General features: G+C 72.1%; 54 protein-coding genes (1 of these 54 cut by a window edge). 14 read left to right on the forward strand and 40 right to left on the reverse strand.

The annotated features are described in order from the left end of the window. Window positions 1–5: 5 nt before the first annotated feature. The 10 genes from ACFY7C_RS06190 to ACFY7C_RS06235 all read right to left on the reverse strand — a co-directional run bounded on the left by ACFY7C_RS06190 (window position 6) and on the right by ACFY7C_RS06235 (window position 10,955). On the reverse strand, window positions 6–923 hold the full coding sequence (locus tag ACFY7C_RS06190) for a glutamate ABC transporter substrate-binding protein (protein ID WP_389644469.1): 918 nt from the start codon (window positions 921–923) through the stop codon (window positions 6–8). A 13-nt stretch (window positions 924–936) separates the two neighbouring features. Then, entirely contained in the window at window positions 937–1,689 is a 753-nt protein-coding gene (locus ACFY7C_RS06195) for an amino acid ABC transporter ATP-binding protein (RefSeq protein WP_389644472.1), read from the reverse strand. Window positions 1,690–1,833: 144 nt separating this feature from the next. Further along, window positions 1,834–2,271 carry a DUF6278 family protein gene (locus tag ACFY7C_RS06200; RefSeq protein WP_389644474.1) on the reverse strand — a complete coding sequence of 146 codons (438 nt, stop codon included), beginning with the start codon at window positions 2,269–2,271 and terminating at the stop codon, window positions 1,834–1,836. A 90-nt stretch (window positions 2,272–2,361) separates the two neighbouring features. Next, window positions 2,362–3,141, reverse strand: a complete 780-nt coding sequence (locus ACFY7C_RS06205; protein ID WP_389644477.1) for an exodeoxyribonuclease III — start codon at window positions 3,139–3,141, stop codon at window positions 2,362–2,364. A gap of 71 nt (window positions 3,142–3,212) precedes the next feature. Further along, window positions 3,213–3,845, reverse strand: coding sequence for an MBL fold metallo-hydrolase (locus ACFY7C_RS06210; RefSeq protein WP_389644480.1), 633 nt, complete (start codon window positions 3,843–3,845; stop codon window positions 3,213–3,215). Between the two features lie 9 nt (window positions 3,846–3,854). Beyond that, on the reverse strand, window positions 3,855–5,120 hold the full coding sequence (locus ACFY7C_RS06215) for an alpha/beta fold hydrolase (RefSeq protein ID WP_389644482.1): 1,266 nt from the start codon (window positions 5,118–5,120) through the stop codon (window positions 3,855–3,857). A 193-nt stretch (window positions 5,121–5,313) separates the two neighbouring features. Next, window positions 5,314–5,925: a nucleoside 2-deoxyribosyltransferase gene (locus ACFY7C_RS06220; protein ID WP_389644485.1), complete on the reverse strand. Its 612-nt coding sequence runs from the start codon at window positions 5,923–5,925 to the stop codon at window positions 5,314–5,316. A gap of 196 nt (window positions 5,926–6,121) precedes the next feature. Further along, a complete protein-coding gene (locus ACFY7C_RS06225) occupies window positions 6,122–8,149 on the reverse strand; it encodes a PQQ-binding-like beta-propeller repeat protein (protein ID WP_389644488.1) in 2,028 nt (675 codons plus the stop codon). A 566-nt stretch (window positions 8,150–8,715) separates the two neighbouring features. After that, window positions 8,716–9,894: an FAD-dependent monooxygenase gene (locus tag ACFY7C_RS06230; RefSeq protein ID WP_389644491.1), complete on the reverse strand. Its 1,179-nt coding sequence runs from the start codon at window positions 9,892–9,894 to the stop codon at window positions 8,716–8,718. A gap of 5 nt (window positions 9,895–9,899) precedes the next feature. Continuing rightward, on the reverse strand, window positions 9,900–10,955 hold the full coding sequence (locus ACFY7C_RS06235; RefSeq protein ID WP_389644494.1) for a methyltransferase: 1,056 nt from the start codon (window positions 10,953–10,955) through the stop codon (window positions 9,900–9,902). 366 nt (window positions 10,956–11,321) lie between these two features. Between ACFY7C_RS06235 and ACFY7C_RS06240 the strand changes: the two genes are divergently transcribed. Together ACFY7C_RS06240 and ACFY7C_RS06245 are read left to right on the forward strand one after the other, a co-directional pair. Continuing rightward, complete coding sequence (locus ACFY7C_RS06240; RefSeq protein WP_389644496.1) at window positions 11,322–18,488, forward strand: amino acid adenylation domain-containing protein; 7,167 nt, start codon at window positions 11,322–11,324, stop codon at window positions 18,486–18,488. A 343-nt stretch (window positions 18,489–18,831) separates the two neighbouring features. Beyond that, the gene (locus ACFY7C_RS06245; protein ID WP_389644499.1) at window positions 18,832–19,647 is read left to right on the forward strand and encodes a helix-turn-helix domain-containing protein; all 816 of its coding nucleotides are present in this window, start codon (window positions 18,832–18,834) and stop codon (window positions 19,645–19,647) included. 83 nt (window positions 19,648–19,730) lie between these two features. On the opposite strand, the gene ACFY7C_RS06250 is transcribed toward ACFY7C_RS06245, so the two are convergent. Both ACFY7C_RS06250 and ACFY7C_RS06255 read right to left on the reverse strand, forming a co-directional pair. Beyond that, window positions 19,731–20,399, reverse strand: coding sequence for an ATP-dependent Clp protease proteolytic subunit (locus tag ACFY7C_RS06250; RefSeq protein ID WP_389644502.1), 669 nt, complete (start codon window positions 20,397–20,399; stop codon window positions 19,731–19,733). Between the two features lie 51 nt (window positions 20,400–20,450). Beyond that, window positions 20,451–21,059 (reverse strand): ATP-dependent Clp protease proteolytic subunit, encoded by a 609-nt coding sequence (locus tag ACFY7C_RS06255; protein WP_389645997.1) that lies wholly within the window; start codon window positions 21,057–21,059, stop codon window positions 20,451–20,453. Between the two features lie 518 nt (window positions 21,060–21,577). Between ACFY7C_RS06255 and ACFY7C_RS06260 the strand changes: the two genes are divergently transcribed. The 3 genes from ACFY7C_RS06260 to ACFY7C_RS06270 all read left to right on the forward strand — a co-directional run bounded on the left by ACFY7C_RS06260 (window position 21,578) and on the right by ACFY7C_RS06270 (window position 24,780). Next, the gene (locus tag ACFY7C_RS06260) at window positions 21,578–22,318 is read left to right on the forward strand and encodes an SDR family NAD(P)-dependent oxidoreductase (RefSeq protein ID WP_389644505.1); all 741 of its coding nucleotides are present in this window, start codon (window positions 21,578–21,580) and stop codon (window positions 22,316–22,318) included. Between the two features lie 76 nt (window positions 22,319–22,394). Then, on the forward strand, window positions 22,395–23,498 hold the full coding sequence (locus ACFY7C_RS06265) for an SIS domain-containing protein (RefSeq protein WP_389644508.1): 1,104 nt from the start codon (window positions 22,395–22,397) through the stop codon (window positions 23,496–23,498). Window positions 23,499–23,571: 73 nt separating this feature from the next. Further along, window positions 23,572–24,780 carry an aminotransferase class I/II-fold pyridoxal phosphate-dependent enzyme gene (locus ACFY7C_RS06270; RefSeq protein ID WP_389644510.1) on the forward strand — a complete coding sequence of 403 codons (1,209 nt, stop codon included), beginning with the start codon at window positions 23,572–23,574 and terminating at the stop codon, window positions 24,778–24,780. Between the two features lie 36 nt (window positions 24,781–24,816). Here the strand turns inward: ACFY7C_RS06270 and ACFY7C_RS06275 are convergent, their stop codons facing one another. Continuing rightward, on the reverse strand, window positions 24,817–27,066 hold the full coding sequence (locus tag ACFY7C_RS06275; protein ID WP_389644513.1) for a catalase: 2,250 nt from the start codon (window positions 27,064–27,066) through the stop codon (window positions 24,817–24,819). A gap of 332 nt (window positions 27,067–27,398) precedes the next feature. Here ACFY7C_RS06275 and ACFY7C_RS06280 point away from each other — a divergent pair, with 332 nt between their 5' ends. After that, complete coding sequence (locus ACFY7C_RS06280) at window positions 27,399–27,626, forward strand: DUF5133 domain-containing protein (protein ID WP_389644516.1); 228 nt, start codon at window positions 27,399–27,401, stop codon at window positions 27,624–27,626. 71 nt (window positions 27,627–27,697) lie between these two features. Here the strand turns inward: ACFY7C_RS06280 and ACFY7C_RS06285 are convergent, their stop codons facing one another. From ACFY7C_RS06285 to ACFY7C_RS06330, 10 genes are all read right to left on the reverse strand, one after another. Next, window positions 27,698–28,045, reverse strand: a complete 348-nt coding sequence (locus ACFY7C_RS06285; protein ID WP_389644519.1) for a hypothetical protein — start codon at window positions 28,043–28,045, stop codon at window positions 27,698–27,700. A gap of 40 nt (window positions 28,046–28,085) precedes the next feature. Continuing rightward, window positions 28,086–28,364 (reverse strand): gas vesicle protein K, encoded by a 279-nt coding sequence (locus ACFY7C_RS06290; RefSeq protein WP_389644522.1) that lies wholly within the window; start codon window positions 28,362–28,364, stop codon window positions 28,086–28,088. Continuing rightward, window positions 28,361–28,546, reverse strand: coding sequence for a gas vesicle protein (locus ACFY7C_RS06295; RefSeq protein WP_389646000.1), 186 nt, complete (start codon window positions 28,544–28,546; stop codon window positions 28,361–28,363). The genes ACFY7C_RS06290 and ACFY7C_RS06295 overlap by 4 nt, the downstream gene beginning before the upstream one ends. Beyond that, window positions 28,546–29,367: a GvpL/GvpF family gas vesicle protein gene (locus ACFY7C_RS06300; protein WP_389644525.1), complete on the reverse strand. Its 822-nt coding sequence runs from the start codon at window positions 29,365–29,367 to the stop codon at window positions 28,546–28,548. Before ACFY7C_RS06300 ends, ACFY7C_RS06295 begins: the two co-directional genes overlap by 1 nt. Beyond that, a complete protein-coding gene (locus tag ACFY7C_RS06305) occupies window positions 29,364–29,675 on the reverse strand; it encodes a gas vesicle protein (RefSeq protein ID WP_389644528.1) in 312 nt (103 codons plus the stop codon). Before ACFY7C_RS06305 ends, ACFY7C_RS06300 begins: the two co-directional genes overlap by 4 nt. After that, complete coding sequence (locus ACFY7C_RS06310; RefSeq protein ID WP_389644531.1) at window positions 29,672–29,968, reverse strand: hypothetical protein; 297 nt, start codon at window positions 29,966–29,968, stop codon at window positions 29,672–29,674. Before ACFY7C_RS06310 ends, ACFY7C_RS06305 begins: the two co-directional genes overlap by 4 nt. Before the next feature lie 19 nt (window positions 29,969–29,987). Next, window positions 29,988–30,233 carry a gas vesicle protein GvpG gene (locus tag ACFY7C_RS06315; RefSeq protein WP_389644534.1) on the reverse strand — a complete coding sequence of 82 codons (246 nt, stop codon included), beginning with the start codon at window positions 30,231–30,233 and terminating at the stop codon, window positions 29,988–29,990. A 4-nt stretch (window positions 30,234–30,237) separates the two neighbouring features. Beyond that, entirely contained in the window at window positions 30,238–30,957 is a 720-nt protein-coding gene (locus ACFY7C_RS06320) for a GvpL/GvpF family gas vesicle protein (protein ID WP_389644536.1), read from the reverse strand. Further along, window positions 30,954–31,406 carry a gas vesicle structural protein GvpA gene (locus ACFY7C_RS06325; RefSeq protein WP_389644539.1) on the reverse strand — a complete coding sequence of 151 codons (453 nt, stop codon included), beginning with the start codon at window positions 31,404–31,406 and terminating at the stop codon, window positions 30,954–30,956. The genes ACFY7C_RS06320 and ACFY7C_RS06325 overlap by 4 nt, the downstream gene beginning before the upstream one ends. A 104-nt stretch (window positions 31,407–31,510) precedes the next feature. Further along, window positions 31,511–31,831 carry a gas vesicle protein gene (locus ACFY7C_RS06330; RefSeq protein WP_389644542.1) on the reverse strand — a complete coding sequence of 107 codons (321 nt, stop codon included), beginning with the start codon at window positions 31,829–31,831 and terminating at the stop codon, window positions 31,511–31,513. A 253-nt stretch (window positions 31,832–32,084) separates the two neighbouring features. On the opposite strand from ACFY7C_RS06330, the gene ACFY7C_RS06335 reads away from it, so the two are divergent. The 3 genes from ACFY7C_RS06335 to ACFY7C_RS06345 all read left to right on the forward strand — a co-directional run bounded on the left by ACFY7C_RS06335 (window position 32,085) and on the right by ACFY7C_RS06345 (window position 34,810). After that, window positions 32,085–33,647, forward strand: a complete 1,563-nt coding sequence (locus ACFY7C_RS06335; RefSeq protein WP_389644544.1) for an FAD-dependent oxidoreductase — start codon at window positions 32,085–32,087, stop codon at window positions 33,645–33,647. A 225-nt stretch (window positions 33,648–33,872) separates the two neighbouring features. Beyond that, the gene (locus ACFY7C_RS06340) at window positions 33,873–34,472 is read left to right on the forward strand and encodes an RNA polymerase sigma factor (protein ID WP_389644546.1); all 600 of its coding nucleotides are present in this window, start codon (window positions 33,873–33,875) and stop codon (window positions 34,470–34,472) included. A gap of 5 nt (window positions 34,473–34,477) precedes the next feature. Then, window positions 34,478–34,810 carry a hypothetical protein gene (locus tag ACFY7C_RS06345; RefSeq protein WP_389646003.1) on the forward strand — a complete coding sequence of 111 codons (333 nt, stop codon included), beginning with the start codon at window positions 34,478–34,480 and terminating at the stop codon, window positions 34,808–34,810. Window positions 34,811–34,823: 13 nt separating this feature from the next. On the opposite strand, the gene ACFY7C_RS06350 is transcribed toward ACFY7C_RS06345, so the two are convergent. Genes ACFY7C_RS06350 through ACFY7C_RS06370 form a run of 5 tightly spaced genes read right to left on the reverse strand, consistent with a single transcriptional unit; the run spans window position 34,824 to window position 39,506 of the window. Then, window positions 34,824–35,402: a hypothetical protein gene (locus ACFY7C_RS06350; protein ID WP_389644550.1), complete on the reverse strand. Its 579-nt coding sequence runs from the start codon at window positions 35,400–35,402 to the stop codon at window positions 34,824–34,826. Beyond that, entirely contained in the window at window positions 35,399–36,580 is a 1,182-nt protein-coding gene (locus ACFY7C_RS06355; RefSeq protein ID WP_389644553.1) for an ROK family glucokinase, read from the reverse strand. The genes ACFY7C_RS06350 and ACFY7C_RS06355 overlap by 4 nt, the downstream gene beginning before the upstream one ends. 36 nt (window positions 36,581–36,616) lie before the next feature. After that, the gene (locus ACFY7C_RS06360; protein WP_389644556.1) at window positions 36,617–37,438 is read right to left on the reverse strand and encodes an ATP-binding cassette domain-containing protein; all 822 of its coding nucleotides are present in this window, start codon (window positions 37,436–37,438) and stop codon (window positions 36,617–36,619) included. Next, on the reverse strand, window positions 37,435–38,490 hold the full coding sequence (locus ACFY7C_RS06365) for an ABC transporter permease (protein ID WP_389644559.1): 1,056 nt from the start codon (window positions 38,488–38,490) through the stop codon (window positions 37,435–37,437). The genes ACFY7C_RS06360 and ACFY7C_RS06365 overlap by 4 nt, the downstream gene beginning before the upstream one ends. Then, the gene (locus tag ACFY7C_RS06370; protein ID WP_389644562.1) at window positions 38,487–39,506 is read right to left on the reverse strand and encodes a sugar ABC transporter substrate-binding protein; all 1,020 of its coding nucleotides are present in this window, start codon (window positions 39,504–39,506) and stop codon (window positions 38,487–38,489) included. The genes ACFY7C_RS06365 and ACFY7C_RS06370 overlap by 4 nt, the downstream gene beginning before the upstream one ends. Window positions 39,507–39,733: 227 nt before the next feature. On the opposite strand from ACFY7C_RS06370, the gene ACFY7C_RS06375 reads away from it, so the two are divergent. Further along, a complete protein-coding gene (locus tag ACFY7C_RS06375; RefSeq protein WP_389644565.1) occupies window positions 39,734–40,747 on the forward strand; it encodes a Gfo/Idh/MocA family oxidoreductase in 1,014 nt (337 codons plus the stop codon). Here ACFY7C_RS06375 and ACFY7C_RS06380 read toward each other — a convergent pair. From ACFY7C_RS06380 to ACFY7C_RS06395, 4 genes are read right to left on the reverse strand one after another with little or no spacing between them, the layout of a single operon-like run. Further along, the gene (locus ACFY7C_RS06380) at window positions 40,733–41,176 is read right to left on the reverse strand and encodes a PaaI family thioesterase (protein ID WP_389646006.1); all 444 of its coding nucleotides are present in this window, start codon (window positions 41,174–41,176) and stop codon (window positions 40,733–40,735) included. The two genes, ACFY7C_RS06375 and ACFY7C_RS06380, sit on opposite strands and share 15 nt — an antisense overlap. Window positions 41,177–41,202: 26 nt before the next feature. Further along, a complete protein-coding gene (locus ACFY7C_RS06385; protein ID WP_389644568.1) occupies window positions 41,203–42,384 on the reverse strand; it encodes a cytochrome P450 in 1,182 nt (393 codons plus the stop codon). Between the two features lie 9 nt (window positions 42,385–42,393). Continuing rightward, the gene (locus tag ACFY7C_RS06390; RefSeq protein ID WP_389644571.1) at window positions 42,394–43,122 is read right to left on the reverse strand and encodes a response regulator; all 729 of its coding nucleotides are present in this window, start codon (window positions 43,120–43,122) and stop codon (window positions 42,394–42,396) included. Continuing rightward, a complete protein-coding gene (locus ACFY7C_RS06395; RefSeq protein ID WP_389644574.1) occupies window positions 43,119–44,351 on the reverse strand; it encodes a sensor histidine kinase in 1,233 nt (410 codons plus the stop codon). Before ACFY7C_RS06395 ends, ACFY7C_RS06390 begins: the two co-directional genes overlap by 4 nt. Before the next feature lie 167 nt (window positions 44,352–44,518). Here ACFY7C_RS06395 and ACFY7C_RS06400 point away from each other — a divergent pair, with 167 nt between their 5' ends. Then, window positions 44,519–44,752: a hypothetical protein gene (locus ACFY7C_RS06400; protein ID WP_389644577.1), complete on the forward strand. Its 234-nt coding sequence runs from the start codon at window positions 44,519–44,521 to the stop codon at window positions 44,750–44,752. On the opposite strand, the gene ACFY7C_RS06405 is transcribed toward ACFY7C_RS06400, so the two are convergent. From ACFY7C_RS06405 to ACFY7C_RS06420, 4 genes are all read right to left on the reverse strand, one after another. Further along, entirely contained in the window at window positions 44,749–45,333 is a 585-nt protein-coding gene (locus ACFY7C_RS06405; protein WP_389644580.1) for a hypothetical protein, read from the reverse strand. The genes ACFY7C_RS06400 and ACFY7C_RS06405 overlap by 4 nt on opposite strands. 87 nt (window positions 45,334–45,420) lie before the next feature. Beyond that, entirely contained in the window at window positions 45,421–45,789 is a 369-nt protein-coding gene (locus tag ACFY7C_RS06410) for a hypothetical protein (RefSeq protein WP_389644583.1), read from the reverse strand. 11 nt (window positions 45,790–45,800) lie between these two features. Then, window positions 45,801–46,736, reverse strand: coding sequence for a DMT family transporter (locus ACFY7C_RS06415; RefSeq protein ID WP_389644586.1), 936 nt, complete (start codon window positions 46,734–46,736; stop codon window positions 45,801–45,803). 97 nt (window positions 46,737–46,833) lie between these two features. Continuing rightward, window positions 46,834–47,448, reverse strand: coding sequence for a dihydrofolate reductase family protein (locus tag ACFY7C_RS06420; protein WP_389644589.1), 615 nt, complete (start codon window positions 47,446–47,448; stop codon window positions 46,834–46,836). Window positions 47,449–47,631: 183 nt separating this feature from the next. Here ACFY7C_RS06420 and ACFY7C_RS06425 point away from each other — a divergent pair, with 183 nt between their 5' ends. Next, window positions 47,632–48,381, forward strand: coding sequence for an SDR family NAD(P)-dependent oxidoreductase (locus tag ACFY7C_RS06425; protein ID WP_389644592.1), 750 nt, complete (start codon window positions 47,632–47,634; stop codon window positions 48,379–48,381). 332 nt (window positions 48,382–48,713) lie between these two features. Here the strand turns inward: ACFY7C_RS06425 and alc are convergent, their stop codons facing one another. Beyond that, window positions 48,714–49,829 carry an allantoicase gene (gene alc, locus ACFY7C_RS06430; protein ID WP_389644595.1) on the reverse strand — a complete coding sequence of 372 codons (1,116 nt, stop codon included), beginning with the start codon at window positions 49,827–49,829 and terminating at the stop codon, window positions 48,714–48,716. A 1-nt stretch (window position 49,830) separates the two neighbouring features. Then, complete coding sequence (gene allB / locus ACFY7C_RS06435; protein WP_389644598.1) at window positions 49,831–51,165, reverse strand: allantoinase AllB; 1,335 nt, start codon at window positions 51,163–51,165, stop codon at window positions 49,831–49,833. 336 nt (window positions 51,166–51,501) lie between these two features. Here allB and ACFY7C_RS06440 point away from each other — a divergent pair, with 336 nt between their 5' ends. Beyond that, window positions 51,502–52,311, forward strand: coding sequence for an IclR family transcriptional regulator (locus ACFY7C_RS06440; RefSeq protein ID WP_389644601.1), 810 nt, complete (start codon window positions 51,502–51,504; stop codon window positions 52,309–52,311). 75 nt (window positions 52,312–52,386) lie between these two features. Here the strand turns inward: ACFY7C_RS06440 and ACFY7C_RS06445 are convergent, their stop codons facing one another. Both ACFY7C_RS06445 and ACFY7C_RS06450 read right to left on the reverse strand, forming a co-directional pair. Then, complete coding sequence (locus ACFY7C_RS06445; RefSeq protein WP_389644604.1) at window positions 52,387–53,067, reverse strand: ABC transporter ATP-binding protein; 681 nt, start codon at window positions 53,065–53,067, stop codon at window positions 52,387–52,389. Continuing rightward, the gene (locus ACFY7C_RS06450; protein WP_389644607.1) at window positions 53,064–54,146 is read right to left on the reverse strand and encodes an ABC transporter permease; all 1,083 of its coding nucleotides are present in this window, start codon (window positions 54,144–54,146) and stop codon (window positions 53,064–53,066) included. Before ACFY7C_RS06450 ends, ACFY7C_RS06445 begins: the two co-directional genes overlap by 4 nt. Window positions 54,147–54,258: 112 nt before the next feature. Between ACFY7C_RS06450 and ACFY7C_RS06455 the strand changes: the two genes are divergently transcribed. Next, window positions 54,259–54,484, forward strand: partial view of a sensor histidine kinase gene (locus ACFY7C_RS06455; protein WP_389644610.1) — the 5' portion only. It continues 980 nt past the right edge of the window; only the first 226 of its 1,206 coding nucleotides appear in the window; the start codon lies at window positions 54,259–54,261; the stop codon falls past the right edge of the window.

Below are 54,484 nucleotides of genomic sequence, written 5' to 3' on the forward strand. Positions count from 1 at the left end.
CTTCCTCAGCTCGCCGGGTAGCGGTCGATGGCGGGCGGCGTCGGGGCGGGCACCCCGGAGAGGCCGAGGGTCACGTCGTAGGCCTTCTTCCAGTCGCCGTTCTTCTCGTGGGCGGCGAGGGCGTCGTCGAGGGCGAAGCGCAGCGCGGTGTCGTCGTGCGGGACGCCGATGCCGTACGGCTCCTCGGAGAAGGGCTTTCCGGCGATCTTGAGCTCGTCGGGGACCTTGGCCGCGTAGCCCATGAGGATGGTGTCGTCGGTGGTGACCGTGTCGACCTGGTAGGTGAGCAGGTTGTCGACGCAGACGGAGTAGGTGTCGTACGCGACGAGGTCGGCCTTCGGGTACTCCTTCTGGATGCGCTGGTACGGCGTGGAGCCGGCGGCCGAGCAGACGCGCTTGCCGTCGAGGTCCTGGGGTCCGGCGATGTCGTTCTCGTCGGTGCGGACGAGGAGGGACTGGCCGGCCGTGTAGTAGGGGCCGGCGAAGCCGACGAGCTTCTTGCGGTTGTCGTTGATGGTGTAGGTGCCGACGTAGTAGTCGATCTGACCGTTCTGCAGGGCGGTCTCGCGGTTGGCCGAGGCGATGGTGCGGAAGCGGATGCCGGCGGGGTCGAAGCCGAGGGAGGCCGCCATCATGCGCGCGATCTCGATGTCGAAGCCGGAGTAGGTGCCGGTGGCGGGGTCCTTCTCCCCCATGTAGGGCTGGTCCTCCTTGGCGCCGACGACCAGGTGTCCGCGCTTCTTCGCCCGGTTCCAGGTGGGCGAGTCGGGCAGCGTGAAGCCCGACCGCACCTGGTAGACGGGGAGTTGGCCGGGCTTGGGGCCCTTGACGGGCGGGCTGCCCTCCTTGCCGCACCCAACGCCGGCGAGGACGGCGGCGAGGAGGAGGGCGAGCGCGGCGAGGGTCCGTTGCGTACGCTGCATGCTTCCGCTCCCGTCAGTGCGTGAGGATCTTGGACAGGAAGTCCTTGGCCCGCTCGCTGCGCGGCGCGGTGAAGAAGTCCTCGGGGGTGCGGTCCTCGACGATCCGGCCGTCGGCCATGAAGACCACGCGGTGGGCGGCGGAGCGGGCGAAGCCCATCTCGTGGGTGACGACGACCATCGTCATGCCCTCATCGGCGAGCTGCCGCATGACCTCCAGGACCTCGTTGATCATCTCGGGGTCGAGCGCCGAGGTCGGCTCGTCGAAGAGCAGCGCCTTGGGGTCCATGGCGAGGGCGCGGGCGATGGCGACGCGCTGCTGCTGGCCGCCGGAGAGCTGGGCGGGGAACTTCTCCGCGTGCGCGGCGAGGCCGACCCGGTCGAGGAGCTCGCGGGAACGCCGGTCCGCCTCCTCCTTCCTCCGCTTGCGGACCTTGATCTGGGCGAGGGAGACATTGGCGAGGACGGTCTTGTGCGCGAAGAGGTTGAAGGACTGGAAGACCATGCCGACCTCGGCGCGGAGCCGGGCGAGCGCCTTACCCTCCTCGGGGAGGGGCCGGCCGTCGATGACGATCTCGCCGGACTCGACGGCCTCCAGGCGGTTCATGGCCCGGCAGAGCGTCGACTTCCCGGAGCCGGACGGGCCGATGACGACGACGACCTCCCCGCGACCGACGGTGAGGTGGATGTCCTGGAGGACGTGCAACGTGCCGTAGTGCTTGTTGACGCCCCGCAGTTCGATCAACGGTTCGCGATCGACGACGGCCATGTGCTGCCCTGCCCCCTGTGTTCTCAGCTGGTGTCGAGGTCAGCGCAAACTATCCAGCAGAAATAGGGACTTCACGCCCGACACGCATGAAAGGGGGATAAGCCGTATTTACCGCAAAGCGGATGTGTCGGGAGGGTCGGGGGGTCAGGACTCGGCGGCCTCGGCATAGACCTGGGAGAGCTCGGGAGTCCCGGTCGTGGCCCAGTCGAGGCCCGCCTCCACCACGTTGATCTCCCGCCCCGAGGCGAGCAGGACCACCGGCTGGCCGTCCGGCCGCAGCCGCCAGCCGGCACCGGCCACGGTGCGCACCAGGACCGTGCCCAGATAGAGCCCCGCGTCGTTGCCGACCCAGGGCAGCTCCTCCGGGTCGTCCCGCCAGCGCGGCGGGAGCTGGTCGAGGGCGGTGAGGGAGCGGGGCGTGTCGTCGAGTGCCACTCCGGACTCCTGGGCGCGGGCGCGCAGCAGCGCGCACTCGGCGAGCAGTTCGGCCGCGCCCGCCGGGTCCCGGTCGAAGACCGAGACCAGCGGGGACTGCTCGGTCTCGTGCCGCTTGAGCCAGTTGTCCAGGAACGGGATGTTCATCCGACCAGCGTCGCACCCCGCCTCCGCGGGCACCACCCGGCGCGCGGAGATCGTCCCGGCCCCCGGCCTCGGACGTCCAAGTCCCCGGTCTCAGACGTCGAGGTCGACCACGACCGGAGCGTGGTCGGAGGCACCCTTGCCCTTGCGCTCCTCACGGTCGACATAGCCGTCCTTGACGGCGTCCGCGAACGGCTTGTTGCCGTAGACCAGGTCGATGCGCATGCCCTTGTTCTTCGGGAAGCACAGCTGGCGGTAGTCCCAGTACGTGAACGGGTGGTCGTACTTCAGCGGCCGCGGCACCACGTCGCTCAGGCCGGCCTCCCGCAGCCCGGCGAGCGCGGCCCGCTCCGGCTCGGTGACATGGGTGGCGCCGTCGAAGAGGCTGATGTCCCAGACGTCCTGGTCGGTCGGGGCGATGTTGAAGTCGCCGAGCACGGCGAAGGGGCGCTCGCCGGCCGCGTCGTCGGCGACGGCGGCCTTCAGCGCCTCCAGCCAGCGCAGCTTGTACGCGTAGTGATCGTGGGCGACCTCGCGACCGTTCGGCACGTAGACCGACCAGACGCGGACCGGGCCGCAGGTCGCGGAGATCGCCCGCGGCTCCTGGACGCCCTCGTAGTCCGGGCCGCCGGGCAGCCCGGTGACGACGTCCTCCAGGCCGACCCGGGAGACCAGGGCGACCCCGTTCCACCGGCCCGTGGCGTTGACCACCGACTCGTATCCCAGCTCGCGCAGGTGCTCGGTGGGGAACTGCTCGGCGGTGCACTTGGTCTCCTGGAGGCACAGCACGTCCGTGCCGCTGCTCTCCAGCCAGGCCAGGAGCCGGGGCAGCCGGGCGGTGATCGAATTGACGTTCCAGGTGGCGATGCGCATGAGCGCAAGCCTAGCCGGGGGGTGTGACAAGGGGCGGCTGCCGCCTCTGGCGGCGTTCCGCCGGAGCGCCGCTAGACCTCCGTGGAGGTGCCGGGGGCGAGCCGTCGGTGGTCGGTGCCGGCGAGGGCGCCGATCTGGCGGTCGTAGATCGGCCGGGCCAGGTCGGTGAGCAGGGCGTCGTGGATGTCGTAGGCGCGGACCGGCTTGACCTCCCGCACGTAGTCGATCACCTCGGAGATCTTGTTCCACGGTGCCATGACCGGCAGGAACAGGGTCTCCACCGGCCGGTCCGGCACGGTGAGGGCGTCCCCGGGGTGGAAGAGGGCCCCGTCGATCAGGAAGCCGATGTTGGTGACGCGCGGGATGTCGGGGTGGATCACGGCGTGCAGCTCGCCGTGCACCTGGACGTCGAAACCGGCCGCGGTGAAGGTGTCGCCGTCGCCGACCGTGCGGACCCGGCCGGGGAACGCCGCCGACAGCTGTTCGGCGACGCTCCGCAGCGTCCACACCTCCGCGGCCGGGTTCGCCTCAAGGGCGGCCCTCAGCCGTCCCTCGTCGAAGTGGTCGGGGTGCTCGTGGGTGACGAGGAGGACGTCCGCGCCGAGCGCGGCGTCCTCCTCCGTGAACATCCCGGGGTCGATGACGAGCGTCCGTCCGTCCTTCTCCAGGCGGACGCAGGCGTGGGTGTTCTTCGTCAGCTTCACGGCCGCAGCCTACGCCTGGGGGGTGGTCTCCTCCTTGACCACACGGCCGACGACCCGCAGCGCGCTCTCGGCCGCGGGAAGGCCGCAGTAGACGGCGGTCTGGAGGAGGATCTCCTTCAGCTCGTCCGGGGTCAGACCGCTGCGCAGCGCGGCCCGGGTGTGGTCGGCGAGGGCCTCGTGGTGGCCGCCGGCGATCAGCGCGGCGAGGGTGACGGCGCTGCGGGTACGCCGGTCGAGGCCGTCACGGCTCCACACCTCGCCCCAGGCGAAGCGGGTGGCGAGGCCCTGCAGCTCGGTGCCGAAGTCGTCGGCGAGCGCCGCGTCCACCCGGGCGTCGCCGAGCAGCTCGCGGCGGAGCCTGATCCCCGTCTCGTACGGGTCGGGGCGCGGCTCCTCGTCCTCCTCGGCGGCCGGGGCGGGGGCGATCTCGCCGGCCGGGAGGACGGGCACGGAGACCGGCGGCACGGGCGGGGCGTTCAGCGCGCCGGTGCTCTCGTGGGACAGGTCGGCGAAGTGGCCGGTGAGCAGCTCCGTGACGGCGGCGGGCTGCTCGACGGGCGCGAGGTGGGAGGCGCCGGGGACGACGGCGAGCCGGGCGTCGGCGATGCCCGCGACGAGGGTGCGGGCCTCGGCGGGTCCGGTGATCCGGTCGTCGGCACCGACCAGGATGAGGGCGGGCACGCCGATCCGGCCGAGCGCCTCGCGCACGTCGAAGACGGCGAGGGCCTCGCAGGCGGCGATGTAGCAGCCGGGGTCGGTGGTGCGGACCATCTGCACGGCCCAGTCGACGATCGCGGGCTGGGCGCCGGCGAAGGCCGGGGTGAACCACTGCTCGGGCGCGCTGCGGGCCATCGGTTCGAGACCGTTGGTGCGCACGATCACCCCGCGCTGACGGAACTCGTCGGCGGTGCCGAAGCGGGGCGAGGTGGCGACGAGGGCGAGGGAGGCGACCCGCTGCGGGGCCCGCAGCGCGAGGTCGAGGCCGACCGCGCCGCCGAGGGCGCAGCCCGCGTAGCCGAAGCGCTGGACCCCGAGCTCGTCGAGGGTGGCGAGCAGCCGGTCGCCGAGCTCGGCCACGGACGCGGCGGGATGGGCGGGCGCCCCGCCGTGCCCCGGCAGGTCGAAGCGGACGACCCGCCAGCTGCGGGAGAGCTCGGGTATCTGGCGGTCCCACATGTGCCAGGTGGTGCCCAGCGACGGCCCCAGGACCAGGACCGGAGCGTCTTCTCGCCCGTCAACGCGGTATTGCAGGGTGTTCGTCGGTGTATCGCTCACCCGCAAGACCCTCTCATCTCCGGCGCGGGCCCTGATGACCGGGGCCACGACTACGCCATCGTGAGCAGATGGCAGCCATCCAGGGCAACGCAGCCGTTTTGAGGCATCGGACGATCTCGGGCCGGCCCTCCTTGATGCGGCGTCGCGAGCAGCCGACGTGGGCTTCGACGGCCCGAGGAATACGCGGCCGGGCTCAGAACGCCTGCTCGATAGGGGACTCAAGGTGGGGATACAGGCGGGCGACCTCCTTGAGGGCTTCAAGGGGAGAGGCGGCGGCGATGGTGCTGGAGGCGCAGGAGAAGGCGAACCACAGGTCGTTGGTGGCGCTGTCCGCGATCTCGATACCAGCGCCGTCGGCCCCAGACAACCATCCGAAGGTCTGGGGTGTCTCGGGTGCCGCGATGACAACCGTCTTCCCGCGGCCCTTGGCGTAGCCGATCTCGACGAGCGTGCCGTAGGCGGTGAGGTCGTCGAGCCAGGCGAACACGATGTCTGCCGTGTCGATGGCCGAGAGGCAGAGTTCCCGTACCTGATTCCTCTTGGGCAGGTTCTCGTAGGTGAAACAGCGAACAGCGCCGTCGTTGCCGCAACCGTGGGTACTGGGGCCGTGGCCACAGCCGTGGTCGTCGCTGACGAAGTACGGGCCGACGTAGTCGAAGAGGCCGAGAACACTGCGCTTCAGGACGGGCCACGGCTCGGAGGGGTGTTCATCGTCGACCGCCCAGGCTCCGCGGAGCTGGTAGCCGATCAGGTCGTGGCGCCAGTCGCCTGGGCCGATCTTTCCGGCGAGATAGATGGACGGCATGGGAGCTCCTGAGCGGGTTGGCGCTGGTATGTGGTGTGACGGTACGACGGGGGTGGTCTGCCCGTCCGGGGTTCGCGCAGTCCGTCACCGGATGACGCGACCGTCGCGCTGGTGCGGGACGGCGTCGAGGTACGGCCCACGCCACACCCTCACTGGCGGCGCCTGACCCCGAGCACGCCGCAGAGCGGGCGAGTCCTCACGGCAGTTCCCAGGCCTGCAGCCAACCGCTGCTGGTGGAGACGAACATCGTGCGGTCCCCGACGGCGGGTTGCCCGCGGTTCTCTTCGCTCCACCACGTCGGTAGCCGGGCCGCGGTCCGGTGGGTGAGCGGATCCCATCCGTGCAGGACCCCCGTACGGTCACTGGCCCAGATGCGCTCGCCCGCCATGAACGGCGAGGTGGTGAAGGCGCCCCCCGCACTCTTGCGCCACAGCTCTCCGCCGGAGAGCGGTTCGAGGACGACGAGACGCCCCGGGTCGGACGCGGCGATGTACACGGCGTCGTCAGCGACCAAGGGGGCCGTACTGATGCGTCGGGCAACCCGAACGTCCCACAGCGGCTGCCCACTTTGCGCGTTCCAGGCCAGTGCCCGGCCGCACCGGGTGGTCAGATGAACCGTCGCGCCCGCGTGCACCGGGGCGGCTGCCGCTTCGCCGGTGAGCTCTCGGTGCCATCGAGGCGTTCCACTGGCGCGGTCGAGGGCGACGAGTTGCCCCTGGCGATCCGCCGTGTCGAGAACGACCATGAGAATGTGTTCGCCGGCACTCCAGTGCGCGACGGAGCACGAGCCACTCGACCAGCTCCACACCGTGCGGCCGCTCAACGCGTCGAATGCGGCGAGAACCTGTTGCACGCGCGCGAAGGCCGAGGGGGTGTTCATGAGGGCGAACACCATGCCGCCGTAGGCCAGGGGCGGAGCTGCGACCTGATGCTCCCCAGCACCCGACCACAGCGCATCCCCCGCGGCGACGTCGTAGGCACTCAGCCCGGTCATGGGGTGCGCGGCGAACAACACCCCGTTCGATACCGTCACCAGGCCGTCCTGCATGCGCAGGCGCAACGGCGCACTGCGTTGGCCGGAGCGCAGATCCCATGCCCGGGCATGGCCCGATGGGTCGGAGGCGAAGCACGCTCCGCCTGCGATCACCGCGCTGTGGCCGCCGCCGGCCTTCTTGCCCCAGCGCTGGCGGCCGGAGTCTGCATCGAAGACGAGTGTCCAGCAGCCGTCGACAACCACCACGGCGTTGTCGTGCACCTGGGGCTGGTGTGCTGCCCCGGACAACAGGCGAGTCTTCCACCGCATCCCGGGTCGCGCACGGCGCCGCTTCGGCCGTGGCGTTCGGGCCGCTGCCGGCGTGGGCTCAGCATCAGTGGGGGGCGCCTGCGCTGGGGCGAAACAGCCAAGTCCTTGAAGGTCAGCGTGCAGCCGGGAGATGTCGACCACCGCGCCGCTGGGAGCGTAGGAGCCCACTCGCTCCGCGAGATGGGCGAACAGGGTATGCGCCGCGTCATTACTGCGCTGGGGCGTCACGATGCGCAGTCGTTCGACGCTGTAGGTACGGTCCGTACAGTCAGCGCCTTCCAGGCGCATCTCGATCAGACGCAGGGCCGACAGCAGCCGCCAGGTCTCCCGTGACGCCTGTGTCGACGACTCGGAGGTCAGGGAAGCGACGATGGCTTCCACCTGGGTCAGCCGGTTGCGAACCGCCGCCTTCACACTGCCCGGACGGCGCAGCCGATCCTGCCACTCCGTCCAACTACCCGCCGCCGCGGCCGCCTCAGCGAGCGCTTTGACCTGCTGGGCGGGTAGACAGGAGGGCGCCACGGCCAGGGCGAGTTTCCAGCGGCCGCTGTCCACCAAGGGCCGCTTGGCACGCGCGACGTGCAGGAAGTCGCCGATGAGCTTGACGGAGTCCGCCTCGCTCGGCACGAGTTTCGGCCGCCTACGCACCCCGATGGACACGGCAACTTCCGTTGCGTTCGGCGCTGTCCCGACCACAACGATGTCGTCCACGCGGCTGACGGAGCGCGCCTGGAATCGGATCCGGACCGGTGTCACGGCGTCACCCAGACCGGGCACCGGGGTTCCCGTCAGCAGATGCGACAACAGCACCGCTCCGAAGCGGTGTTCCAGGACGGTCCCCCCTCCGCCGGTGGAGTAAGGGCCCGCGCCGATTGGCTCCGGCGATCCGGGTTGCTGCACCCCGGCGTGCTGGAGGGGCATCACGAGCGGGTTGCCGTGAGGACGACCGTGGGACATGACCCTCCGCAGGCGGGAAACACATTGCGCGGCGTGAGGCCATCGGATCAACGTGCCGTTGGTGCATGACCCCCGCCTGGACAACGCGCCACCGGCCGCTGGGTTACCGAGCTCTCCGCGAGGCGGGCGCCGGAAGGCAGGTCGTCGCGATCGGCCTGGTGTCGCCGCCGCCGTCGAAGGAGGCGCCGGTGGCCGTGGTGGGCGGGGTCCCGGCCGATGGCCGCGTAGGACATCGTCACCGGCTCGCCCGCGCGGACGACGGTGCCGCCGATCTCGACGTCCTGCCGTCGGGCAGCGGAACGGGCTGGGACCTCCTCCGGCCTCGCCCATCGGCAGCGGTACGGCGAAGCCGGCCTTCAGGACGGCCGGCTCGCGGGGGTGGTGGCGAGCCGGTCGAGGAGGTTCGTCGAGGATCTGCCGGATCCGGGGCCCGCAGGGCCTCCACCCGGAGCGGGATGGAGGCCCGTGAGGCCACCGGGTGGGACGGGTCCCTGGCGTGCTCCTGGCGGCCCGGCGGGCGCGGGGCCCGGTCAGCTCGGCGGGGGCCAGGTGAGGACCGCTTCGTTCTGGCGGGTGAACGTGGACAGCGGGGCGAGGCGGAAGTAGAGGTCGCGCATCCGGGACTTCACCGGGTCCTCCAGCTGCTCGGTCTCGCTGAGCGCCCGGGCCGCCGCGACCAGGCCCTCGGTCCGCGGTCGGCGCTCGTCCTCGTAACCGCGCAGGGCGGCGGCCGGGTCCGTCGTGTCCCTGAGGTGCCGGGCGAGGACGACGGCGTCCTCGATGGCGAGCGCCGCGCCCTGGCCGAGGCTCACGAGCATCGGGTGCGCCGCGTCCCCCAGGAGGGTCACGCGTCCGGTGCCCCACTGCCGCAGGAAGGGCCGGTCCTGGGCGGTGATCCTGACGATGGTCTCCTCCGGGGTGACCCGGATCGCCTCCCGCACCTCGTCGGCCCAGTCGGCGAAGAGGCCGGCGAGGCCCTCCTTGCCGCGCCGCAGGCGCCCGGAGGCACCCGGAGGGACGTTCTTCGTCGCCCACCAGTACGCGCGGCCGTGGCCGATGTCGGCGAGGCCGAAGCGCTGGCCACGGCCCCAGTAGTGGGCCGCGTAGCCCTCGGTCAGCCGGGGGTGGTCGAAGGGCACCGTCGCCAGCCAGCAGGCGTAGTTTCCGGGCCGGGGCCGGTCGGCGCCGCCCGGCACCTGCCGGCGGATCGTGGAGTTGAAGCCGTCCGCCCCGATCAGGACGTCGCCCGAGGCCTTCCGCCCGTCCTCGAAGGTCACCTCGACGCCGTCGTCTCCGGTGACGAACTCCTTGGCCACGGCGCCGAATTCGATGACCCGGTCGTCGCCGACCGCCTCCAGCAGCGTCTGCTGGAGGTCGGCCCTGTGCACGGCGTAGTTCGACGCGCCCAGCCGTTCCGCGAGCTCGCGGAACGGAAGCGCCCTGATCAGCCGGCCGCGCCGGGTGAGGAACCTCAGCTCGTCGAAGACCTCACCGCGCTTGTCCAGACCCGGCGCGATGTCGATGTCCAGCTCGCGCAACGCCAGGATCGCGTTGGACATCAGGGAGACCGCCGTGGTCCCCGGACGCAGCTCGGGAGCCCGTTCGAAGACCTGGACCTCGACGCCGGCCCGGCGCAGCGTGGCCGCGGCCGCCAGCCCGCCGATCCCGGCCCCGATGACGAGGGCCCTGCGTGTGGAGTGCCGCGTCATGTCGCTCAGCCCGCCGCGGGCTTGCGGGCGCGCAGGATGACGTCGAACCGCCCGGGGTACTGGCGGTCCACCGGCTCGAAGCCCGCCTCGGTGTACCACTGCTCGAAGTCCCGCGGCGTGTAGGTGCGGCCCTCGGGCGAGGCGACGGTCTGGACGTACGCCGACATGAAGGCGGCGTGCAGAGGGCCGGTCTCGTCGTCGTCCTGGGCGCAGGCGACGATCACCATGTGGCCGCCCGGCTCCAGCGCGCGGTAGGTCTTCGCGAAGAGGTCGCGGACCTGCTCCGGGGACCAGATCTCCAGGAACCGGGAGAAGACGACGCAGTCGTGGGCGGCCGTGGGGAACTCGTCCCGCATGATGTCGGTGCCGACCGCGCGGACCCGCTCGGACAGCCCGACCTCGGCGATCCGGTCGTTCGCCATCTTCGCCACGTTCGGCAGTTCGAGGATGGTCGCCTGGAGGTGCGGCCATCGCTGGGCGAAGCCGATGGCGTTCGTTCCCGTTCCGCCACCGACGTCCAGGACGCGGTGGTACGAGGAGAAGTCCACGGCGTCGGTGAGGTCCTTGACCACCGAGCGGCTCTGGTGCTCCATCATCGCGGTGAACACCTTCTCGAGGTTCTCGTCCTCGGCGAGTCGCTCGTAGAGGGTGGTGGCCGACGAGCCGGCGAGCAGTTCGCGGTGCAGACCCAGATTCTCGTTCTGCACCAGGGATTCATAGAGCCAGCCCACCGGCCGGTACAGCATCTCGTGCGTATAGCGGACGATGACGGGCATGAAGGCGTCCTGGTCCCCCGCCAGGATATCGGTCGCGGGGGTGTTGTGATATCCGTCGCCGTCCTTGCGTACGAGCTCGAAAGCGGTGCAGCCCAGCATCAGCACATGCCCCGCGCGCTTTTCCAGTCCTAACCCCTCGGATATCTCTTCGAGGGTGCTGCCCGGCTTCTCCTTGAGGAGGGTGAACAATTCCAGGCGCTGTGCGGCATGCAGGAACGGGAACCGGAAGCTCGTGTACACGAGTTTCCACAGCTCGTCCATCGCGGTCGCCGACGGTTCGGTCATGGTGATCCTGATCCTCTTCACAAGATGGCGGGCCTCAGGTGCGGACCTTCGATGCAACAGAGGCAACAGCACACCCCGGGGATCACACAAGGCCCCTCGGGCCACGGCGCTCTCCGTCGGTGGCGTGAATTGTGTGGTGCGCCCTTCTGTTTCTCTTCGCGCAAGGCCGCGCCGGCCCCGGAGAAGACCGGGAACCCGTCCACAGACGCGTCGGAAAACCTTGGCCGGAAGACACCGGGAGAACCCGCTTCCGCAATGCCCGTCAGCCGATCACTCCGACTGACAGGATCCTCGCGCTCTGGATGCGTTCCGCCCGTCCGTGCAGGATCGGCGCGGATCAGCAGACTGTGCGAGGGGACCAATCCTGTGAATGCGCAAACCCCACTGACGGCGTATCAGCGTGACGTCTGGGCGGCCGACTCCAACTTCCCGGGAAATCCTCAGTTCAACTGCCAGATCTACGACAGCTTCCAGGGCTCCGTCGACCTCGTCGTCCTGGCGGCGTCTCTGCGCCGGGCGGCCGAGGCGAGTGACGCGTTCCGGCTGCGTTTCGGCGAGGTGGAGGGCACGCCCCACCAGTGGCTCGCCGACCCGCCCGAGGTCCGCACCGTCGATCTGAGTGCCGAGCCCGATCCCGCGGCCGCCTGCCGCCGGTGGATACGCGCGTCCTTCGACCGGCCCTTCGATCTGCGCGGTGGCCGGACGTCCGAGCTGACCCTCCTCGTGGAGTCCGGCTCCGTCGTCCACGCGCACGTCAAGGCCCACCACATCGTGGCCGACGCCTGGGGCCTCAACCTCTTCATGACGCGGGTCCGCGCCGACTACGAACACACGCTGCGCACCGGCGTCCCGCTCGCGGCCGAGACCCCGCGGTACACCGACTTCGTCCGCGCGGAGGGCGACTACCGCGCCTCGCCGGAGCACCGGGCGGACCGGGACTTCTTCCGCGCGTCCATGGCCGGCGTCGTCCCCGCCTTCTTCCCCCGGAAGGAGGCGAGCGGCGCGCGGCGCAGCGCCCGCCACAGCTTCGTCCTCGAACGGGCCCTGGTGAACCGCGTCCGCGAGCGCGGCGCGTCGGTCTTCGCCTTCGTGTCGGCCGCCTTCTCCGTCTACCTCTCCCGTGTGCTGCGCACCGAGGAGGTCGTGCTCGGCGTCCCGCTGCTCAACCGGCCCACCGACGAACAGCGGCGGATGGTCGGCCACTTCGCCAACACCCTGCCGCTGCCGGCCCGTCCGTCGGGCGGCAAGAGCATGAGCGAGCTCGTGGCGGAGGTCCAGGCCGCCACCCGTGCCCTCAAGCCGCACGAGCGGCTCGCCCTGGGCGACGTCCTGCGGGACCTGCCCCTGCACAGCAGCGACGGGCCGCGCCGCCTGTTCGACGTGACCGTCGCCCACCTGCGCTGGCCGCGTCAGCAGGAGATCCCCGGCCTGTCCTACGGGACCGTGGTGCAGGCCCGGGCCCACGACACCGACGCGCTCGCGGTGGTCGTCAACGAACTCGACGACGTCGGCGACCTCCTCGTCGACATGGACTACGGCTGCGACGTCTTCGACGAGGACTTCCCCGTGGAGGCGGTGGGACGCCATCTGAAGGCCCTCATCGAGCGCACCCTCGACGCCCCGGACCGGCCGCTCGCCGAGATCTCCATGCTGGACGCCGACGAGCGGGCCGCGCTGGTGGAGGGCTGCAACGACACGGTCCGGGACTTCGCCGACGACCGGACGCTCCACGGCCTGTTCGAGGAACAGGCCGCCCGCACCCCGGACCGTACCGCCGTCGTCGACGACGCCACCGGGCGGTCGCTCACCTTCGCCGAACTCGACGAGCGGGCCGACCGGGTGGCGCGGGTGCTGCGGGAGCGGGGGGTGCGGCCCGGTGACCGCGTCGCGGTGCTGATGGAGCGCTGCCTCTCGCTGCCGGCCGCCCTCCTCGGCGTACTGAAGTCGGGCGGCGCCTACACGCCGGTGGCCCCGGACTATCCGGCGGAGCGGATCCGCTTCCTCATCGAGGACTCCGGTGCCAAGGCGGTCCTGGTGGCCGGCGGCGCGGTCGGCGGGCTGTCCGGTGCGGCGCTCGGCGGCGGCGAGGTGCCGGTCCTGGACGTGACCGACCTCCCGCCGGCCTCCGGCGCGCCCCTGGAGCCGGCCGCCGGCCCGCGCGACCCCGCGTATGTCATCTACACCTCGGGTTCCACGGGCACGCCCAAGGGGGCGGTCGTCGAACACCGTTCGGTGATCAACCGGCTGGCGTGGATGCAGCGCCGCTATCCCGTCGGCGACGGCGACGTCCTGCTCCAGAAGACGCCGATCTCCTTCGACGTCTCGGTCTGGGAGCTGTTCTGGTGGGCCGTCGAGGGGGCCACGCTCGCCCTGCTGCCGCCGGGCGGCGAGAAGGACCCGCGGGAGATCCTGCGCACGATCGCCCGCCGCCGGGTCGGCGTCGTCCACTTCGTGCCGTCGATGTTCGCCGGCTTCCTCGATCTGCTGGAGGACTCCCCCGGGCTGCTCGACGAGGCCCGGTCGCTGCGCCACGTCTTCTGCAGCGGCGAGGCGCTGCCGCCCGCCCTGGTGGACCGCTTCAACCGGCTCTTCGCCGGGGAGGGGGCACCTCGGCTCGTCAACCTCTACGGGCCGACCGAGGCCACCGTCGACGTCACGTCCTTCGACTGCCCGGCCGACCCCGCCCGGCCGGTGGGGCGGGTGCCGATCGGCCGGCCCATCGACAACATCCGGCTCTACGTGCTCGACCCGGACGGCGGCCCGCAGCCGCTCGGCGCGCCCGGCGAGCTGTGCATCGCGGGCGTGGGCGTGGCCCGTGGCTATCTGAACCGGCCGGAGCTGACCGGGGAGAAGTTCACCGACGACCCGTTCGTGCCCGGCGGCCGCATGTACCGCACCGGCGACCTGGTGCGGCGTCTGGCGGGTGGTGATCTGGAGTACCTGGGCCGGATCGACGGTCAGGTGAAGATCCGCGGCAACCGCGTCGAGCTCGGCGAGGTGCACAGCCGCCTGGCGAGCTGCCCCGGGGTGCGGGCGGCGGCCGTCACCGACCACCGGTCGGCCGACCGCGGCACCTTCCTCGTCGGCTACTACACCGCCGGGGAGGACCTGGACCCGGCGGTGCTGCGCGACCACCTGGCCGCCGCCGTCCCCGGATACATGATCCCCGCCCACTTCCAGCGTCTCGACGCGATCCCGCTGACCCCGAACGGCAAGACCGACCGCCGCCGGCTGCCGGCGCCCGCGTTCTCCGCGGCCGCCGACGAGGCACCGCGCGACGAGGTCGAGGCCGCGCTGTCGGCCGTGTGGTCACAGGTGCTCGGCGTGGAGCGGGTGGGGGTGCACCAGAACTACTACGCCCTGGGCGGCGACTCCATCCTCATGCTGAGGATCCGCGCCCTGGCGGAGAAGCGGGGCGTCCACTTCACCCTGGCCGACCTGGTGCACCATCCCACGGTGGCCGGTCTCGCCGGACGCGTGCGCATCTCGGCCGCCCCGGCGGACTCGGCGCCGCTGGAGCCCTTCGCCCTGGTGTCCACCGTGGACCGGGCCCGCCTGGCCGGCCTGGCCGACGCCTATCCCGCGACCCGCCTCCAGCTCGGCCTGCTCTACCACAGCCGCGAGCACGAGAACTCGGCCGTCTACCACGACGTCTTCCACTACTCGCTGCGTCTCCCGTGGCACGAGGAGGCGCTGCGCACGGCCTTCGACCGGCTCGCCGCCCGCCACCCGGTGCTGCGCTCCGGCTTCGCGCCGGCCGGTTTCTCCGAACCCCTGCAGACCGTCCATCCGGCGGTCGACGGCGGCTTCGAGACCGTCGACCTGCGCGAGGCCGGTGCCGAGGAGGCCGAGGCGGTCATCCGGGCGCACATCGAGGAACGGCGCCACCACGCGTACGACTTCGAGCGCCCGCCGCTCTACCTCTTCCGCGCCCACGCGCTGCCGGACTCGGTGGAGCTCGTCCTCAGCTTCCACCACGCGATCCTCGACGGCTGGAGCGTGGCGACCCTGGTGAGGGAGCTGCTCCAGGACTATCTGCACGAGCTCGGACACGACGTGGAGCCGGTCGCGGACGGCCCGCTGCCGTCCGCCGCGCACTATGTCCTCGAGGAGCGGCGGGCGCTGGCCGGCGAGGCCGGCCGGAGCTTCTGGCGGCACAAGCTCGCCGGGGCGGAGCCCGTACCGCTCGACGCCTTCCGCCCCTACGAGGCACCGGGCTCCGAGGGGGTCTTCTCGCACCGGGTGGAGCTCCCCGACGGTCTCGGGGAGGCGCTGCGCCGCCTCACCCGGGAGCGGTCCGTGCCCGTCAAGTCCGTGCTGTTCACCGCGCACTGCCTGCTGCTGCGGCTCTTCGGCGGCACGGACGACGTGGTCACCGGCCTCGTCATGCACGGCCGGCCGGAGCTCGCCGGCGGCGAGCGCGTCACGGGCCTGTTCCTCGGGACGACGCCCCTGCGCATCGGTCCGGGCGACCGCAGCTGGCTGGAGACCGTGCGCGAGGCCCATCGGCAGGAGCAGGAGGCCCACGCCCACCGCCACTACCCCCTCAGCGCCATCCAGGAGGACCTCGGCGGCGACACCGTCGTCGAGACGGCCTTCAACTACGTCGATCCTCGTGTCCTCAGCGAGCTGCTGCGGAACACCGGCGTCGAGCTGACGGACTTCCGCACCTACGAGGAGACGAACTTCAAGCTCCTGGTCAACGCGGTCGTCGACCCGGCCGACAAGCGGATCTGGCTGCGCATGGACCACGACGGCCGGGTCTTCACCCGGGCGCAGGCCGACCACTTCGGCCGCGTCTACGTGGACCTGCTGCGCCGGATCGTCGAGCGGCCCGACGAGAACGTCGACTTCGGCTTCCTCGCCCCCGCCGTCGCCCCCTCGCCCCGCGCCGGGCTGCCCGCCCTGGTCACCGACCGCTTCGACGAGCGGGTCGCCACGGCACCGGACGCGATCGCCGTGGCCTTCGAGGACCAGCGGTGGACCTACCGGCGCCTCGGCGAGGCCGCCGACCGGGTGGCCCGCCGGCTCGTGCGGCTGGGCGCCGGCCCGGGCGCCCACGTCGGCCTGGCGATGGACCGCTCGCCCGAGACGATCGCGGCGGTCCTCGGCATCGCCAAGGCCGGCGCGGCCTGCGTGCCCCTGGACGTCACCTATCCGGCGGACCGGCTCGCGCTGATGGTCGAACGCGCCGAGCCCTTCCGGGTGCTCGCTCCCGACCACCACGCCGCCCTCTTCCCGGGCGCCGAGGTGCTGCCGATGGACGAGGCGCTCGCGCCGGACGACGGTCAGGAGCCGGCGGCGCTGCCCGCCGTCACCGGGGAGACGACCGCGTACATCCTGTTCACCTCCGGATCGACCGGTGAACCGAAGGGCGTGATGCTGCCGCACCGGACCCTCGCCAACTACATGGAGTGGCAGATCCCGGCGGAGAGCGGGGCGGCCGGCGGCAGGACGCTGCAGTTCGCGCCGCTGAGCTTCGACGTCTCCTTCCAGGAGATCTTCTCGACGCTGTGCGGCGGCGGCACCCTCCAGCTCGTCCGCGAGGAGGAGCGGCGGGACATGCCCGCGCTGCTGCGGCTGCTCGACCGGGAGCGGGTCGAGCGGGTCTTCCTGCCGTACGTCGCCCTGCAGCAGCTCGCCGAGGCGTCCGAGGCCCTCGGCATCCGCCCGGCCGCGCTGCGGGTGATCATCTCCTCCGGCGAGCAGCTGCGCGTCACCGACGAGATCCGCCGCTTCTGCGCCGCGCTGCCGGGCACTCTGCTGGAGAACCAGTACGGCCCCACCGAGACCCATCTCCTGACCAGCTTCACCATGTCCGGCGACCCGGCGCGCTTCCCGGCGCTGCCCCCGATCGGCAGGCCCCTGGACGGCATCGACCTGTATCTGCTCGATGCCGACATGCGGCCCGTGCCGCCCGGCGCGAAGGGCGTCGTCCACATCGGCGGCGTGTGCCTGGCCCACGGCTATCTGGGGCGGCCCGACCTGACCGACGAGCGGTTCGTCCCGCACCCCTTCGGGGAGCCGGGCGAGCGTCTGTACCGCACCGGCGATCTGGCCCGTCTGCTGCCGAGCGGCGACCTCGTGTGGCTCGGCCGGGAGGACTCCCAGGTCAAGGTACGGGGCTTCCGCGTCGAACTCGCCGAGGTGGAGCTGGCGCTGACCAAGCTCACCGACGAGTACCCCGGCGTCCGGGAGGTCGCGGTCGTGGCCCGTCACCGCGACGGCGCCGACGCCTTCCTCGCGGCCTTCCTCGTCGGCGAGGAGGGCGCCGCGCCGGTCGAGGACCTGCGGGCGCGGCTGCGCGGGCTGCTGCCCGACTACATGGTGCCCTCGCACTTCGCGTGGCTGCCCGCGCTGCCGCTCACCCCCAGCGGGAAGCGGGACGACGCGCAGCTGCGCCGTACGGCCCTGGCGTCCCGGACGAGCGCCGACCGGGTGGCGCCGCGCGACGACCGGGAAGGCGCGCTGGCCGGCGTCCTGGCCGAGCTGCTCCAGGTGCCGGAGGTCGGGGTGCACGACGACTTCTTCGCGCTCGGCGGGACCTCGCTGACCGCGATGCGGCTCGTGGTGACGATCGAGAAGCTCTTCGGGGTCAACGTCCCGCTGTCGGCCCTCGTCTCCACCCCCACCGTCGCCGGCCTCGCCGAGCGGCTGCGGGAGCGGGAGGCCGGCGTGGTCTACGACCCGGTCGTGCCGATCCGGACGACGGGCAGCCGCCCGCCGATGTTCCTGGTCCACCCGCTGGGCGGCAATGTGCTCTGCTACCTGCGCCTGGCGAAGCACCTGCCCGAGGACCAGCCGGTGTACGCGCTGCAGGCCGCCGGCACCCACCCCGGTGTCGAGCCGTCCGACTCCCTGCCCGAGATCGCCGCCCGTTATCTGGAGGCCGTCCGGCGGGTGCGGCCCGAGGGCCCGTACGTCATCGGCGGCTGGTCGTTCGGCGGGTTCATCGCCTTCGAGATGGCCCGGCAGCTGCGCCGGACCCATCCCGAGGACGTCGCCTCCCTGATCCTCATCGACCCGATCGCGGTCGCTCCCGGGGAGCGGCCGGACATCGCCGACGGCTCGCTCCTCGAATGGTTCTTCTGGGAGCTGCTGTGGATGGAGCGCGGCGGCGAGGCCCCGTTGGAGGCCATCCCCGAAGGCCTCGACGGTGACGCGAAGTTCGACTTCGTGGTGGAGCGCGCCACGGCGGCGGGCATCCTGCCGACGGAGGGTTCGCGGAGCGCGGTGCGCCGCCTCTTCGCGATGTTCAAGGCGCACTGGCACGCCCTGCTGACGTACCGGCCCGAGCGGGCCCACGAGGACCTGGTGCTGCTGCGGGCCACCGCTCCGCTGCCCGAGGTGCTCCAGCCGATGCACGGTGCGGCGGGCAGCCTGCACGAGGATCCGTCGAACGGCTGGCGTGAGCTGACCACCGGCCGGGTCGAGGTGGTCGAGGTCCCCGGCGACCACCTGGTGCTCCTGGAGGAGCCGCATGTCGCCGTGGTCGCCGAGCACGTGGCCCGTGCGGCGGAGCACCGCTTCTGAGCGAGCGGCACGACGCGCGGCGAGCGGCCGGCCCCGACTCCGGGGCCGGCCGCTCGTCCCGTTGACGAAGCATGCGGGTTTGCAGCCGGAATTGTGCAGGGATGGCGTCTGATGAGGCCGTCCGGTGATGATGTCCGGTGACGGGCCGTTGGTGATGACGGCCGGTTGAACGGCGGGCAGATGGTGGCCAAAAACCACTCCCCCACTGCCGAAGCGAGACCCATTACCCGTCCGTCATGACGGCCAAACATTGATCTCCCTCTCAATTAATCCGCTACGGATGTATTAGGCTGCCCATGGAACATGGACTCCTTCGCAGTCTTAATCGGGGAAGAAGGAATCAATGAATGGCGTTGCTTTAGACAACGAAGTCAGCCGACAGGAACTGGCCCATTTCTTACGTACTCGACGTGAAAGTCTCAGCCCGGCGGACGTCGACCTCCCGAACGGCCCCCGGCGGCGCACCCCCGGCCTCCGCCGGGAAGAAGTCGCGGCACTCGCGGGTCTCAGCCTCACCTGGTACACACTGCTCGAACAGGGAAGAAACGTTTCTCCTTCCTTCAAGGTCCTGGACAGCCTGGCCGGCGCCCTCAATCTGACCGAACACGAGCGCGAGTACATCCACCAGCTCGTCCACAGCCGGACCTTCCCCCAGCGCATCGAAAGACGCCACGCCCCCACCGAGGCCGCCCTGCAGCAGGTGGCCGACTCGCTGAGCCCCAACCCCGCCTACATCGTCAACAAGGTGGGCGACATCCTCGGCTGGAACGAGGCCGCCGCCGAGTGGTACACGGACTTCGGGCGGATACCGGAGGCCCGCCGGAACCTGCTGTGGTGGCTGTTCACCACGCCCGAGGCGAGGGTGCGGCTGGCCGACTGGCGCCGCGACGCCCGGGACCAGGTGGGCAGACTGCGCGCGGTCTCGGCCGGTTTCCCCGGCCGGAGCTACGTCAGCGAGATGGTCGAGGAACTCAGGCAGGTCAGCGTCGATTTCCGGACCTGGTGGGACGAGTACCGGGTGATCGACGCGGAGCCGCAGTTCCGCCGGCTGCGCCACCCGCGGCGCGGCACGGTCCCGATGCGACTGGTGGTGCTCGCCGACGGCATGCGCCCGTCGCTGGAGGTCGTCTACCACCTGCCGCAGCTGTCCGGTCGCTGAGCCGCGAGGCCGGCGGGGCCGGGGAACGAGACTCCCCGGCCCCGCCGGCCTTCGCGCGTCCCCTGGTGAGGGGCGTCCGTCGGTCAGCTCGCGCGGACCAGGGAGCGCGGGCTGATGACGTGGTCGATCAGCCCGAACTCCAGGGCCTGTTCGGCGGTGAGGACGTTGTCCCGCTCGACGTCCTCACGGACCTGGAGCGGGTCCCGCCGGGTGTGCCTGGCGAGCATGCCCTCGACCAGCTCGCGCTGGCGCTGCACCTCGCCGGCCTGGATCACCAGGTCGGAGATCTGCCCCTGGGTGCCGTGGCTGTGCGGCTGCTGGAGGAGGATCCGGGCGCTGGGCAGGGCCGTGCGCTTGCCGGGCGTACCCGTCGCGAGTATCACGGCGGCGACCGAGTTGGCCTGTCCCAGGCAGACGGTCTGGATGTCGGGCTTGACGAACTGCATGGTGTCGTAGACGGCGGTGAGCGCCGTCAGGGACCCGCCGGGCGAGTTGATGTACAGGGAGATGTCCCGGTCCGGGTCCATGGACTCCAGGCATAACAGCTGGGCCATGATGTCGTTCGCCACGACGTCGTCGACCTCGTGACCGAGGAAGATGATGCGCTCCTCGAAGAGCTTGGCGTACGGGTCGTACTCCCTGGTGCCCTGTGTGGTGCGCTCGACGAAGCGCGGGACGATGTAGCGGCTCTGCGGGGACAGGGCACCGGAGCCGGCCGGGCCGGGGGCGGCAGAAGAAGGGGGCGTGTTCACGCGCGGTCCTCCGGGTGGGGATGAGTGCGGGGTCCGCCGGGAGGCGGGGAACTAGGGGGTGACCAGGCCCGCGCCGGGGGCGGCGGCGGAGGTCACGTGCATGACCTCGTCGATCAGGCCGTACTCCTTCGCCTCCTGGGCGGTGAACCAGCGGTCCCGGTCGGAGTCACGGGTGATCGTCTCGGTGGTCTGCCCCGAGTGCTGGGCGATGAGCTCGGCCATCTCCAGCTTGGTGCGCTTGAGCTGGTCCACGTAGATCTTGATGTCCGAGGCGGAGCCGGCGAAGCCGGCCGAGGGCTGGTGCATCAGGATCTTGGTGTGCGGCAGCGCGAAGCGCTTGCCGGGCGTGCCCGCGGTGAGCAGGAACTGGCCCATGGAGGCGCAGAAGCCCATGGCGATGGTGACGACGTCGTTCTTGATGTACTGCATCGTGTCGTACACGGCCATTCCCGCGGTCACGGAACCACCCGGGGAATTGATGTACAGGTAGATGTCGCGGGTCGGGTCCGCGGCGAGCATCAGCAACTGCGCGGTGATGCGGTTCGCGATTTCGTCGTCGACTTCCTTGCCCAGAAAGACGATCCGGTCATTCAGAAGCCGGTTGTATACGGCGTCACCGGCGGGGGCGTCACCGTATCCGTCGAGCCCATAAGGCGGCATACGGTGTGATGCGTACGGGAACTGCTGGGCGCCCATCTATGTCACTCCTCATCGTGCGAGGTCCCGGTCCGGCCGGGCTCCGTCCATTCGGTCAGCGAAGCGGGAGTGAACACCCCCCACCCTCACATATGGCGAAGCTAACACGCAGTCATGCCGGGGGCGGCGGCGCGGGTGAATCGTTCGCTGAGAGCGGAGGATCGTCGCCGGTTCACGGAAATGGCTTGAAAACGTGGTCATTTGCGCATGCGACAGGGCTGGTTTTCGTCGGTGGTCGCCCCTCCACCCCCAGCTCAGCGGCGCATCCACGCGGATTCCCCGGCGAGTGACACCGGCCGAAAAGGGGTCGACGATCACTACGATCCGGCCTCATGGGACGGATCGGAGGATCCGATCATGCCGCCCGCGTAACGGGCGTGGCGGGAGTGGTAGTCGGAGTGCCAGCATGCCGACGTTCTGGATACGCGCGCTCCCTCCGTGAAGGGTGATCCCCGAACAGCCGTCAGTTCGAGGGAGCTTCCATGCAGGACCGCCTTGCCGTCGTCACCGGGGGGACCAAGGGGATCGGGGTTAGTCTCAGCCGGCGGCTGGTGGCGACGGGGTACCGGGTCGTCGCCCTCTACCGGAGCGACCAGGAGTCCGCCGATCTCGCCGCGAAGGAACTGGGCGAGGATTTCACGGCGTTACGGGCGGACGTCGCCGACGCCGCCGATGTCGCCCGGGTCACCGAGCTCGTCCTGGACTCCCACGGCACCCCGTCCGTGCTGGTCAACAACGCGGGCCGCAACATCGACGGGCCGTTCCTGGAGATGAGCGTCCCGGACTGGGACCAGGTCCTCGCGGCCAACCTCTCCGGCCCCTTCTACATGACGCGGGCCCTGGCCCCGGCCATGCTCGCGGCCGGTGGCGGATCGGTGATCAACGTGGCCGCCACCACCGGTATCCGGCCGCGGCTCAACGGAGCCAACTACTGCGCCAGCAAGGCCGGTCTGCTGCACCTCACCAAATGCCTGGCGCTGGAACTCGCCCCCACCATCCGCGTGAACTCCCTCATCCCAGGAATGATCGACACCGAGGAGATGCGGACGCGTTTCCGTACGGACGAGCAGGAACACCGGGACCGTCTCCTCGCCGAGATCCCCCAGGGCCGGATCGGCAGCCCGGAGGAGATGGCCGATGCCCTGGAGTTCCTGGTGAGCGACAAGGCCGCCTACATCACCGGCCAGAAGTTCATCGTCGACGGCGGTCAGTTCATGTGGTAGCGGCGTCCGGCGCCGGACCCGCCCGCACATCCCCCTGAACCTCCGCACCTCACGGACCACCGAAAGGGAACACCCCATGCAGTCGCGTATCGATCGATACGAGGAGTTTCTGACGAAGCAGTACCGGGGCGGCTTCCACAAGCCGGACGAGTACTCGATCGCCGAGGTCACCCCCGCCCTGCGGGACCGCATGAAGAACGGCCACTTCAAGCGGGTCGTCTTCACCGGCATGGGCTGCTCGGCCATCGTCTCCGATGTCGTCCGGGCCTTCTTCACCTCCGTCGACACCGAGCTCGAATTCCATGTCTTCAACGACTACGACTTCCGCTACCTCATACCGGAGTCCCTCATCGAGGACGAGCACACACTCGTCATCCTCAGCTCCTACAGCGGCCACTCCACCGAGCCGCTGCACGTCTTCCACCGGCTCGCGCACGCCCACGACCGGGTGCTGCTGCTCACCTCCGGCGGCAAACTGGGCGAGCTGGGCGAGGAGCACGGCGTGTCCATCGCCCGCTGGCAGCTCAGCGAGCCGGACCGCGAGTACCCGCTGTTCCACGTCGGGCAGTACTTCGCGATCCTCCTCGACATGTTCTACGAACTGGGCCTGATCTCCCAGGACTTCCGCACCGAGGTCGCGGCGCTCCCCGACCACCTGGAGAACGACTTCACCCCGGCCCACCGTGAGCTGGCCCGGGTGGCCGCGGCCCGCAGCGAGGACGCCAACGTCATCATGGTGGCGTCCCCCAAGTGGCACGAGAGCCTGCTGAAGCTGGCCAAGATGCACCTCAACGAGATCGCGATGGTCCCGGCCACACGGAACTACTTCCACGAGTTCTGCCACAGCGAGGTCGCGACCCTCTCCGACCCCACGCGCAAGCACAGCGTGCTGATCCTCCAGGACGACGAGGACGACGAGTACACCCGCCGGAAGATGGCGAACCTGATCCGTCTGCTGACCGACGACCTGCCCCAGAACCGCAACATCGAGGTCACCGCGATCCCGCTGGACCAGCCCACCTTCATGCGGAAGTACTTCACCGCGCTGGAACTGATCCAGTACCTCACCCTCGACCTCGGCCGGGTCTACGACACCGCCTCGCGGAACCTGATCTCCGAGGCGGCCGGCAACCCCTGGTACCACGGCGACACCATCCGCGCGGAACTGGAGCAGGGCTAGGGGGACCGGAACACCCGCCGCGACTCCAGGAACCAGCACCGCAGGAACGCAGGAGAGAGAGGCCCCGGACACCGTGCGCGATCCCTCCCGCCCGCCGGCCCCGGTCCGTGACCGGGCCGTCCGCATCCAGCACTTCCGGCCCTCGGTCTTCAGCGAGATGAGGGAGCTGGCCGTCCGCACCGGGGCCGTCGACGTCGGGCAGGGGGCGCCCGCCATGGCCGGGCCCGCCGCCCTGACCGCCGCGGTCGCCGCGGCCGTCGAGAAGGGCCTCAACCAGTACTCCCCCGCGGCCGGTCTCCCTGAGCTGCGCGAGGCCGTGGCCTCCTACCGGCGGCGCACCACCGGTGTCCGGTACCGGCCGGACACCGAGGTCGTCGTCACCGCGGGCGCCACCGAGGCACTGTCGGCGGCCCTGCTCGCGCTCTGTGACCCGGGGGACGAGGTCCTCACCTTCGACCCCTGCTACGACGCCTACTCCGCCTGCGCGGACCTGGCGGGCGCCCGGCTGGTGACCGTACCCCTGGCGGCGGGGGACGACGGCTTTGCGCTGGACGAGGCCGCGCTGCGGGCCGGCTTCGGGCCGCGCACCCGGGTGCTGCTGTTCAACACCCCGCACAATCCGACCGGGAAGGTCTTCACCGACGAGGAACTCGCCGTCGTCGCCGCCCTGTGCCGGGAGCACGGGGTGATCGTCGTCGCCGACGAGGTCTACGAACACCTCACCTACGACGGCCGGCGGCACCGCACCATCGCCGCGCTGCCCGGCATGCGGGAGCGCACCCTCGTCGTCTCCGGGGCGGGCAAGACGTTCAACGTCACCGGCTGGCGGATCGGCTGGGCCTGCGGCCCGGCCCCGCTGGTCGACGCCGTCCTGTCCGTCAAGCAGTTCGTCACCTTCGCCGCCGGCACGCCCTTCCAGTCCGCCGTGGCCGGGGCGCTGTGGGACGTGGAGGGCTGGGCGGCCGAGCTGCGCGAGGAGTTGTCCGCCCGCCGCGACCTGCTGAGGGACGGGCTGGAGGCGGCGGGTCTGCCCGCCTTCCCGGGCGAGGGCGGCTACTTCGTCCTGGCCGACGTGCGGGGCTGGGGCTATCGGGACGACGTGGAGTTCTGCCGGGACCTGCCGACGCGGGCCGGGGTGGTGGCCATCCCGTGCTCCGCCTTCCACCACCGCGAGGACGCCCCCCGGTGGATGGCCCGGTTCGCCTTCTGCAAGTCCGCCGAGGCCGTCGCCGAGGCGGTGACCCGCCTCGGCGCCGCGGCGAAGGGCGGCCCGACACGGTGAGCCGCCCGAGCCTCTGAATCAGCCCCCGCCCCGCTCTCACACGGCGGGCGGGAACCTGTCCCAGGCCCGGTGCTCCGCGAGGGCCGTGGTGGCCGCCGCCACGGCCGCCGCACCGCTGTCGGCCGTGATGACGCCGGGTCCGCCGGCTTCGATGCCGGCGGTTTCGAGGAGGGCCGTGGCGTCGTTCCAGCCGCCGACGGCCTTGCCGTGCCGGTAGGCCTCGGTGAGCAGCAGCAGGACCCGCGGGTCGGGGCCCTGCGGCCGGGGCGAGCCGGCCTTCGCGTCGCGGGCGCCGTAGGCGTCGGCGCCCGCGGCGGGCGTGCCGGCGAGGAGCAGGGCGTCGAACTCGACGGAGCGGGCGGTGGCGAAGGTCCGCTGGACGGGCACGGGTTCGCCGTCCCCGTCGAGGGTGCCGCCGGTCGGGGCGATGACGAGCGGTGTCATGCCCGCGTCCAGGACGGCCTGCCGTGCGGCGCGTACGCCCGCCAGGTCGGCCGTGTCGTCGGCGACGATGCCGACGACCCTGCCGTCCGTCGGCCAGGTGTCGCCCAGCTGGGACAGCGCGGGGCTGGGCTCCACCCGCGCGAGCGGGACGGTGGCCTCGGGAGCCGGCAGGCCGAGACCGGTGGCGACCTGCTCGCACAGCACCGGGTCGATGTTCGCCAGGACCTGGAGGACCCGTTCCTTGACCGCCTGTTCGTAGCACTTGCCCAGCTCGAAGGTGTACGCGGCGATGATGTGCTCGCGCTCGACCGGCGTCATGCTGAGCCAGAAGAGCCGCGGTTGCGTGAAGTGGTCCGAGAAGGAGGCGGGCGCCTCGCGCGCCTTCCGCGCCTCGGAGACCCGCACGGGCGTCTCGATGTAGGCACCCGTGTCGGCCCCGGCGAGGAAGGGGCAGCCGCCGTCCAGGCTGTTGGGACGGTACGGCGCCACACCGGTGTGCACGGCCGTCTGGTGCATGCCGTCCCGCAGCATGTCGTTGACGGGGGCGTGCGGCCGGTTGATCGGGATCTGGGCGAAGTTGGGTCCGCCCAGGCGGCTGATCTGGGTGTCGAGGTAGGAGAAGAGCCGGCCCGCGAGCAGCGGGTCGTCCGTCACGTCGATGCCCGGGACCAGGTGACCGGGGTGGAAGGCGACCTGCTCGGTCTCGGCGAAGAAGTTCTTGGTGTTGGCGTTCAGGGTCATCAGGCCGAGCGGCTGGACCGGCGCCCGCTCCTCCGGAACGATCTTGGTGGGGTCCAGGAGGTCGATGCCCTCGAAGGTCTGGTCGGGGGTGTCGGGGAAGACCTGGATGCCGAGTTCCCACTGCGGGAAGGCGCCCGCTTCGATGGCGTCGAAGAGATCGCGCCGGTGGAAGTCGGGGTCCATCCCGTTGACCAGCTGGGCCTCCTCCCAGACCAGCGAGTGCACGCCCAGTTTCGGCTTCCAGTGGAACTTCGCCAGCACGGTGTCCCCGGCGTCGTTGACCAGACGGAAGGTGTGGACGCCGAAGCCCTCCATCATCCGGTACGAGCGGGGGATGCCGCGGTCCGACATGTTCCAGAGGGTGTGGTGCGTGGCCTCGGTGTGCAGCGACACGAAGTCCCAGAACGTGTCGTGCGCGCTCTGGGCCTGCGGGATCTCCCGGTCGGGGTGCGGCTTGCCCGCGTGGATGATGTCGGGGAACTTGATCGCGTCCTGGATGAAGAAGACCGGGATGTTGTTCCCGACCAGGTCGAAGGTGCCCTCGTCCGTATAGAACTTGGTGGCGAACCCCCGGGTGTCGCGGACCGTGTCCGACGAACCCCGCGAGCCCAGCACGGTCGAGAAGCGCACGAAGACCGGCGTCTCGACGTCCCTCGCGAGGAACGCGGCCTTGCAGACCTCGCCGGCCGTGCCGTAGCCCCGGAAGACACCGTGGGCGGCGGCGCCGCGCGCGTGCACCACCCGCTCCGGGATGCGCTCGTGGTCGAAGTGGGTGATCTTCTCCCGCAGATGGTGGTCCTGGAGCAGCACCGGTCCGCGTGCCCCGGCCTTCAGCGAGTGGTCGGTGTCGTGGAGCCGCGCACCCTGGGCCGTCGTCAGATACGCGCCGCTCTGCGCGACCCGCGCCTGGGCCGCCCCCGTGGCCTGCCCGGTGGGGCTCACGGTCTCCGGTCCGCTCTGGTCCGGCTTGGCCGGCAGGGGCTCCGCCGACTGTGTGGGTTCCTCCACGGTGGGGGACACCGGACCCGGTTTCCCCGGCAGGCCGCCGTCGCCCGGTTCCGGGGTCGCGTCGGAGTACGCGTCGGAGTGCTCGGTCGCCATCGTTTCTCCCAAGAGACGGTGTGGGGGGACCTCCCAGCCATAACCGGGGCGCGCCCCGGCCAAGCGGAGGCCGGGCGGCTCTCACCCGTATCGGCCGGGAATCGCGGCATCTGACCGACGCCGTCGCCCCTCGGCTTGATCCATCTCTCCCCCGTCTGCCCTGGAGACCCGGACGAAACCCCGGAGCCCCGGACGAAAACGGTCGAGCCGGGCGGTGCGGAGTCCGGGGCGACGGGTCCGGTGGAAGTCCCCTCGCATACGACCCGGAAAGCGGGGTACGCGGCGCGTCGGACCGGGCGGTCGGCGCCCGTACTGACGAGAGGAGAAGCACTGTGCTGATGGCCCACCCCGCCGTGTTGAGCAATCTGATCGAGCAGTACGAGACGCTCAGGGTGCTGCACGCGGAGAACGGCAGCGCGGAGGTACGACGGCGGATGGACGACATCGCGTACACCCTGTGCGTCTCCACCGGCACGCGTGACGTGGACACGGCATTGATCGCCGCCCGCCACCGGCTGCCCGGCGCCCGTCCCGAGGACGACTCGATCCTGATGGCCTGACCCTCACGACCACACCGCGAAGGGGCGGCTCCGGAAGTCCGGAGCCGCCCCTTCGCGGTGTCGCGGCCGCGTCAGATGCGGCCGCCGGTGAGCCGGGAGATCGGACCGCGGCTGCGCAGTCCGGCCCGGCGTCCGAGGGCGTACGCGCCGGTGAGCGCGGCCGCGGCACTGACGGCCGCTCCTCCGCTGACCGCCTTGCGGGCGCGCACGGCGCTCCACACCATGTCGCCGGTGCCGCGGACGGCGTGGACGGCGGCGAGGGTCTTCTCCGCGAGGGGCGCGGGAAGGGCGGCCAGCGTTCCGGTGCCCGCTTCTCCGGTCTCCTCCACGGCGCGGACGGTCTTCTTCGCCGTGGCCGAGGCGGCTCGCGAGCCGTTGCGGCGGGACGGGGTCTCGTTGCTCTTCTCGGATGCAGTCATACGCTTCGTCTGACCGGGCCCGGCCGGAACAAACCCGGCTTCACAGGAGTTTGCCGAGCGGCCCGAGATCGATGTTCAGGTCCTCCGGCTCGAGCCCGAAGCGCTCGCGCAGCAGCGCCATCCGGTCCTCCAGGAGCATGAGGGTCAGACCGATCCGCTCTTCCTGCTCCTCGCTGAGATCGCCCGCCTCGACCCGGCGCAGCGCCTGCCGTTCCATCAACTGCCGCAGCAGCTCGACGACGGTCAGGACCAGACAGGCCAGGTCGCGTTCGACGGTGTCGGGGTCGAGTTCCACACGTCGCGGCCGTCGTTCCGTCATGGCGCCACCTGCTGCCAGGGGGAGGGCACGGCGTCGCCGACGGAGCTGATGAGCGCCTTGAGATCGATGCGCACGAGGTCGACGTCGGCCATCCGCAGGGTGAGGTCGCCGGCCAGCACGACACCGCCGGCCAGCAGCCGGTCCAGCAGGTCGACGAGCGCGATCTCCCGCTGGTCGGTCATCATCGCTCCCGCCCTCCCCCGGACGCGGCCCGCGCGAAGGAGTAGGGCACCCAGGGGCCCGTGATCTCCAGGCGCAGCCCGGTGTGCGCGTCCTCTACCGGGGGCACGGCGTCGAGGAACTCCTGCCGCCCTTCGTCGCGCACGAGGTACGCGGCATTGAGGACGTTCCGGCCGGGGGCCCGGGCGAGGCGCGCCTGCTGGGGCGGGTGCAGGACCGCCTCGAGCGCCGCGCCGGTGAGCACCCGGTGCAGCCGGTGCGCGGTGCGGGTCACCGTGTCGTCGGCGTCCCGGCGGGAGCGCTGCTCCCCCAGGCGGCGGCGCAGGTAGTCGCGCCCGGAGGCGGCACGGGCGGTTCCGCCCCCGGTGTCCGGCGGCCCGGCGGCCGGCCCGCTGCCGGCGGCGGCCGCCTCGTCGACGTACAGCTTGACGCCCCACTCGTGGACGCCGGTCAGCCGGTCGAGGGCCTGAGACAGGTCGCGCTCCCCCTCGTCGAGCAGCCTGCGCACGCCGGACGGGCCACGGCACACGGTCGCGAGCCGCAGGGGGACGGTGGTGGCCTGCCGGCCCGCCGCGGCCACGACGGCGTGGTGGGCGTGGGCGACCTCGGCGAGCCAGTCGAGGTCCTCCAGCCGTTCCTTCAGGGGCGCTTCGTCGAAGTCGGCCGCCGGGACCGGTTCGACGAGGGCCGTCAGGCCCCGGTGCTCGACGGTCGCGAGGCCCGTGCCCAGCGTCTCGCCGGACGCGGGGCCGGGGGGCGGCCCGTCGGTTCCGAAGGGGGCCCGCACGACGGCGTACACGTACAGCAGCGGTTCGTCGTTCATGTCTCCTGCCTCGCCTCCAGTTCGGCGATCCGTCGGCGCAGCTCCTCGTTCTCCCGGCCGAGCTCGCCCCGCCGGGCCTTGGAGGACAGCGCGGGGTCCTGCTCCCACCAGTCGATGCCCATCTCCTTGGCCCGCTCGACCGAGGCCACGACGAGCCGCAGCTTGATGGTGAGGAGTTCGATGTCGAGGAGGTTGATGCGGATGTCCCCGGCGATCACCACGCCCTTGTCGAGGACGCGCTCCAGGATGTCGGCGAGGTTGGCCGGCTGTTCGTCGTACGGGCGGGGAAGCCCCGACGCCATCGTCATGCCCGGTCCTCCTTCCGTGAGGCGCGGTCGCCGTCGCGGTCGTGGTGGCGGTCGCGGTCGTGGGCGCGGCGGCCTCCGCGGCCGGTGGTCAGCCGCGCGCGCAGGCGCCGGACGCGCCCGGTGCCGGCGGCCAGCGCGGCCGTCAGCAGTCCCCGGGCGCGTCCGGCCCGTCTCGCGCCCGCCAGGGTCAGCGACGCCAGGCCGTGGGTGCCGCCGGTGAGCCCGTGGAGCCGGGCGGAGGACCGGCCCGCGACCCGGGCGACGCCGACGAGGAGTCGTTCGGTACGGGTCATGGCACTCCTTCCGCCCGGCTCATGGGGTCCTCCTCGCCTGCGGGCGGGCGTCGAGGCGGGCCAGGAGGGCGTCCTCCCGGCGGTCGAACTCCTCCTCGTCGATCTCACCGGCCTCGAAGGCCGCCACCAGCGCCGCGAGTTCCTGGTGGACGACGGCCGGGTCGTAGTACTCCCGTTCCGCCACCTCCACGACCTGCCGCAGCACCCAGGCGGTGCCGCGCACCGGCGCGGCCGGCAGCAGGAGGATCTCCTTGAGCAGTCCCATGGGGTCAGTCCGTCTCGACGAAGCTGTACGGGGGCAGCGGCCCCGTCACCTGCTCCTGGAGGTGCTCGTGCTCCTGGTGGAGGGCGCGCACGGCCTCCAGGAACTCCTGCCGGCGTTCGCGTTCCACCAGGAACGACAGGTTGGCCAGCCGGCCGGTGCCCTCCGGTCCGTGCACCACCGCCGCCGCGTACGGCGCGAGGGTCCGCTCGACGAGGGCCGCGTCGGTCCTCTCCCGTTCGGCGACGGCTCGCGCCACCATCTCACCGAAGGCGATCTTCTCCTCCTGGCTCCCGCCGCCCGCCGCGCGGTTCGCGGCGTGGCGGGCCATCAGGTCGGGGTCCTCGGCGAGGACGACCTGGAGGACGCCCTCCTCGTCGTGATGGACCTTCACGTTGAACTCGTCCTTGCCGTCGAGCGCCTTCAGCCGCTCCATGTAGCGGTCGTGGTGCTCGGCCAGGACGGCGGCGACCGTCTCGTCGTCGGGGGACACGCCCCCGAAGCGCAGCGGCAGCACCGGGCCGTCCTTGCCGGCCCGGATCACGACGTGCTGGTGGGCCAGCAGGTCACGGCGCTTCGGCTTCAGCTCGGCGGGGGCGTCGCTGCACAGCGCCACCAGGTCGCCGCTGCGGACGCTGCGGACCGGCCGTGGCGGGTCGCCGATGCCCTCGATGTCGTCCGGAAGGCTCCGGTCGGCGGGCGCGATGACGTAGACGTACGTGCTCATTCCTTCTCCTCCCCGCGGGTCGAGCTGCGTCGGCGCGAGCTGCCGCCGCTGCCGCTGCCACTGCCGCTCTTCTCCTCGGTCGCCTCGTCACGTGCCTGGTGGAAGGCGTCGGAGATGGTCTGCGCGGCGCCGCTCAGGGCGCCCTTGGTCTTGGCACGCGCGCCGGACTCGGTGGCCTCGCCGACCAGTTCGGGCAGGCCGGGGTTCTTGCGCGGGCCGGACTCCAGGTCCAGCCGGTTGCAGGCCTCGGCGAACCGCAGATAGGTGTCGACGCTGGCCACGACGACCCGTATGTCGATCTTCAGGATCTCGATGCCGACCAGGGAGACGCGGACGAACGCGTCGATCACCAGGCCACGGTCGAGAACCAGTTCGAGTACGTCGTAGAGACCGCTGGAGCCGCCTCCTCCGGAAGCGGCCGGAACGGTCTGGGTGGGTACCACGGTCATGATGCTCGGTCTCCCTCTCGTCTCGGGTCGGACGGACGGGTACGGATGCGGGTACGGGACGGACGGGTGCGGACGCCGGTTCGGGGCGGCCGCGGGCGCGGCGCTCAGCGGCGGTCCGCGCGCCCCCGCTCGTACCGGTGGGTGCGCCGGTGGCCGACGAGCTGTCCTTGGCGGTCGACGTCGACCTCGTACGACGCGAGCAGGCTCATCGTGTCCGGGACGCGCCGGAGTTCGAGGACCTCGACGGTGAGGCGCCAGCCGCCGTCCTCGCCGCGCGAGCAGGCGCTGACGGTCTCCGCCGGCTGGTTCAGCAGCTGCTCGAGCTGCTCCATGGCCGTGCGGCTCACCTCGGCGACCGGCGGCGGACGTTCGGGCTCGGCGTCAGCCGACCTGCCCTGCGTCCGGCTGTCCGATGAGTGGGCCACGATGCGCTCCTTTCTCGTGTCACGGGGTGCTTTTCGGACGAACGCTCCCGGTCCGCCTGCCCGGCGCGCGCCACTCCACGCCCTTCCGGTCCGGGTTTCCCGGGTCCGGCCGGGAATCCCCTCCGCGTACGGATAGGGGCGGCGGGCGAGGGAAGCCGCGCAATGTCCGCCCGATCAGGGGAACGGTTCACAGCGCGTCGCACCGGGGTGGCCCTCCGGCCCGCCGTAGCGTGTGCGAAGTGGAGGCACTCAGATGACAGCTCTGCCCGGCACCTACGAGTCGTACTGGATGGAGAGCGCACCGGGGACCGCGCACTCCGGCCCGACCGGCGACCTGGAGGTCGACGTCGCGGTCGTCGGCGCGGGCGTCGCCGGCATCAGCGTGGCCTGGGAACTGGCCCGCGCGGGGCGCCGTGTCGCGCTCCTCGAAGCGGACCGCGTCGCCGCGGGCGTCACCGGATACACGACGGCGAAGCTCTCGGTCCAGCACGGCATGATCTACGCGCGGCTGCGCGACACCCTCGGCGCCGAGAAGGCGCGGCTGTACGCGCGCTCCCAGCAGGAGGCCGTCGAACACGTGGGCCGGGTCTCGGCGGAGCTCGGGATCGACTGCGAGCTGGAGCCCGCGCCGAGCCACTTCTACGCGCAGCGGGCGGACGCCGTGGACGGGCTGCGGGAGGAGGCGGAAGCGGCGCGGGAGGCGGGCCTGTCGGCCTCCTTCGTGGAGGACACCGAGCTGCCGTTCCGGGTCGCCGGCGCCGTGCGGATGGAGGGGCAGGCACAGTTCCATCCGCGGAAGTACCTGCTGGCGCTCGTCGCCGATCTCGTCGAGCGCGGCGGCATCGTCCGCGAACGCACGCGGATCGTCTCGCTGGACGAGGGCGATCCCTGCCGGCTCACCACCGAGCAGGGGGCCGAGATCGTCGCCCGCGACGTCGTCGTGGCGACGCACTACCCCGTCTTCGACCGGGCGTTGCTGTTCTCCCGGCTCGAACCCCACCGGGAGCTCGTCGTCGCGGCGACCCTCCCCGCCGACCGCGCCCCTCAGGGCACGTACCTGACGCACGAGCAGAGCACCCGCTCGGTGCGGACCGCTCCTTACGGGGAGGGCCAACGGCTGCTCATCGTCACCGGGGAGGTCTTCACCCCGGGCGACGGCGAGGTGGGGGCGCGCTACGAACGGCTCGCCGCCTGGACCTCGGAGCACTTCCCCGAGGCGCGCATCACCCACCGGTGGGCGGCCCAGGACAACACGACCACGGACGGGGTGCCGTTCGTCGGGCGGTTCCACCCCGGCGCCCGGCACGTCCACGTGGCGGCCGGCTTCGGCGGCTGGGGCATGAGCAACGGTGTCATGGCCGGCCGCCTCCTGGCGGCGCACGTCGCGGGTGAGGAGCTGCCCTGGTCCTCGCTGTACGCCCCCAGGCGCCTCCATGTCCGTGAGGCGTCGTCCCTGCTCAAGCTGCAGGGCTCGGTCCTCAAGCACTTCGTCGGTGACCGGCTCGCCTCCTCCCACGTGGACGACGTCGAGCAGATCCCGCCGGGTACCGGGGCGGTCGTACGGGTCGGCGGCCGGCGCTGCGCGGTCTACCGTGACGAGCAGGGCACGCCCCACTCCGTCTCGGCGCGCTGCACCCACCTGGGGTGCCTGGTGCACTTCAACGACGCCGAGCGCGCCTGGGAGTGTCCCTGCCACGGTTCGCGGTTCGCGCCGGACGGCAGCGTGCTCCAGGGACCCGCCGTCCGCCCGCTCGAACCCCGCCCCCTCCCCGGTGCCGAACGGGCGTCGGACGAGGGGTCGGAAGAGGGGGCCTGAGAAAACTTCTCCCGGAGGCGAATCCTTTCCGGACCTCCCCGCCTCTTATGTGCGTACCGGCCGAACGGGCCGGCCGAACCGGGAGGAAACAGCAATGGTCACTGCCCTCGTCGTCGTGGGAGTCCTGCTCGTGGGCGCGTGCAGCTGGCACCTGATGCGGCGCTACAACAAGAGCCGCGGCTGAACGGTGCCTGCGCACAGGGCGGCTTCCCGTATGAGTAGCGCATGAACCCACGCTTCCCCTGGCCGGACGAGCAGCTGATCAAGGCCGCTCAGGACGGCGACGTCACTTCGCTCACCACCGTCGTCATGGAGTCGCAGCCTCATGTGCGCAAGTTCGCCCTGTCGCTGTGCGCCTCGCCGCAGGACGCGGAGGACGCGGCGCAGGAGGCGCTGATCACCCTCTACCGGAAGATCGGCACCTTGCGGGCGACCGGTGCGCTCGCCTCGTGGATGTTCCGGATCGTGCGCAACGAATGCCTCCGGCAGGTACGGCTGCTCGTCCCGCGGAGCGACGAGGCGTCGGCCGGGCCGGAGGCGTCCGCGGAACCGTCCGCCGAGGACGCGGTGCTGCACAGGCTGGAGGTGGAGCGGATCGCGGCCGCGGTCAGCGCCCTGCCCCGGGAGCAGCGACAGGTACTGATCATGCGGGACGTCCAGGGCCTGCCGGGCAGGACCGTCGCCCACACGCTCGGTCTGAGCACCGCCGCGATGAAGTCGCGGCTGCACCGGGCGCGGGCGGCGCTGCGTGACGCGCTGGCGGCCGCCGACCGGACATCCGATCAGGCCATCGACCCACCAGTCGGAGGAGACCCACGACCGTGAACATCATGAAGCCCGCCCAGGGCACGAAGACCCCGATCGCCGCGCCGTCCACGGTGTCGTCCGCGGCGCCGTCCGCGGCGCCGGACTTCGCCAGCAAGTCCGTCCCGCGCCATCTGGCGCGCGGCGCCATCGGTTTCGGGCTGATCATCGGCTCGATCGCCATGGTGCCGGTGGCGGGTCCGGTGACCCTGCTGGCGGCCCCGCTGGCCCTGATCGCCTTCCGGGGCTGCCCCACCTGCTGGATGGTCGGCCTGGCGCAGACCATCTCGCGCGGCCGCCTGGAGCGCAGTTGCGTGGATGGCGTCTGCACCCTCACCAAGGCGAACCCGGCGGCGTGAACCACGATCCTTCTCAGGGAGACGTCGTGGAGACCACGTACACACGGGGGAAGGCCGGGTCGGTGAGGTCCACCATGATGTCGCTGGTGGGGCGCGGCCTCTCCCGGCTGACGGTGGTGCCGGACCAGTCCCGGCCGGCGCGGAAGTCCCAGCCCACGATCCCGGCGTCACGGCTGCCGACGGTGACGTCGCCGGCGGTGAGGGCGGCCCGGCTGGTGCCGCTGTCGTGGAGGTAGGCGTCCAGACCGGCCGCGGTGGTCGTGAACTGGACGTAGAGCCGGCTGGTCTTCCAGTTGCTGGTCTCGTAGTAGGCCACGTGCCAGGCGTCGGAGGGGACCGGGATCTCGTAGATCCGGCGCTTCATCAGCGAGGGCCGGTTGTCCTGGAGGCCGACGACGGAGGACTCCCGCTCCTTGTCGCGGCCGCTGTCGCGGCTCTGGCCGGCGGAGATCACCAGATAGCCGGCCGGGACGCCGACGAGGAGCACGATGATGATCGCGGTGAGCCACCGGCGGCGGATCATGTGCCGACGGTCCTCGGGAAGCCTGCCGTCCTGGTGGTCCAGGGTCGCTGTCGGGTGGGGCACGGTCATGAAGGCGGGTCCTGGGTGGTGCGGGGGCTGCGGTCGACGGTGGCGGCGGCACCGCGCAGGGCCTGCGCGTAGCGGCCGTACCGCTCGTAGCGCTCGACCCGGCGCCGGTTGGCGCGGCGGAAGCGGCGGGCGACGAGCCGGGCGAGGTCGGCGGCGCCGACCATGCCGGCCTCGGGGCCGAGCTGGGCGCGGGCGATCCGGGCCTCGGGGCGGTAGCCGCGGCCGGTGAGGTGCCGGCGGAAGGCGTCCCTGGCGGGGCCGATGAGCAGGTCGTCGGCGGCGGAGACGCCACCGCCGATGACGAAGCAGGACGGGTCGAGCGCGGCGGCGAGGTTGGCGATGCCGACGCCGAGCCACTGGCCGATGTCCTGGAACAGCTCGACGCACATGGCGTCGCCCTCCCGGGCCAGCTCCGTGATCAGCGGGCCGGTGATGTCGGGGACGCTGCCCTTGACCCGCTCGATGATGTTGTACGCCACCGGGGAGTCGGCGGCGGCGAGCTCGCGGGCCTCGCGGACCAGGGCGTTTCCCGAGCTGTACTGCTCCCAGCAGCCGCGGTTGCCGCAGGGGCAGCGGTGGCCGCCCGGGACGACCTGCATGTGGCCGAACTCGCCGGCGACCCCGTACTTGCCGCGCTTGACCTGGCCGTCCTCGAGGATGGCACCGCCGATGCCGGTGCCGAGGGTGATCATGACGAGGTGGTCCTCGCCGCGGCCGGCGCCGAAGCGCCACTCGGCCCAGGCCGCGGTGTTGGCGTCGTTGTCCACCATGACGGGGACGGCGAGCCGGTCCTGGAGGGCGTCGCGCAGCGGCTCGTTGCGCCAGGCGAGGTGGGGGGCGAAGAGTACCCGGGCCCGGTCGGCGTCGACCCAGCCGGCCGCGCCGATGCCGACGGCGTGCACGTCGTGGCGGTCGGAGAGGTCCAGGACGAGCTCGACGATGGTGTCCTCGACGACCTTGGGGCTCTTGGACTTGTCGGGGGTCTCGGTGCGGACCTTCTCCAGGATGTTCCCGTCCGCGTCGACGACGCCGGCCATCACCTTCGTACCGCCGATGTCGATGCCGACGGTCGGCACGCGGGGCGCCGTCAGGTGCGAGCGCCGCTCCCGGCTGCCGATCGTCCGCAGGACCGTGCCGCGGGCGGATCCGCGGTGGGCGAGGTCACGGTAGGTACTCATCGGCTCGATTCTGCCAGGTGGGGTGTGAGGGACGCGTTATGAAGCGGAGGGCGGGCCGGGCTGTCGCTCCAGTTCGTGGCGGAGGTCCTCCAGCTCGCTGCCGCCGGCCATCTGGCGGGTCAACTCGTCCAGGGTGAGGGAACCCTTGGTGTGGCTGCCGGCCATGACGCCGCGCTTGAGCAGGACGAAACGGTCGCCGACGAGGTAGGCGTGGTGCGGGTTGTGGGTGATGAGGACCACACCGAGGCCCTGGTCACGTGCGGCGGCCACATACTTCAGGACCACTCCGGACTGCTTGACGCCGAGCGCGGCGGTCGGCTCGTCGAGGACGAGGACCTTGGCGCCGAAGTGGACGGCGCGGGCGATGGCCACGCACTGGCGCTCGCCGCCGGAGAGGGTGCCGATGGGCTGGTCGACGTCGCGCAGGTCGATGCCCATGCGGAGCAGGGCCTCGCGGGTGGTGGTGCGCATCAGCTCGACGTCGAGCCGCTTGAAGGGGCCCTTGCCCCGGGTGGGCTCGGAGCCGAGGAAGAAGTTGCGCCAGACCGGCATCAGCGGGACGACGGCGAGGTCCTGGTACACGGTCGCGATGCCGCGGTCCAGGGCCTCGCGCGGGTTGGCGAGGGCGACCTCCTCGCCCTCGATGCGGAAGGTGCCGGAGTCGTGTCCGTGCAGACCGGCGACGATCTTGATGAGGGTGGACTTGCCGGCGCCGTTGTCGCCGAGGACACAGGAGATCTCTCCCGCGTTCACCTCCAGACAGACTCCTTCGAGGGCGCGGATGTTGCCGTAGTACTTGCTGACGGCGTCGAGCTCGACCAGCGGCGCGGGCGCGGCGGTCTTCGTCGTCGTGGTCACTTGGCGGCCTCCACGCGCTTGCGGATCCAGGCGTTCAGGAGCGTGGCGAGCAGCAGCATGGCGCCGAGGAAGAACTTGAACCAGTCGGGGTTCCACTCCGCGTACACGATCCCCTTGCCGGTCATGCCGAAGATGAAGGCGCCGACCGCGGAGCCGATGGCGGAGCCGTAGCCGCCGGTGATCAGACAGCCGCCGATGACGGCCGCGATGATGTAGATCAGCTCGTTGCCGACGCCCTCGCCGGACTGGACGACGTCGAACGAGAGCAGCAGGTGCTGGCCGGACACCCAGGCGCAGAAGGCCACGCCCATGTAGAGGCCGATCTTGGTCCTGTGGACCGGGACGCCGACCGCGCGGGCGGCGTCGGCGCCGCCGCCGACGGCGAAGATCCAGTTGCCGAAGCGGGTGCGCAGCAGGATCCAGGTGGCGACGGCGACCAGCGCGATCCACCACAGGATGGTGACCTTGAGCTCGACGCCGCCGACGGTCCAGGTGGAGGCGAACAGCGCGCGGGCGGAGGGGAAGCCCTCCATGTCGGCGATCGACTTGGTGGAGACGGTGCCGCTGATCAGCTTGGTGAAGCCGAGGTTCAGTCCGGTCAGCATGAGGAAGGTGCCGAGGGTGATGATGAAGCTCGGCAACTTGGTGCGGGTCAGCATGAAGCCGTTGAACGCGCCGATGGCGAGGGTGACCAGCAGCGAGACGCCGACGCCCACCCAGACGTTCGCGGTCATCTGGTAGCTGAACATCGAGGAGATCAACGCCGAGCTGGTGACCAGGACACCGGCGGACAGGTCGAACTCGCCGCCGATCATCAGCAGCGCGACCGGCACGGCCATGATGCCGATGGTGGAGGCCGCGTACAGGACGGTGCCGAGGCTGGAGGGGCGCAGGAAGCTGTCGGCGACCGCGGAGAAGAAGACGAAGACGGCGATCGCGCCGACGATCGAGCCGAGCTCGGGCCGGGCGAGCAGCTTCTTCAGCGGCGAGGTGCGCAGCAGGCGTTCGTCGACGTGGTCGAGCCCGTCGGAGGGCGGTGCGGCGGCGCTCATCGGGTGCCCCGCTCGGTGTAGCCCTTCAGCGCGGCGGCCTGGTCCTTGGTGATGATCTGCGGGCCGGTGAGGACCGGCTTGCCGCCGCCGAGGACGTCGGCGTTGTAGCGGTAGAGCCAGAGCAGGTCGACGGCCTGGTAGCCCTGGAGGTAGGGCTGCTGGTCGACGGCGAAGCCGAGGGTGCCGGCCTCCAGGGCGCCGGCGACCTTGGCGTTGAGGTCGAAGGTGTCGATCTCGGCCTTGCTGCCGGCGGTCTTCTTCGCCTGGACGGCGGCGTCGGCGAAGGGCGCGCCGAGGGTGACGACGGCGTCGATCGACGGGTCGGACTGGAGCTTGGCCAGGACGGAGGCCTGGACGTCGGGCATGTTGGTGCCGTCGACGTAGAGGTTCTGCAGGTCGCCGCCGAAGGTCTTCTTCGCTCCGGCGCAGCGCTGCTCGTGGCCGACGTTGCCCTGCTCGTGCAGGACGCACAGGGCCTTCTTGCGGCCGCGCCGGTCGAGCTCCTCGCCGACGGCCTCGCCGGCGACGGTCTCGTCCTGGCCGATGTGGGTGAGGGCGCCGAAGGCCTTGGACTGCTCGGCGCCGGAGTTCACCGTGATCACCGGGATGCCGGCCTTGACGGCCTTCTCGACGGCCGTCTTCATCGCGTCCGGCTTGGCGAGGGTGACGATGAGGCCGTCGACCTTCTTGGCCACGTACGAGTCGATGAGCTGGGCCTGGGCCTGGGCCTCGTCGCTGTGGGCGTAGAGGAAGTTGATGTTGTCCTTGACGGCGGCCTGCTTGGCGCCGTTCTGGACGATGTCCCAGAAGGTGTCGCCGTCTCCCGAGTGGGTGACCATGGCGAAGGTCCAGCGGGGGGTGTCCACAGCCGCCCTGCCCTGGGCCGCGGCCGCCTTCCGGGCGTCCTCCGCGCGCTTGCCGCCGGTGCTGCTGCATCCCGCGAGCGCGGCGGTCAGCGCCACCGCGAGCACGGCGCCGATGGCCGCGCGTACCCCTCCTGTAGGAACCCTGGTCACGAGGCCGTGCCCTCCTTTGTGTCCTTCTGCGTGCATTGCAGTATCGGTCATGGGGGTCACGCCGACCGTCAGCGGGGCCTGCTGGTCCCTACCCGCCGGTGAGCGCCTGGAACGCGAAGAGGGGACGCGGGGCCCCTGAATCGCCCCTGATTTCGCACGGCAGGGTTCCTGGCCCGTCGCCCCGGCCCTTCCTTGACACCCGGTCCGTTCCGCACCACCTTGGGCCCATGCGGATCGGACTGGTCGGGACGGGGCGGATCGGCGGCTTCCACGCGGGGGTGCTCGCCCGGCATCCGGAGGTGACGGGGCTGGTGCTCGCCGATGTCGACGGGGAGCGGGCCGCGCGGGTCGCGGGGGCGCTGGGGGCCGAGGCGGCGCCGACGGTCGACGCGCTGTTCGGGCACGCGCTGGACGCGGTGGTGATCGCGTCGGCGACGGCCGCGCACGCGGAGCTGATCGGGCGGGCCGCGGCGGCGGGGCTGCCCGCGTTCTGCGAGAAGCCGATCGCGCTCGACGTGCCGGGGACGCTGGCGGCGCTCGACGCGGTCACGGCGGCCGGCACCGAGCTGCAACTGGGCTTCATGCGGCGGTTCGACGCCGGTTACCGGGCGGCGCGGGAGTCACTCGCGTCGGGCCGGCTCGGGCGGCTGCACACCGTGCGGGCGGTGACCTCCGACCCGGCGCCGCCGCCCGCCGCGTATCTGCCGCTGTCGGGCGGGCTGTTCCGCGACTGCATGGTGCACGACTTCGACATCGTGCGCTGGGTGACCGGCCGGGAGGTCGTGGAGGTGTACGCGACCGGGTCGGACGCGGGGCCCTCGGTGTTCCGCGCGGCCGGCGACGTGGACACGGCCGCGGCCCTGCTCACCCTGGACGACGGGACGCTGGTCACGGCGACCGCGACCCGCTGCAACGGCGCCGGGTACGACGTGCGGATGGAGCTGGCCGGGGAGCGGGCGCAGCTCGCCGTCGGCATGGACGAGCGCACGCCGCTGGAGTCGGTCGAGCCGCAGGGGCCGCCGCCGCCCGGAAAGCCGTGGACCGGTTTCCTGGAGCGGTTCGCCCCCGCGTACGAGGCCGAGCTCGACGCCTTCGTCGGTCTGGTGCGCGGGGAGCGCGACAACCCCTGCGACGGCCGCGAGGCGCTCGCGGCGCTGCGGGTCGCGGAGGCGTGTGTGCTGTCGCGGCGCGAGCGGCGCCCGGTGCGGCTCGACGAGGTGCCGTCCTCAGCCGCCGGCTGACATCACCGTGCCCTGTGCCACCGCGCACAGGGTCTCGGCCCCCTCGGCGTCCACGGTCAGCAGGTCGCACCGGACGACGGCCTGCCGCCGTCCGGCGTGGACGACGGACGCGCGGGCGCGCAGCACGGCCCCGACCGCGGGGCGGAGGTACTGGATGGTGAAGCCGCCGGTCAGGACGGCCGGGCCGAGGGCGGCCCCGCCGGCGAAGGTGAGGGCGTTGTCGGCGGCGTAGGAGAGCACCCCGCCGTGCACGAAGCCGTTCTGCTGCTGGTGCTCCTCCCTGATGTCCACTTCCAGGGTGGCCGCGCCGTCGCCGAAGGCGGTGATCCGGGCGCCGATGAGCCGGCTGAAGGGCTGGCTGTCGAGGATCTTCCGGGCGAGGGCGACGGCCGGGTCGGTGACGGGCTGCGCGGGACTCACGGGCTCCATGGGCTGCATGGCGTTCATGATGTCGCTCACCAGACGACGGGCAGCCGGCGGGTGCCGCGGATCAGCAGGCCGGGCAGCCACTCCAAGGGGCCCGCGTCGGGGTCGAGTTCCAGCCGGGGGAAGCGTTCCAGGAGCGACCGGATGGCGATCTTGCCCTCCAGGCGGGCCAGCGGGGCGCCCAGACAGTAGTGGATGCCGTGCCCGAAGGCCAGGTGGCCGCGCGGGTCGCGCCGGATGTCGAACCGGTCGGGTTCCGGGAAACGGCCCGGGTCGCGGGCCCCCGCAGCGAGGCCGACGAGCACCACGGAACCGGCGGGGATGACGGCGTCGCCCACGGCGACGTCCTCGGCGGCGAAGCGGTAGGTCGCGGCCTCCACCGGTCCGTCGTACCGCAGGCCCTCCTCGATCGCACCGTCGATCAGACCGAAGTCAGCGCGCAGAGCCGCGAGTTGTTCGGGATGGGTGAGCAGGGCGCGGACCGTGTTGGCGATCAGGTTGACCGTGGTCTCGTGTCCGGCGATCAGCAGCAGGTAGGCCAGGGCCCGCAGTTCGGGCAGGGAGAGCCGGTCGCCGTCCTCGGCGCGGGTGGCGATGAGGGCGGACAGCAGGTCGTCGGCGGGGCCCGCGGCCCGTTTGTCCTCGATGAGCTCGTCGAGGTAGCCGCCGAAGCCCTCGACGGCTTCCCGCTCGGTCATGGCACCGGTCGGGGCGACGAGTTCGTTGGACCAGGCCCGGAAACTGTCGCGGTCGGCGGCCGGGACGCCGAGGAGTTCGCAGATGACGGTGATGGGCAGCGGAAAGGCGAAGGCGTCGACGAGGTCGGCGCGGCCGGCCGGCTCCATCGCGTCGAGGAGTTCGTCGGTCAGCCGCTGGACGCGCGGGCGCAGGGCCTCGACCCGGCGGCCGGTGAACTCGCCCGCGACGAGCTTGCGCAGCCGGGTGTGGTCGGGCGGGTCGACGCCGAGCAGGTTGGGGCCGATGACCTCGACCTCCAGCGGGACGAAGTCCATGACGGCGGAGGTGTTCTTGACGAACCGCTGGTCGGCGAGGGCGGCGCGGCCCTCGTCGTGACCGACGATCAGCCAGGCCGGGATGCCCTCGGGCGTGAGGACCTCGTGGACCGGGCCGGCCGCGCGGAGCTTCGCGTAGTACGGGTACGGGTCGGCGGTGAAGTCCGGGCCGTACGCCCTCAGATCGATGACGGACATCGGCCCAGGCTAGGCGCCGCCGTCCGGGTCGGGGAGGTCGAGGAGGCCGGCGTCGTGGACGAGCAGTGCGATCTGGACACGGTTGTTGAGGTCGAGTTTGGCCAGAATCCGCGAGACATGGGTCTTGACGGTCGGGACGCTCATGTAGAGCCTGGCGGCGATCTCGGCGTTGGAGCTGCCCCGGCCGACGGCGAGGGCGACCTCGCGCTCGCGGTCGGCGAGCAGGGCGAGGCGGGCGGTGGCGGCGGCGCGGCGGGGCGGCTCGTACGGCGGCCGGACGGGGCCGCCCGGCGCGGCCTGCCCGGCGGCTCCGGCCTGGCCTGCGACATGGGTCATGAGCTGGCGGGTGACGGCGGGCGAGAGCACGGGGTCGCCGGCGGCGACCCGGCGCACGGCGGCGACGATCTCGGCGGGCGGGGTGTCCTTGAGGACGAATCCGGCGGCTCCGGCGCGCAGGGCCCGCAGGACCTGCTCGTCGGCGTGGAAGGTGGTGAGGACGACGACCTCCGGGGCTCCGGGCCGGGAGCGCAGTTCCTCGGTGGCGGTGAGGCCGTCGACGCGCGGCATGCGGATGTCCATGAGGACCACGTCGGGGGCGTGCTGCTCGACGAGCGCGGGGACGTCGGCGCCGTCGGCACCCTCGCCGACGATCTCGATGTCCTCGGCGCCGCCGAGCATCAGGGCGAGGCCCGCGCGGACCAGGGGGTCGTCGTCGACGATGATCAGCCGGATGGTCATGCGGGCCACGGTAGCCAGGCGTGGACGGCGAAGCCGCCGTCGGGGGTGGGGCCGTGCTCCAGCCGGCCGCCGGCGAGGGTGGCGCGTTCGGTGAGTCCGATGAGGCCCTGGCCGGAGCCGGGCACGGGCGGCACGGGCCCGACGGGGGCGGCGTTGCGGACGTCGACGGTCAGGCCCTCGCCGGGACGGCCGCGCAGGATGACGGTGACCTCGGCGCCGGGGGCGTGCTTGCGGGCGTTGGTCAGGGCTTCCTGGGCGATCCGGTAGACGGTGCGGCCGGTGGCGGCGGGGGCCGCGCCGGGGTCGGTGAGGTCGGAGTCCAGGACGATCCTCATCCCGGCCTCGCGGACCTCGGCGACGAGGCCGTCCAGGCCGGCGAGGGTGGGCTGGGGCCGCACGGCGGCGCCGCCTCTCTCGTCGTCGGGGGCGCGCAGCACGCCGATGATCTCCCGCAGGTCCTGGAGGGCCTCGTGGGCGCTGTCGCGGATCACCCCGGCGGCACGGGCGATCTGCTCGGGCGGGGCGTCGGGCCGGAACTCCAGGGCGCCCGCGTGCACGCTGAGCAGGGTGAGCCGGTGGGCGAGGACGTCGTGCATCTCGCGGGCGATGGCCTCGCGGGCCAGCCGCTGGGCCTGCTCGGCGCGCAGCTCCGCCTCGGCCTCGGCGCGCACGGCCCGGTCGCGCAGCGCCTCGACGAGGCGGCGGCGGGAGCGGACGAGCATGCCCCAGGCGGTGACGAGGAGGATGAGGACGATGCCGAGGACGGCGTTGAGGGCGACGTTGATGTCGGGGTCGGGGCGGACGAAGACCTGAACGGTGGAGGCGGCCATGGCGAAGGCGCCGATCCAGGCGACCTCGCGGAAGGGCCGGCGGACGGCGACGCTGAACAGGCTCGCGAGGAAGGCGCCGCCGGCGGTCGGGGCGATGACGCCGACGGCGGACAGGGCGAGGGCGAGTCCCACCGGCCAGCGGCGGCGCAGCCAGAGCGCGCAGCAGGCGAGGCCGCCGACGATCTGGTCGGTGAGGGCGACGATCTCGCTGCTGTGTTCGGCGCTGGCCTCGGCGGCGAGCAGCCCGATGAACGCGGCGAGCAGGAACAGCGTGGTGTCCACGACCCAGTCCCGCACCGTGCGCCGCGGCCGCCGCCCCTCGGCCTCACCGGTCCCGCCGGTTCCGCCGGCGCGGGCGGCCTCGACCAGGTGGGAGGGGAGCAGCCAGGTGCGTGTCATATCGGCAATGTACGCAGGTGGGGGCCGTGACGCGGGGGCGGAGCGAGCGGTCGATACCAAAGTCGCGGCCTCGGCGACTTCCGTCGTACGAACGTCGCACGCGGGCGCCCCGGAACGGATACCGACGGCCGACGCGGGCCGGGCCGCCGGTGGATCAGGATCGGGGCATGAAGAGGTTTCTCGAAGTGACGGGCTTCCTGCTGATGATCTTCGGCTTGGCCGGAGTGGTCCGCGAACTCACCGACGGCTGGTTCAGGCTGCTGGGCATGACCCGCTTCCTGACGGAGAACGTCGGCTTCCTCCAGGGCCACGAGGTGTTCGCGAACATCGTGATAGCGGCCCTCGGCGTGGCGATCCTGGTGGTGTCGGACCGGGTGCCGCGCCGAGCGGGACGCTCCTAGGGAGCGGCGGGCGGGGGAATGCCCAGCCGGTCGAGCAGGCCGGCGAAGAGGTCCTCGACGAAGACCTCGCGGGAGCGCAGCAGTTCCTCCACCTCCCGCTGTGTCGCCGCGGCCGGGAAACCGGCCGCGGCCGCCCAGGCGAGGGCTCCTTCGGCGGACCCGGGCACGGCGCCGTCCAGCTCCACGCGCGCGAGCCGTACGGCCTCGTCGAAGGCCGGTGTGCCGACCCACAGCGCGGTGTCCTCCACGTCCCCGCCGTGCTCGGCCCACAGTGCGGCGGCGATGTCGAGGTTGAGGACGGCGCTCCACTCGCCTCCACCGGGCGCGAGCCCGGTCACCTCGGCCATGTCGCTGTCGTACACGTCGGCCACGCACACCGGCGCCCCGGTCCACGTGACCAGGGCCGACAGGTGCTCGTCGGGCCATTCGCCGTGGGGCAGGGCGAGGGTCTGCCATCCGCCGGGCCTGGGCCACCAAACGTCGACCCTGCTCTTCGCCTTGTCGTCCAGCGCGGCGAACACCGGCGCGTCGATGAGCGGCCCCGCAGCACGACCGAACACCACGTGTCCCGAGAACCCCATGGAAATCCCCTCCTGTTGTCCCGGCGAACCTTAGGGACCACCACTGACAGGGCCGCGCCCCCGCCCGCATCCGGCGCCCTCGGCGCCCTATTCTTCGGAGCCCTCGTCGAGGTCGACGAGGAGCGGCGCCAGGCGGTGGGTGAGGGTGCCGCGGGTGTAGGTGATCGAGCCGGCGACGGCGAAGGGGAGGGAGGCCGCGAGGAGGCCGAGGATCTCGGGCCAGTCGCGGGACTCGTAGCAGGCCTCGTCGTGGTGGTACTCGTCGGTGAGCAGCGTGCCGCAGCCGTTGCCCGCGTCCGTCTCGTACGGGGTGAGGAGCAGTACCGCGGACCACACCCACAGCAGGGCGGCGACGGTCAGCAGGCCGATGCCCCATCCCTGGGAGCGGAGGGCTCGGGCGCGGATCTTCTCGACGGGCGACGGCGCGGGGCGGGGGCGCGGGCGGGGAGGGGGCATGACAGGTGAACCTATCCGGCGTCGCGGTCGGCGGACCGGCGGCCCCAGGCGGTGCCCGCGAGGACCAGGATCGCGCCGGCGAGGCCGAGGGTGCCGGGGCGGTCGCCGGCGAGGGCGATGCCCGCGGCGGCGGCCCACAGGGGCTCGGTGCCGAGCAGGAGGCTGACGCGGGACGGGGAGCTGCGGCGTACCGCCCACATCTGCACGAAGAAGGCGAAGAGGGTGCAGAAGACGGAGAGGAAGACGAGTCCGGCCCACTCGCGCGGTCCGAAGTCGAGCGCGACCGCCCAGGGCGAGGCGCCGGTGCCGGGCACGGCGGCGAGGAGGGCGAAGACGACGACGGCGGAGCCGAGTTGGACGGTGGTCAGGGAGAGCGAGTCGGCGCTCCGTACGGCCTTGATCCGGGACATCGCGAGGACGTGCACGGTCCGGGCGAGCGCGGCCAGCAGCATCAGCAGGTCGCCGAGCGAGGGCGCGGTGAAGCCGCCGCCCTGGGTCAGCAGGATCACGCCCGCCACGGAGAGCGCCGCGGCGGCGAGGAAGGCGCGGGGCGGCCGGACACCGGTCACGGCGGCCTCGGCGAGCGGGGTGAAGATCATGGTGAGGCTGATGATCAGGCCCGCGTTGGTGGCGGAGGTGTGGACGACTCCGTAGGTCTCCAGGAGGAAGATCCCGGCGAGGATCAGCCCGAGCACACCCGCTCCGCGCCACTGGGCGGCGTTCAGCGCCCGCAGCCGTCGCCTGCCGGCGACGACGAGCACCGGCAGCACCACGGCGAACCGCAGGACGAGGACGGCGACCACGGTGTGGGTGGTGGTGATGCCCTTGGCGGCGAGGTAGCTGGCGCCCCAGACCGCCGCGACGAGGAGGACGGGCAGGTCGGTGAGCCAGGCCCGGCGCGGGGCGCCGAGGGGCAGGGGTGCGGCGAGCGCCGAGGGAGCTGTCATGAGGGCGAGGTCTCCGACTCTTCGGTGGGGGTGGAGACTTCGGCGGCTCTCACTCGGGCGTGATCACCGTATCCGGCGGACAACCGTGGTGGCTACATCATTCGCCGATGGTGCCGAACTCCGGGCGTCCGGCGCGCTCGTACGTGTGGATGGCGACGCCCACGGAGGTGCTGCGGGCGTCGGTGAGCCGGAAGGCGCTCGGCGTGGCGCCCTCGCGGAAAAGACGCCGGCCGGCGCCGAGGACGACGGGGAAGACCAGCAGGTGGAGCCGGTCGATGAGGTCATGGGCCAGCAGGGTCTGCGCGAGGCCGCCGCTGCCGTGCATCTGGATCTCCCCGTCGACCCGCTCCTTGAGGGCGGCGACCGCGTCGGCCGCGTCGCCCCGCAGCACCGTGGTGGTGGGCCAGTCGGCGGAGGCGAGGGTGGTCGAGACGACGTACTTGGGCAGCGCGTTGAGCTTGCTCGCGACCGGGTCTCCGGGGTCGGTCTGCCGCGGCCAGTAGCTCGCGAAGATGTCGTAGGTGCGGCGGCCGAGGAGGAAGGCGGCGGGCCGGGCGAAGACCTCGTCGATGAAACCGCCGAAGTCCTCGTCGACGTACGGGGCGACCCAGCCGCCCCGGTCGAAACCGCCGCTGGGGTCCTCCTCCGGGCCGCCGGGGGCCTGGTAGACGCCGTCGAGGGTGAGGAACTGGGTGAGGCTGAGGGTGGCCATGACGGGTGCCTTTCTCTCTTTCCGGACCATCGTGTCCCACCCGTACCGACCCCGCCGCTCGGCGGAACTCATCGGTGGCCCGGCCCGTGCTCACCTCGGCGTCCGTTTCCCGCCGGTCTCCGGGCCGCCGACCGCCTTTGATTTAACTCGCAACGACCAACGGCGTCACGAGGAGTGCGAGAGATGTCCACGAGGAACGGTATGAGCGGCAAGGCTGTCCTGGTCACCGGCGGCAGCAGGGGCGTGGGCGCCGCGACGGCCGTCCGGCTGGCCCGGGAGGGCGCGGACGTGGCCTTCACCTACGTCCGGGACGAGGTCCGGGCCAAGGAGGTCGCCGCCCGGATCGAGGCGCTCGGCCGCACGGCGCTGCCGCTGCGCGCCGACGCCGGTGAGGCGGGCGACGCGGCCGGCGCCGTGGAGTGGGCGGCGGACGCGCTCGGCCGGCTCGACGTGCTGGTGAACAACGTCGGCGTGGGCGTGCTCGGGCCGCTGGGGCAGCTGAGCCTGGCCGATGTGGACCGGGTGCTCGCCGTGAACGTCCGCTCGGCCTTCCTGGCCGCGCAGGCGGCCGCGTCGCGCATGGACTCCGGCAGCCGGATCATCACCGTCGGCACCTGCATGACCCAGCGGGTCCCGGGCCCCGGCGGCACGCTGTACGCGATGAGCAAGGCGGCCCTCGTCGGCCTGACGAAGGCGCTCGCCCGGGAGCTGGGCGACCGCGGCATCACCGCGAACATCGTCCACCCGGGCCCGACGGACACCGACATGAACCCGGCGGACGGCCCGTACGCGCAGGGCCAGGCGGCCATGACGGCCCTGGGCCGTTTCGGCACCGCCGACGAGGTCGCCGCGACGATCGCGTTCCTCGCGGGCCCGGACGCGGTGTACGTGACGGGCGCCGAGTTCTCCGTGGACGGCGGCCACGCGGCCTGATCCCGCCAGGGCGTCCCACCGCGCGACCGGCCCCACCGGCAACCCGAGCCGTGCGGCCCCACCCGTAACGACGACCCCGACCACCCCGCGGTGCCCACGAGGACCTCAAGGCGAGTGAGCCGAAGGGGTGCGCCGGGGGAACAGTGACGAGCGCGCGCAGTCTCCCGAGGAACGAGGGAGGCGAGCACGTACGGCGCTGTGAGCCCGGCGCAAGCACCCCGGAGGTGAACCGAGCCACAAAAATAAGCGGGGCGCACCGGTGCTGTCGGGCCGGTGCGCCCTCGCGTGCCGGGCGGGGTGTCGTGCCCGCCCAGTCCTGGGGTGGGGTGGCGTCAGCCGCCCAGCTCCTGGTGGCGGGCGGTCAGCCGGGCCGCGCCCGCTTCGGTGAGGGAGCCGAAGAGACGGAGGCGGGAGATGCCGCCGTCGGGGTAGATGTCGATCCGGACGCGGGAGCCGACGGCCGGGGTGTCGAGCACGAAGCGGTGGTTGGTGTCGGGCTGGAGGCGGGTGCGGGGCAGGATCTCGGTCCAGTCCTCGGAGCCTTCGGCGGCGACGGAGAGGGCGGCCCAGCCGGCGCTGTTGCCCTTGAGGTACGCGGTGTCGATCTCGACGGCGCGGATCTCGGACTCGGCGGCGAGGCTGTAGCGGATCCAGTCGTTGCCCTTGTCGCGGCGGCGGCGGGTCTCCCAGCCGTCGTCCATCTTGCGGGAGCGGCCGGGCTGGATGGTGTTGGTGGCCGGGGAGTAGAAGCGGTCGGAGGCGTCCTCGACCTGGCCGCCGTTCTCCAGGGCCGCGAGGTCGAAGGTGCCGAGCACGGCCAGCCACTGCGGGTCGGGGGCGACTTCGCCGTACACACGGAGGCGGGCGATGCCGCCGTCGGGGTGCTGGTTGACCCGGAGGTGGGTGAAGCGCTGTTCGACGTCGACGGCGAAGCCGTTGGCGGCGTGGCCGCCGATGGCGGTGCGCGGGACGAGGGTGGTCCACTTGACGTCGTCGGCGAGCAGGTCCTCGGGCGAGGGCGAGCCGGCGACGGAGGTGGCCTCGATGGAGACGGCCTGCGGGTAGTTGCCGCGGAAGTGGGCGGTGTCGACGACGATGCCGCGGATGACGCCGGGGGCGCCGAGGCGTACGAGCGCCCAGTCGTGGTCGTCCTCGGTGGGGTGGGGCCGGTCGGCGGAGACGCCGCGGCGGCGGCGGGTCTCCCAGCCGTCCATGATCTTGCCCTTGTGGCCGAAGTGCTCGGGGTCGAACTCGGCGGCCTCGGGCTTCAGCATGTTCTCGCGCTCGGCGAAGAACTCGTCGTTGGCGGCGATGACGCCCGCGCCCAGGCGGCGGTCGGCGAGGTCCGCGTACTGGGTGAAGGGGAAGTCGGCGGTGCGGTAGTCGGCGTACGGGTCACCGCCGCCGTAGGGGCTGGCGTCACCGGTGAAACCAGGTATGGCGGACACGTCAGTTGTTCCTTTCGAGGAGGCGGCCGGTGGGCTCGGCGAGGGTGCCGTGGTCGGCGATCCGCTCTCCGCGCAGCCAGGTGGAGGTGACGACGCCGTACAGGGTCCTGCCGGCGTAGGCGGTGATCCGGTTGCGGTGCTCGAGCTCGTTCGGGTCGACGGTGAAGGTGGCGTCGGGGTCGACCACGGCGAAGTCGGCGTCGCGGCCGGCCTCGATGGCGCCCTTGCGGTCAAGGCCCGCGAGCCGGGCGGGGGCGGTGGACATCCAGCGGGCGACGTCGGTCAGGTCGTGGCCGCGGCGGCGCGCCTCGGTCCAGATGGCGGGCAGGCCGAGCTGGAGGGAGGAGATGCCGCCCCAGGCGGAGGCGAAGTCCGGCGTCTTGAGGTCGGCGGTGGACGGCGAGTGGTCGGAGACGATGCAGTCGATGGTGCCGTCGGCGAGGCCCTGCCAGAGCAGGTCCTGGTTGGCGGCCTCGCGGATGGGCGGGCAGCACTTGAACTCGGTGGCGCCGTCCGGGACCTCCTCGGCCGTGAGGGTGAGGAAGTGGGGGCAGGACTCGACGGTGATCTTCACGCCCTCGGCCTTGGCGGCGGCGATCAGCGGCAGCGCGTCGGAGGAGGAGAGGTGCAGGACGTGGACGCGGGCGCTGAGCCGGCGGGCCTGGTTGATCAGGTTCTCGATGGCGGTGTTCTCGGCGACCCGGGGGCGGGAGGCGAGGAAGTCGGTGTACTTCTCACCGGCCTTCTGGGGGGCCGCGTCGAGCTCGTGGGGGTCCTCGGCGTGCACGATCATCAGGCCGTCGAAGCCGGCGATCTCGGCGAGCGAGGCGGCGAGCTGGTCCTGGTCGAGCTGCGGGAACTCGTCGACGCCGGAGGGGCTCAGGAAGCACTTGAAGCCGAAGACGCCGGCGTCGTGGAGCGGCAGGAGGTCCTTGACGTTGTCGGGGAGCGCGCCGCCCCAGAAGCCGGTGTCGATGTGCGCCTTGGGGCGGGCGACGTCCTGCTTGATCCGCAGGTTCTCGACGGTGGTGGTGGGCGGCAGCGAGTTGAGCGGCATGTCGAGCAGGGTGGTGATGCCGCCGGCGGCCGCGGCGCGGGTGGCGGTCCAGAAGCCCTCCCACTCGGTGCGGCCGGGGTCGTTCACATGGACGTGGGTGTCGACGAGTCCGGGCAGGACGACGTCGTCGCCGACGTCCTCCAGCCGGGCGCCGGCGGGTACCTCGGCGTCGTACGGCAGTACGGCCGCGATCTTCCCGCCGGAGACGGCGATCGACGCCGCGCGGGTCCCCTCGGGGGTGATGACGCGCGTCGAGCGCAGGACCAGGTTGACGTCCACCCGTACCCCTTCTTCCTCGATGCTTCTTCCGCGAAGCAGAATTTCAACGAACTGTTGAAGGAGTCTGCGCGCGAGACGACATGTCGTCAAGGGCACACTTTCCAGCATGGCCCGCGAATGAAGCCCGCTTGGACGTTTCCATGAAGTGGAATGGAAATTTCGTACAGTAGAACGTAGCTCCGCACATGCGGGGTGGAGCAGGACCCCTCCGGGCAGCCGCCGACAACGGACAAACACCCCCCTGACCGGCCCGGACGCCGGTACCTGGGCCGTGTGTCCGGCCCGACGGCCCGGTAGGCTGCTGACTTGCCCGCCTGCCCCGAAAGGACCGTTGACGTGCCGACGTCCAGCGCCAGCACCACCGACGCCGCCAAGCCCGCCGCCGCGAGCGGAGGCGTCCAGTCCCTCGAGCGTGCCTTCGACCTCCTGGAGCGGATGGCCGACGCAGGCGGCGAGGTCGGGCTGAGCGAGCTCTCCGCCAGCAGCGGACTGCCGCTGCCCACCATCCACCGCCTCATGCGCACGCTGGTGGCCTGCGGCTACGTCCGCCAGCAGCCCAACCGCCGCTACGCCCTCGGCCCCCGCCTGATCCGCCTCGGCGAGTCCGCCTCCCGGCTGCTCGGCACCTGGGCCCGCCCGTATCTGGCCCGGCTCGTCGAGGAGACCGGCGAGACGGCGAACATGGCGCTGCTCGACGGGGACGAGATCGTGTACGTCGCCCAGGTGCCGTCCAAGCACTCCATGCGCATGTTCACCGAGGTCGGCCGACGGGTGCTGCCGCACTCCACGGGCGTCGGCAAGGCGCTGCTCGCGCACACCCCGGCCGACGAGGTGCGCGCGCTCCTCGCCCGTACCGGCATGCCGGCCGCGACCGAGAAGACCATCACCACGCCCGACGGCTTCCTGGACGCCCTCGCCGTGGTGCGCGAGACGGGCTACGCGGTCGACGACAACGAGCAGGAGATAGGGGTCCGCTGCCTCGCGGTCCCCGTCCCCAACTCCCCCACCGCCGCGGCGATCTCGATCTCGGGGCCGGCCGGACGCGTGACGGAGGCCGCCACCGAGAAGATCGTCCCGATCCTCCACCAGGTCGCCGAGGAGCTCTCGACGGCGCTCGCGAACACGGCGGGCAACGGCCAGGGCTGAGCCCTCCGCGGCCCCTCCCCCGTACGCGCGAAGGGCGCCCGGACCCACCAGGTTCCGGGCGCCCTTCGCCGTACGTCAGACCGTCGCCGCCTCCGTCAGCCGCCCGTCCCGCACCGTCACCACCCGACCCGCCCGCCCGACATGCGTGCGGTCGTGCGTCACCAGGACCGTCGCCGTCCCCCGCTCCGCCGTCAGCGTGGCGAGCAGGTCCATGACCGCCGCGCCCCGCTCGTGGTCCAGGGCGCTGGTCGGCTCGTCCACCAGGAGCACCGAGGGCTCGTTCATCAGGGCCCTGGCGATGTTGACGCGCTGCCGCTGGCCGCCGGAGAGCTGGTGCGGGCGGCGGTGGGCCTGCGCGGTGAGGCCGACCGCGTCGAGCAGGTCCCGCGCCCGGCCCCGCAGCGCGCGCGGGCTCCGGCCGGAGAGGTGCGCCATGACCTGGAGCTGTTCGAGCGCGGTGAGCGAGGGCAGCAGGTTGGGCTGCTGGAAGACGATGCCGATCTTCTCGCGCCGCAGCGCGGCCTTCTCGGCCTGCCCGAGGGGCGCGGTGTCCGTGCCGGCCACGACGACCCGGCCGTGGTCGGGGGTCACCAGGGTCGCGGCGACCGCGAGGAGGCTGGACTTGCCCGAGCCGGAGGGGCCGACGACCGCGGTCAGACCGCCCGCGGGGACCTCCAGGGAGACGGCGTCGAGGGCGGTGAGCCGGCCGTCGCCGTCCGGATAGGTCAGGGTCACGTCGTCGAGTCGCAGGCTCACCGGGCACTCCCGAGGGCGGTCAGGGGGTCGACGGCGGTGATCCGCCGGATGGACAGGGCCGCGCCGAGCGCACCGAGCACGATCATCACGGCGGCCGGACCGAGCACGGTCAGCGGCTGGAGCACGAAGGGCACGTCGCCGCCGCTGATCAGCGCGCCGATGGCGACCGCGAGGCCGGTGCCGAGCAGCGTGCCCGCGCCGAGCATCACCACCGCCTGGCCGAGGGCGTCCTTCAGCAGGTACGGGGTCGAGGCGCCCAGCGCCTTCAGGACGGCCACGTCGGCGCCGCGCTGGATGGTCCAGACGGTGAAGAAGGCTCCGACGACCAGCGCGGAGATGACGAAGAGGAAGCCCCGCATCATCTGCAGCGAGCCGTTCTCCGCCTGGTAGGACCCTATGGCGGTGAGCGCGTCGTCGAGGGTCCGCGCCCGCGTGCCGAGGGCCTCGTCGCCGGCCGCCCAGTCCGCGCCGGAGCCGCGGAGCACGATGACGGTGGCCTGCTCCTCGGGGGTGGTGCCGCCCAGCCCGAGCTCCTGCCAGTCGTCGAGGGAGATCCAGACGACGGGCGTGTGGCTGTACGAGGCGTCCCCGGCGACCGCGACGACGGTGGCCTCCAGGGGGCCGAGGCGCACCGCGTCCCCGGCCGTGACGTCCAGCTCCTTCGCCGCGGACTCGGACAGGACCGCGCGCCCGGGGCCGAGCCGCCCGCTCTCGGGCGCCAGGCCCGTGCCCGGCTCCGTACCGAAGGCGGAGAGTGCGGCCGTGCGCTCGCCGGCCGTGCCGTTGAGGGTGCGGATGCCGAGGGGTTCGGCGTCCGTCACGCCGGGCCGCTCGGCCCACCGCCGCCACTGGTCCTCCGTCACCGTCGACCGGGTGAAGGAGACCGACTGCCCGGCGGGCGGGGCGGCGAAGGCCAGCCGGTCGGCGGGCAGTCCGGTGATCGCCGAGACGTTCTCTCGCGCGAGCCCGGCGGTCAGCCCCGAAAGGAGGCCGACGAGCAGTGTGATCAGCACGATCACCGTGCCCATCAAGGCGAATCGCCCCTTGGCGAATCTCAGGTCTCTCCATGCCACGAACATGCGGTCAAGCGTGCTGCTCACCGGCCGCCCGGGGCATCGCGCCACGGATGGCTCCGCAATCAAACTTTCGGTTGAGCCCGGACGGCGGCCCCCCGCCTACGCTGGTGGGGTCATGGATCGTCCCCTCACTCCCGTCCTGCGCGCGCTGCGCCTGTGTCTGCACCTGCTGATGGCGGGGCTGCTTGTCCTCGCGGCGGTGCGCGCCCACACGGCGGTCGGGACGGTCCTCGCCGCGGTCACGGGGGCGGTGTACGCCGCGGGGTCGCTGCTGCCGCGGGTGCGGCGCTCGCAGCGGGCCGCCACCGGGTGGCTGGGGGTGCTGGCGCTCGCCTGGTACG

It is taken from the genome of Streptomyces sp. NPDC012769, assembly GCF_042901205.1.
In the GTDB taxonomy this organism is placed as follows: domain Bacteria; phylum Actinomycetota; class Actinomycetes; order Streptomycetales; family Streptomycetaceae; genus Streptomyces.

What these genes read in the sequence shown, in the direction of transcription:
- ACFY7C_RS06190 (WP_389644469.1), bottom strand. Translation starts at nt 923, where the DNA reads ATGCAGCGTACGCAACGGACCCTCGCCGCGCTCGCCCTCCTCCTCGCC.
- ACFY7C_RS06195 (WP_389644472.1), bottom strand. Translation starts at nt 1,689, where the DNA reads ATGGCCGTCGTCGATCGCGAACCGTTGATCGAACTGCGGGGCGTCAAC.
- ACFY7C_RS06200 (WP_389644474.1), bottom strand. Translation starts at nt 2,271, where the DNA reads ATGAACATCCCGTTCCTGGACAACTGGCTCAAGCGGCACGAGACCGAG.
- ACFY7C_RS06205 (WP_389644477.1), bottom strand. Translation starts at nt 3,141, where the DNA reads ATGCGCATCGCCACCTGGAACGTCAATTCGATCACCGCCCGGCTGCCC.
- ACFY7C_RS06220 (WP_389644485.1), bottom strand. Translation starts at nt 5,925, where the DNA reads ATGCCGTCCATCTATCTCGCCGGAAAGATCGGCCCAGGCGACTGGCGC.
- ACFY7C_RS06225 (WP_389644488.1), bottom strand. Translation starts at nt 8,149, where the DNA reads ATGCCCCTCCAGCACGCCGGGGTGCAGCAACCCGGATCGCCGGAGCCA.
- ACFY7C_RS06230 (WP_389644491.1), bottom strand. Translation starts at nt 9,894, where the DNA reads ATGACGCGGCACTCCACACGCAGGGCCCTCGTCATCGGGGCCGGGATC.
- ACFY7C_RS06235 (WP_389644494.1), bottom strand. Translation starts at nt 10,955, where the DNA reads ATGACCGAACCGTCGGCGACCGCGATGGACGAGCTGTGGAAACTCGTG.
- ACFY7C_RS06245 (WP_389644499.1), top strand. Translation starts at nt 18,832, where the DNA reads ATGAATGGCGTTGCTTTAGACAACGAAGTCAGCCGACAGGAACTGGCC.
- ACFY7C_RS06255 (WP_389645997.1), bottom strand. Translation starts at nt 21,059, where the DNA reads ATGCCGCCTTATGGGCTCGACGGATACGGTGACGCCCCCGCCGGTGAC.
- ACFY7C_RS06260 (WP_389644505.1), top strand. Translation starts at nt 21,578, where the DNA reads ATGCAGGACCGCCTTGCCGTCGTCACCGGGGGGACCAAGGGGATCGGG.
- ACFY7C_RS06265 (WP_389644508.1), top strand. Translation starts at nt 22,395, where the DNA reads ATGCAGTCGCGTATCGATCGATACGAGGAGTTTCTGACGAAGCAGTAC.
- ACFY7C_RS06275 (WP_389644513.1), bottom strand. Translation starts at nt 27,066, where the DNA reads ATGGCGACCGAGCACTCCGACGCGTACTCCGACGCGACCCCGGAACCG.
- ACFY7C_RS06285 (WP_389644519.1), bottom strand. Translation starts at nt 28,045, where the DNA reads ATGACTGCATCCGAGAAGAGCAACGAGACCCCGTCCCGCCGCAACGGC.
- ACFY7C_RS06290 (WP_389644522.1), bottom strand. Translation starts at nt 28,364, where the DNA reads ATGACGGAACGACGGCCGCGACGTGTGGAACTCGACCCCGACACCGTC.
- ACFY7C_RS06295 (WP_389646000.1), bottom strand. Translation starts at nt 28,546, where the DNA reads ATGACCGACCAGCGGGAGATCGCGCTCGTCGACCTGCTGGACCGGCTG.
- ACFY7C_RS06300 (WP_389644525.1), bottom strand. Translation starts at nt 29,367, where the DNA reads ATGAACGACGAACCGCTGCTGTACGTGTACGCCGTCGTGCGGGCCCCC.
- ACFY7C_RS06305 (WP_389644528.1), bottom strand. Translation starts at nt 29,675, where the DNA reads ATGACGATGGCGTCGGGGCTTCCCCGCCCGTACGACGAACAGCCGGCC.
- ACFY7C_RS06310 (WP_389644531.1), bottom strand. Translation starts at nt 29,968, where the DNA reads ATGACCCGTACCGAACGACTCCTCGTCGGCGTCGCCCGGGTCGCGGGC.
- ACFY7C_RS06315 (WP_389644534.1), bottom strand. Translation starts at nt 30,233, where the DNA reads ATGGGACTGCTCAAGGAGATCCTCCTGCTGCCGGCCGCGCCGGTGCGC.
- ACFY7C_RS06320 (WP_389644536.1), bottom strand. Translation starts at nt 30,957, where the DNA reads ATGAGCACGTACGTCTACGTCATCGCGCCCGCCGACCGGAGCCTTCCG.
- ACFY7C_RS06325 (WP_389644539.1), bottom strand. Translation starts at nt 31,406, where the DNA reads ATGACCGTGGTACCCACCCAGACCGTTCCGGCCGCTTCCGGAGGAGGC.
- ACFY7C_RS06335 (WP_389644544.1), top strand. Translation starts at nt 32,085, where the DNA reads ATGACAGCTCTGCCCGGCACCTACGAGTCGTACTGGATGGAGAGCGCA.
- ACFY7C_RS06340 (WP_389644546.1), top strand. Translation starts at nt 33,873, where the DNA reads ATGAACCCACGCTTCCCCTGGCCGGACGAGCAGCTGATCAAGGCCGCT.
- ACFY7C_RS06345 (WP_389646003.1), top strand. Translation starts at nt 34,478, where the DNA reads ATGAAGCCCGCCCAGGGCACGAAGACCCCGATCGCCGCGCCGTCCACG.
- ACFY7C_RS06350 (WP_389644550.1), bottom strand. Translation starts at nt 35,402, where the DNA reads ATGACCGTGCCCCACCCGACAGCGACCCTGGACCACCAGGACGGCAGG.
- ACFY7C_RS06355 (WP_389644553.1), bottom strand. Translation starts at nt 36,580, where the DNA reads ATGAGTACCTACCGTGACCTCGCCCACCGCGGATCCGCCCGCGGCACG.
- ACFY7C_RS06365 (WP_389644559.1), bottom strand. Translation starts at nt 38,490, where the DNA reads ATGAGCGCCGCCGCACCGCCCTCCGACGGGCTCGACCACGTCGACGAA.
- ACFY7C_RS06375 (WP_389644565.1), top strand. Translation starts at nt 39,734, where the DNA reads ATGCGGATCGGACTGGTCGGGACGGGGCGGATCGGCGGCTTCCACGCG.
- ACFY7C_RS06380 (WP_389646006.1), bottom strand. Translation starts at nt 41,176, where the DNA reads ATGGAGCCCGTGAGTCCCGCGCAGCCCGTCACCGACCCGGCCGTCGCC.
- ACFY7C_RS06385 (WP_389644568.1), bottom strand. Translation starts at nt 42,384, where the DNA reads ATGTCCGTCATCGATCTGAGGGCGTACGGCCCGGACTTCACCGCCGAC.
- ACFY7C_RS06390 (WP_389644571.1), bottom strand. Translation starts at nt 43,122, where the DNA reads ATGACCATCCGGCTGATCATCGTCGACGACGACCCCCTGGTCCGCGCG.
- ACFY7C_RS06395 (WP_389644574.1), bottom strand. Translation starts at nt 44,351, where the DNA reads ATGACACGCACCTGGCTGCTCCCCTCCCACCTGGTCGAGGCCGCCCGC.
- ACFY7C_RS06400 (WP_389644577.1), top strand. Translation starts at nt 44,519, where the DNA reads ATGAAGAGGTTTCTCGAAGTGACGGGCTTCCTGCTGATGATCTTCGGC.
- ACFY7C_RS06405 (WP_389644580.1), bottom strand. Translation starts at nt 45,333, where the DNA reads ATGGGGTTCTCGGGACACGTGGTGTTCGGTCGTGCTGCGGGGCCGCTC.
- ACFY7C_RS06410 (WP_389644583.1), bottom strand. Translation starts at nt 45,789, where the DNA reads ATGCCCCCTCCCCGCCCGCGCCCCCGCCCCGCGCCGTCGCCCGTCGAG.
- ACFY7C_RS06415 (WP_389644586.1), bottom strand. Translation starts at nt 46,736, where the DNA reads ATGACAGCTCCCTCGGCGCTCGCCGCACCCCTGCCCCTCGGCGCCCCG.
- ACFY7C_RS06420 (WP_389644589.1), bottom strand. Translation starts at nt 47,448, where the DNA reads ATGGCCACCCTCAGCCTCACCCAGTTCCTCACCCTCGACGGCGTCTAC.
- ACFY7C_RS06425 (WP_389644592.1), top strand. Translation starts at nt 47,632, where the DNA reads ATGTCCACGAGGAACGGTATGAGCGGCAAGGCTGTCCTGGTCACCGGC.
- ACFY7C_RS06450 (WP_389644607.1), bottom strand. Translation starts at nt 54,146, where the DNA reads ATGTTCGTGGCATGGAGAGACCTGAGATTCGCCAAGGGGCGATTCGCC.